Here is a 57671-nt window from a genome sequence, read left to right on the forward strand (position 1 = left end):
TTGACCCTAAAGTGGTGGCCGAAATTGCTCAGGAAATTTCGGATGTCATTAAATATGGCACTCAATTGGCCATCGTTGTTGGGGGAGGGAATATCTTTCGTGGAGTTAAAGCGGCCTCGGCCGGTATGGACCGAGCAACAGCTGACTACATCGGTATGATTGCTACAGTTATGAATGCTATGACTTTGCAAGATGCTCTAGAACGAAGGGGAATTCCTACACGAGTCCTGACAGCTATAGCTATGCAAGAAGTAGCTGAACCCTATATCCGTCGTCGTGCTATTCGTCATCTTGAAAAAGGACGCGTGGTTATTTTTGGTGCTGGCTCGGGGAATCCCTTTTTTACCACTGATACTACAGCTGCACTCCGGGCTGCCGAGATCGATGCGGAGGTAGTTTTTAAGGCGACAAAAGTCGATGGGATTTACGATAGTGATCCCAATATCAACCCGAAGGCTCATCGTTATCAAAGTCTGACCTACGGTCATGTATTAGCCAATGATCTACGGGTAATGGATGGAACAGCGATAGCCCTTTGTAAAGAAAATAATATCCCAATCGTTGTCTTTAATCTTTCGGTTCGGGGTAACATCCTTCGAGCCATCAAAGGAGACGCGGTTGGTACACTTGTGGGAGGTTTCTGTGAAGTTAGTTGAACTTGAAGATCATATGCAAAAATCCATTGAGGCTACTCAACGGTCTTTCAATACTATTAGAACAGGAAGAGCTAATGCTTCGCTTCTTGATAGGGTAATAGTTGAATACTATGGGACAGAAACTCCCCTAAATCAACTGGCTAACATTAGTATTCCCGATGCTAGTACTATTAACATACTACCCTATGATAAAAGCAGCATGGGAGCAATAGAAAAAGCTATTAGCCTTTCAGATATTGGTTTAACCCCTAATAATGATGGTAAGGTTATTCGTTTAAATATTCCTCCCTTAACGGAAGAAAGGCGCAAAGAAATGGTTAAATTAGCTGGAAAGTTGGCTGAGGAGGGGAAAGTCTCTATCCGAAATGTCCGTCGAGATTTCATTGATGCAGTACGTAAACAAGAAAAGAATAATGATATTTCTGAGGATGAATCACATGATTTACGGAATGAGATTCAGAAGATAACTGACAAGTTTACGACGAAAATTGACGATTTGTTCAAGATCAAGGAAAAAGATATTATGACAGTTTAATTCGCATTATATATACCTGTCTAAAGCCAGTCTCAGTATCAGTAAGAGATTGACCTCATCAATATAAGCCCTTACTAACTCCTAATAGAATAGAAATTTCATTAACTCCAACACTCCTTGCTTTTTGAGAGCAGGGAGTGTTGGAGTTAATGTTGAACCACAGGAAATAATATAGATGAATATCTATGATAATCATCTTCCCACTGTAGCTATTGGATTAGCTGATTACTCTATTGAAGATAACCCTTACGTAAATCCAACTATTCAATATAAATCATCAAATTTATCTCCTTAAATTAGCTAAATAACAACAGTTATTATCTGTATTTCTAGACTGTCGAATAGTTGTTATATAGTGATCAGAAAAGCTAAAAATGTATTTAGAAAAACAGTTTTTCCTTAGAACAAACTGTTTATTGTGCTAATACTTTTAAACAAATTTTTAACCTAATAACGAGCAGATACTATACGATTTAAACTAACCGTATAGATAAAATCACTGAAGTTCTCCTAAAAATCAGTGAGTTAATATTAAAGTAACGGTCCCAACCAATTAACTGACATCTTTAATAAAGTATCCAAGCTTATCACTAATGTGAGACCTTCATTTCCTAGAAAAGTGAAGACTATAATGACTATTCAAACTAGAAGATAGCGGGAACCTGAGTAAGCATAGAAGACATAAATTGTAATGCCAAAATCGCTAGAATGGGAGAAAGGTCTAATCCGCCTAAAGGAGGAATAATAGACCGAAAAATGTTGAGATAGGGATCAGTGATAGGACTTAGGAACGCCATTATACTATAAGCCCATTCAGTACTTTGGAACCAAGAGAGTAAGATTCTAACGAATATCAACAGTAAATATATGTTGATAAAGTTGATCAGGGTTTCAATAATTAGTGCAGCAGCCATAAGTTACAATCCTCCTTAATGAATTGATTACTGTTGTACAAGTTGATCTTAATTGAATATCAAATCTGATTCTTCAATCACAAACTGAGGAGCTCCAGAGGGACCCCAATCGAGTTGATAACGATTATATCAAAAGCTGTTTAAAACAGTTATTACGTAAGTTTTGTTTTAATTAACTCTTGAACTTTCTTCCAGAAGCTTTACTCTTTAGCCGTTATATAACCAGTTTTATTACTTTCCTATATCTTTATGAGTATATTTTATCTTTCACTTTCATAGTCATATTAAGAGATATTACCCTTGATTTTTTTATTTTACAAACCTTTCAATATTGTAAAGAAAAACATTACCTGAACTAGAGACTAAAAAATAACTCTTTCCAGAAAAAGTAACTTAACAATATTTGAATATTAGGTTAATTTAATTTTTTTTATTTAAGCAATCCAGTAGTTTTAAGAACCTTTAGACCCCAATGATTTATACCTATTTATTTATATTTAATATAAGCATTTAGTTTTTTTAGACTCCTATGAGTTCATTAATTCTATCTACCTTTTATATTGATTTATATTCTGAATACTAGATTAGTTTTATAAGTTAAGGTATAGTTCTAGAAAAATTTGTAAACTACTCTAGTCTATTTAAAAGCTATTTAAAATTTATTTTGATAGCCCCAAAAAACAAAATAGAATAGCTCATAGTGTTAGTTACTATGATGGATCATGTCAAACTTTTTTAATGATTAAATTTAATTACTGGGAGTCGTAGCTGTTGATGAAGTCCCAAAAGGCACGTCAACAAACCCTAATTCGTATAATTGCTGATAACTTTTTTTTCCTAGATCGGTTGTAGGATTTTGGGAGCGAATGACTTGAACCAATAAAGGAACAGCCAATTCTGGTTTATCTTGTGCTCGATGAACGAGAGCTAATTGATAAGTGGCAGAATCTCTCATTTGACCTGTTTTTAACGCACTATTACGCTGAGATTCATAAATATCACTATCAATTCCTGAAAAACTCTTAGCTAATTGTAAATAGAAATTAGATAACTGATTAAAAATCTTGCGAGCTTGCTGAAGTTTACTAGCCGCTTGATCATAGTTTTCAGTGTTAACAGCTTCATTAGCCTCCGAGACGAGTCTTTGAGCTCCTTGTAGACTAAGTAAACTGTCAGCTTGAGTCAGGGGACGCAAATTAGCAGGATCACTAGGATCTTCATCTGATATTTTTCCTTCGTTATCTGGTATAGATTCAAGCACCTCACCATTATTAGAGCTAATAAGAGATGTTTGAGCTTGGACCGGGCATGATTGGGTAATTACCGAGACTAGCAAGGCAATCATTAGACGATTCAAATTAAAGTAGCGCATTAACACCTTTAACATGGCAGAACTCGCTCGAGCCGAGTTTTGGTAAAACAACTTTATGAAGACTCGAGATATCTTAACATTTGTCTTCCCTTATTAGTTAATTTTTTTACAAAAAGCCACTCAAATTAATGGAGGTTATAGCTCAATTTTATATCAAGAATTGAGTAAAGTTAATTGTTCCTTAAGGATGTTAGTAAGCTCAGTCGCTGCTCCTGGCTGTCCTCTAACTTGTAGTAAGCGATCCTGAATTCCTGCCAGTTGAATAGGATTAGCTAACCAATCTAATATTAACTTGGCGACATCGGTTGGTTGCAATTCTCCCACTAATTCCGGCACGATCTCTTCATTAGCCCAAATATTAGGCCAAGCAAATAATCGTCCCTGTTTGAGTATTATAAAATTAATAATTTTAGCTAAAGTATTTCCCACTAAAGGTAACCCAGCTAAAATTCCTGGAATCCCATCCCAAGTCCGCATAGCATCCAGTTGTTGGGTAGGAAGCAAGACAATCATAGGAATCCCCATTGCCCCCAATTCAGCTGTGTTAGCGCCCACAGTGGTTAAGGCTAGAGAACAATGGCGGAGATAATCATAGGCAGGAAATTGGGTAATTAATTGTACTTTAAGTCCACTAAGAGTCTCTAAATAAGGAGAAGAGGATGAATCAGCACTAGACGTGACTAATTTTGCACACACCCCCCCCATCTTCATCACCATAGGATTTTGACTTGAATCAGCAAAGCTGGCTAGAGTGGATAAATCTAGGGTAGGAGCAACAGGAAGAATAAAACGAGTTTGGGGGTTTTGTTGATAAACTTGTTCGGCAATTGCCAGACATAAAGGAATCCCCTGTATCAGTTTACCTCGTTTTGATCCGGGTAAAATCCCAATGGTAGGGGAAGAATTAATTTCGGATAAACTCACACTAGTAGGAATTAGATCAGCCATTAAATCTCCTACTAAGGTCAGTTTATGTTGATAGGATTTAGGAATGGATTTAATCACATCTGTATTCATAACTCCAAAGCGATCAACCCAACGATACCAACGAGCCTCCCGTTCCGCATAAATGACAGTGCGGTATCTTAATCGTTTGCCGAGTAGTACTGTATAAAATTGATCGCCACCTAGAAACAAGACAATGCCGTATTTATGCCAGTCCCAATTCTCGGCTGTTTTTCCCAATAATAAAAAATCAAAAAAATGTTCACTTGATTGAACCCGATCAACTTCTAGGTAACGACGTACAATGGCAGCTTCTTGACCAGTAGAATGAGGGCAGGGAGATAATACTACAGAAATACGTATTTGAGAGGTATCCCAGCCTGGGTTTTTTCGTATAGCTTTTACTACAGGACGCACCCAGGTAGTTACCTCCCCTGGTCCATTGGATAAAATGAGAATATCGGCTGGTTGCATTGTATAGTTGTCGCTCCTTTTTTAAAAAAATATTTCATCTTCATAATATGCTGAATTCAGTAATTGCTTGCTTTATAAAGATCCTTTCACTGAAGTTTCAATCCTAAGAGGATTATCTTAAGTTTTTCCCCAGAACAGGAAGACATTTGTTATCCTAAGACCCAATAAGTAGGTTGACTTGGTCTGCTCCTAAAATGCCTTTGGCTAAAAAATAAATTATGAATAAGAATCCTTTATTGTCTGCAATTTTCCTTTCTAAGCGTCTAATTTCCAGCTTAACTTTGTTTGGTTGTTTATTTACTGGTGTTCAAGATCTAACTTGGGCAGGCAGTAATCCTGGACTAACAATTTTTAGTGGGGTTGATGACCGTAAAGACATTCTCGATTATCATTTGGATTTTAATGGACGTCCTAGACAAGTAGGGGAACGGTATAGACTTTATGTTCCAGGAAAAAAGTTAACTCAAGGGGCAAGTAAATTTTTTATCTCTTATCTTGAAAAACCTAAATTCGATGGTAAATTTAATCTTGATAAAGTAGAAGTTCGTGTTGATGGTAAGTCTTTACCTTTAAAAGATGTCTATTGGGATAAAGAAAGCCGTGTAGTTGAGATTGAACTAGAAAGACCTATTGAGGCTAGCCAAAAGGCAGAAATTGTCTTTTCTAGTGTAAAAAATCCTAGCAGTGGTACTTATTATTTAATTTGTGATGTTTTGAGTTCAGGAGATATCCCTATTCGTATGTATGTAGGAACCTGGATTGTGTCAATTGAAAGAGTTTAAATTGTTGATTATTGAACCCCTTAAAGAAGAATTAGATAATGATAAGGATTAACAATTATTGATCATTATTTAATTAAACACATCAAACTAGACGTTGCTTACATAAGTTTTTTATAAATGTATTCAAATATTGATAAAGAACTTATGTAAGTCTAAAATTTTTTAGATAAAGTATCTTAACGTTTATCCTATTTATTTTTATTACAATTAGCTTAACAAAAATGATATGATATAAAGGTGAGTAAATAATATTTATTTATAGCTAATAATGGGGATATACAATACTAAATAATTTTGTCTTCTATAGCATCATGCAAAAATATTATTGGTATTTCACCAAAATATTTTTGCATGATGTTGCAAATTTAGATGATATTTATTTAAAATAGGTTTAGACAAAAATTGGTGGTTTCTCGTTTTGTTTCAGTCTGGTCAAGTAAAATGAGAAGTACCAACATAATTTTATATAAAAAAATAATACCCCCGTTTCTAACCTAAGGGATTAAAAGTTAAAATTTTAAAATTTAAAATAAACTTCTTTTAAGATTATTCTTAATAATTAAACTAATATTTTTAAAATATTAAATAACTATCTCTTGAAAAAGAATAAGAAATGTAAAATATTTACTAAATACCACATTGCCAAGTATATTGATGGATTATTTTGCCACTCTTTTATTCTTAAATTAAAAATTTTCTTGACCAAAGCATTATTAAATTTTTTGGAAAGTATTACAGTAGTTTTTAGTTAAAAGTTTAAATATTACTGTTAATATATTTATCTATTGATGGTATTTATACAAAAACAAAGATAATATTATTATTTATTATTAAGCAAGAAATAATAATTATGATTACTGTAATTGTTTTGTTGGCTATTTTTAATAAAAACATAGGTAATTAACATTATTTAGATTAAATAACCTTCTAATTAATAATATTATGCTGTTGTTTGTGAACGAAATTAGTGAAAAATGTTTCATGTTAATTGATATTGATATCGTAAAATTTATTAAATACAGAGGTATATTATTTTTCATAAAACTAAAGCTCAAATGCTTAATATTATAGAACTATAATACTAAAAAAATATAAAGAAACTAAATATAATTTGATTCTATAAAAATGTCTACCTTATAGCTAATTCTAGTCAACAAAAATAATAATCAACTTATCTACTGACTAAGATGATTATTAATCAAACAGCTATTTTATAGTTTAGGTATATTTTTTAGTAGTATTTTTTATGTTCTTATTAATTAGTAATGTCTCGAATAGACTATCTTCTTTATATTTAATATTTTCATTATTCTACTTAACAAAATATCTTATCTGTTTATTGCCTAAAATGTATTTAGTTGCTCAATTATTAAAAAATACATTTGGATGTATCTGTAAAATTATTTTTAAACTTATGGAACAAAGTAACACAGTGCTATTTATTTATATCAGCATTAAGTAATGCTGATATAAATAAATAGATAATAGCAGATTACAAAATAGTTTGAGAACTTTATAATGTCTTGGTTATCCTTAATACTACTATATTTGCCAATTTTTTCTAATTAGTTTTATGAATACTGAATAGATAGGTTTCATATGTAAATGTATTATTTTTGAATACTAACCATTATTTTTAGGTGCATCCTCTATAAAAAACTTTAAGCTGTGTCTCTAAAGAACTATAGTAATTTTAATTTAAATACTAAAATTTTTACCAAAATAAATATTGATAACTTCATATTATTTTTCTACTCTATTGACAAAATTTTTCAGCAACTCCAACAAAGATTTCAACTCCTATAAGTAATGCCGTCTCATCAAAATTAAAACGAGGATGATGATGAGGATTGGTCAACCCTTTATCTTGATTAGCTGACCCTAATAAAAAATAACATCCTGGTATTTCTTCTAAAAAGAAAGACATATCTTCTCCTACCATAGTTTGATAAGAAGAAACAATTCTATCAGAAGTTTTTACAACATCCATAGCTACTGAGCACACTAAATCTGCTATTTTTTTATCATTAATAACTGGAGGATACAACCACCAATAATCTAGCTCATAAGTTGCCCCAAAAGTTTGACAAATTCCTGAAACAATCTCTTCAATACGTTGATTAAAATATCCTTTTAAATTAGGATTAAAATAGCGTACAGTACCACTCATCCTAGCCTTATCTGCAATCAGATTTAATCCTGTTCCTGCGTGCAGTTCTCCTACTGTAATGACAGTTGAGTTAAGGGGATTAACATTACGCGAAACAATCGTTTGCAAAGCATTAATAATTTGAGCACCAACTATCACAGAGTCAACAGTTTGATAAGGCATTGCTCCGTGCCCACCCTTTCCAAAAATGTCTAGATGAAAACACTCTACTGCTGCCATTAATGGTCCACTACTTATCCCTACCGTTCCTAAAGGGAAATTGTTCCACAAATGTAATCCAATAATTGCATCTACATCAGGACTTTTGAGAACTCCTTCATTAATCATCGGTTTTGCCCCTCCTGGACTTTCTTCAGCAGGTTGGAAAATGATCTTGATGGTTCCTTTAAAATCATGGCGATGATGCCATAGATAATAAGCTGTCCCCAAAGCAATTGCTGTATGTCCATCGTGTCCACAGGCATGCATGATACCATCATTTTGAGAACGATAAGGAAGCTCATTCTCTTCTTGAATGGGTAAAGCATCTATGTCAGCCCGAATTGCTAAGACTGGTCCAGGCTGGGAACTGGCAATGGTGGCGACAATTCCTGTTTTAGAAATTCCTGTTTTATGAGGAATACCTATTGTGGTCAAGATTTGGGAGATAAACATACCCGTTACTTGTTCATGAAATCCTAATTCTGGTTGAATATGTAACTGTCTACGCCATTGAACTAATTTTGATTGTAATAAAAGAATATCTGGGCGAATTTTTGAAAAATCAATGCTAGGTGTTGAGAGAATTTCAGGTAAAATCATATGCGATAATAAACAGAAAGAATGCCATCATATCTTATAACAAAAAATATATAGTATACAAATATAGTGTAACTAATTAAATAATTGAGCGTAAAATATAGAGAATTTTTGTCAAAAATATTAATCTTAAAATATTATTTATTTGCTTATCTAATCTCTAATAAAAAACTACATAATTTAAACTATTAAATCAAGATAACTATTGCATAGAACTGAAATTAAGTATAGTCTAATATGCATGTATAGATATAATATATGCTTTATGTTTATGAACAAATAGCGTAATGCTGAACTAATAAAAAATATATAAATACAAAAAATAAAAGTCAGTTTTATATAAGTTGTTTACATTGATTTTATTATTTAAGTTTATTAACTTAATGACATACTAGCAAAAAAGTAATTGTTAAATACTATCTTGTTTTCTAAGACAAAAAAATCCTAAAAAATGTCTTGATTTATTAGCGTAAATTATCTAAATGGTTTTTAGTAAAAATAAATAGATTAAAGTAAATATTATAAACTTTTGCATATACTATAAATAGAGAAAAGCATTAACTGGTAGTCAGGCTGAAACTTCTATGAGATAGAGACAAAGAAGGGGTTCCGATGGTACACTCTAATGGTGTTTCGGTAAACTCAAGAATAAACTTATGTACAATCCTTCTTTACGACAAGAAGCGCGTTATGAACCGGCTGTAGTGATTCCGGTCAAGTACGATTCTTCTATTCTAGATTGGCTGAAAGCTAATGACCGTCTTATTCCTCGTGAACGAGAGGATTTGAGAAGTACTCTAAAAGAGGATGAGGAAATATCGGAGCTGATGGACGTTGATGATAGCTATGATGATGATGATGATGATATTGATTTAGATGAAGACTAAGCTATCCCATCCCATCAACCTTGCGCTATGTTTTTTGTGTTGATTATTATTCGATTCTCAATATTTTAAGGTAGTTGTGGACGCTAAATTCTCCCCTTCAAACCTCATTCAAAAACCGTCAGGGACCTTTCTACTGATTCTATTGACCGTGCTATTAAACCTTCTAAGTTTAGGATTAGTTAGACTTATTGGGCGACCAATTAACCTCAGCCTGACACTAATGTGTTCTCTTGATATTTCTGCCACTATTAGTGCAGTTCTTGGTTATGGAATAGTTCCCCTACTACGACGACTTAAAACTGGACAAGTTATTCAAGAAGATGGTCCCCAGGCTCATTTAACCAAAGCAGGAACTCCGACTATGGGGGGGATTTTTTTTGTCCCAGTCGGTGTGATAATAGCTCTAATTTTGACAAATTTTAATCCAACTGTCATTGCCGTCTCAGCCGTTACTTTTGCTTATCTTGGAATTGGATGGATAGATGACTGGCAGATTTTAAGACAAAAATCCAATAAGGGAATTAGTCCTTGGGTAAAACTTATTTTACAAATTGTAATCGCTGTTGTTTTTTGCTTTTGGGTATTTTTGAGCCAATCACCTAATATTACTGATATTGTCTTTCCTGGTAATCTTACTTTGCATCTAGGACTTTTCTTTTGGTTATTCGCAGGATTTGTTTTAGTAGCTGAGAGTAATGCCACCAATCTCACTGATGGGATAGACGGCTTAGCAGCAGGAAATGGGTCTTTAGCATTTTTAGGGTTAGGGATATTAGTAGGTTGTGATAACTCAGAATTAATGATTTTTTGTGCTTGTCTAAGTGGAGGATGTCTGGGGTTTGTTGTACACAACCGCAACCCTGCTAAGGTTTTTATGGGCGACACAGGCTCTCTAGCATTAGGGGGGTCTCTTGGGGCAGTAGGTATTCTCAGTGGTAATCTTTGGGAATTATTTATTATTAGTGGAATTTTTTTTGTTGAGTCTCTCTCAGTTATTGCCCAAGTCACTTACTATAAAGCAACTAAGGGACCTAATGGACAAGGCAAGCGATTGTTTAAAATGGCTCCGCTGCATCATCATCTAGAATTAAGTGGTTGGGCTGAGACTAAAATTGTAGGGACATTCTATTTAATTAATGCAGGACTGGTAGTGTTAGCTGTTATCTTAACTTAGTCTATTGAGTATGGAGCTAGTAAATTCCTCAATAGTTTTAAGTTGGGGCGCCTTTTTGTGTTGATCACAACGCAACCATAATAAATATTCAACATTTCCCGCAGGTCCAGTAATAGGAGATTCGGTTAGCCCATGATAGTACCATCCCAGGGAACAAGCTGCTTGTAGAACTTGATTAATAGCTTGAGCGTGATCTTTGGGGTTACGAACAACCCCTTTTTTTCCAACCCGCGACCGCCCTACTTCAAACTGAGGCTTAATTAGTAAAATAACTTCTTTGGGAATTACTAGTAAATTCCATAGAGTCCCTAATAATTTAGTTAAAGAGATAAATGAAACATCCATTACCCCTAAGTCGGCTTGAGGGCTGTTCCCATATAAATCAGAGGCGATTAAATAGCGAAAATTAGTTCTTTCTCTCAAAAGAACGCGCTCGTCTTGACGTAAACGCCATGCTACTTGTCCATAACCTACATCCACTCCGTAAATCTGTTTTGCCCCGGACTGCAATAAACAATCGGTAAAGCCTCCAGTTGAAATACCACCATCTAGACAAATTCGTCCTGGTATAGCTATATTGAAGGTCTTTAAAGCTTTTTCGAGCTTAAAACCTCCACGAGAAACATAGCGAGCTTTAGCTTGTAGTTGAATATCGGCTGTAGTGTCAATTTGGGTTCCTGGCTTGTCAATAACTTGTTGATATACTCTAACTTCTCCAGCTCGAATAAATCCCTGGGCTTCTTGGCGGGAAGAACACAATTTTCTATTAACCAATAAAATATCAAGACGTTGTTTACTCACAGGTATTATTTGTAATTATTTGTAAATGTTTAATTTATCTATATGATTACGATAGAGCTAAAAGATGTCTATTTTTATTAGAAGAATATATGTCTTTTTAACTAAATAATTAATTATCAATCAAACTAAAAAGTGGAAATTGTTTTTCATCTCTACAATCAAGCAATCAAGCTCAAATTTGTATTATTTGAATTAATATTTAATAGAAAAACTTTTTTGAGTAAGACTTTGTTTACCTGTTCTAGTATAGCAAAATCTAAACATGAATTATATGGATGTCGATATAGTAGTATTTGTATTTATTATATTCTATACTGGACTATAAGTTCACAAAAGAATCATATCTCTCCTTTTTCCTGAAATTACTTTAGTTTTTCTTTGATTTAAGCACTTGTATGTACTAGATCATCATGAAGGATACTTAGTAAGTATCCTTCTTTATTCTTTGTATTTTTTTGTTACTTTTCTAAAGTTTTTTATTGTTTAGAGTCTCTACTTTTTTGAAAACCAATTAATTATTATACTTGTTATAGTTTGACTTTTTGTCTATGGTTTTTAAACCTATATAATTATGCTAATTAATTCTATTTTTTTGTTTTAGATATTTGTTGAGCATGATAGGTTATTTAATTTAATTTTCAACTGTCTATATTCAAAATATTTTATATGTTCCCTTTGTTTTTGCTTAAGATTTTATTGATAAGACTAGATAATTCAGTTTTTTTAGCAAAAAATCTGAGAGGTTAAAGCTATTCATACAAAGAATCTTATTATTCAGAATCAGAAATAGAATCGCTCATAAATACAATAAAGATAAGAGTTTTGATAGACTTGTTCTCTTTAGCGTCGGGTATTTTGCGCACTGTACAAAAGACCTAATAAAATTGAGATAGCTATCAATATTAGTATTATCCATCCGGGCAAAAAGCTCAAAATATTTATTCCTCTCAATACATAAAGTATAAGTGTTATTAATGACGATATTATAAACAGAAAAGGAACAGAAGCAATCTTTGTACGAGTTGATTTATGCATAAGCCATAATAGTCCAAATAATAATTATTATATTAATATAAGGTAAGATGGTACATCAGCCCACAAGATATTACAATTCTCTCAATAAATAGTCATTTTTTCTAAGGTACACCGCTAATTTATTTAGACTGTAAATATTTTTTGTAAAATGCTTAAATAGTTAATTATCCTTAAAAACTTATTCTCTTAAGACCTAAAATATTATTTGTTAAAAATAAAAGTTAAACTTTGATAGTCAAGCTTAAATCTTCATTAATCTAGTGTTAGTAGCTTTTTTTTATATTAAAATGAACAAAGTAGGAGTTTTTGATTTTTTATATTTTAACTAATCGGAATTTATAATGATATTTTTGCATCGATATCAATTTATGATCAACTATCTTTTTCCAAAAATATTTTCTAAAATTTCAAGTTATTTAGAACTTATCTCTTAAGTCATTAGCAGATTAGCCCATAACTTAATCACTTAGATTGACAAAAGAAAACTGCTGTTTACCCCAGTTAGAGTAAATATAGGTAAATGACCATCAAGAGATACTTAAAGGAGAAAATGAGCTTTGACTTTGACACTTGCAGTTTACGGTAAAGGCGGCATCGGCAAATCCACGACAAGCTGTAATATTTCTACAGCATTAGCAAGACGGGGAAAAAAAGTCTTACAAATCGGTTGTGATCCTAAGCATGACAGTACTTTTACTTTAACCGGGTTTCTTATCCCCACCATTATTGATACCCTACAAGCAAAAGACTTCCACTACGAAGACATTTGGCCTGAAGATGTCATCTACAAAGGATATGCAGGAGTCGACTGTGTGGAAGCGGGTGGACCTCCAGCGGGATTAGGTTGTGGTGGTTACGTAGTTGGAGAAACTGTTAAACTACTCAAAGAATTAAATGCGTTTGACGAGTATGATGTAATTGTATTCGATGTGTTGGGTGATGTAGTCTGTGGTGGATTTGCTACACCTTTGAATTATACGAATTATTGTCTAATTGTGACTGATAATGGCTTTGATGCTTTATTTGCTGCTAACCGCATTAGTGCTTCAGTTCGTGAAAAAGCAAACAATTATCCCTTACGTTTAGCAGGGTTAATTGGAAACCGCACTTCTAAGCGTGATTTGATTGATAAATACATTGAAGCAGTGCCCATGCCTGTATTGGAAATACTACCCTTAATTGAAGATATTCGGATTTCCCGTATCAAAGGGAAAACCCTGTTTGAAATGTCAGACAAAAATCACTCTCTTAAGTATATTTGTAACTACTATTTCAACATTGCTGATCAATTGTTAGCAATGCCAGACGGAGTAATTCCAAATAATGCTCAAGACCGGGAATTATTCACCCTTTTATCTGATTTATATCTTAACTCTTAAGCCCTTTCTTATGATTAACTAAAAAAGTTGTATGTTGTATATTTAATAATGCTTTAGGTTTATAGCCTCCTTTTAATCGGATAAAGTTGAATAAAATTACTATGAACCGATATTTATATATTTTGTAACGAAAACAATAAATATTAAGTTATAAAAGTAGATTTTAATTTCAATCAAAAAATAGTAAAAAAATTATTTACACAATCAATGTTGGAAATTTAAAAACTAGAATAAATTAGATATAAAATATAACCAAAAGAATTGTAAGAGTACCACTATGACCCACGAATCTACTACCCTACAATTTGACTGTGAAACTGGGAATTACCACACATTCTGTCCCATAAGTTGCGTAGCTTGGTTGTACCAAAAAATTGAGGACAGCTTCTTCTTAGTTATTGGGACTAAAACCTGTGGTTATTTTCTACAAAATGCCATGGGGGTAATGATATTTGCAGAACCCCGTTATGCAATGGCAGAGTTGGAAGAGGGAGATATTTCCGCCCAATTAAAGGATTATGAAGAGCTAAAAAGATTGTGTTTGCAAATCAAACATGATCGTAATCCCAGTGTTATCGTTTGGATCGGCACCTGTACCACCGAAATCATTCAAATGGATTTGGAAGGGTTAGCACCTAAGTTAGAAGAAGAAATCGGTATCCCAATTATACCTGCTCGTGCAAATGGACTAGATTATGCTTTTACTCAAGGAGAAGACACAATCTTAGCCGCAATGGCACATAGGTGTCCTAAAAAGAAAGAAAAAAAGGAACGCAATGCCATTCCTAAACTGCTTAATTTTAAACGACAGAAAGAATATATAACACAAGATGATTTGGAATATATAGAGCATCCTTCCTTAGTTTTATTTGGTTCTCTTCCTGAGTCAGTTGTTACTAATTTAACCCTAGAATTAAAGAAACAAGGAGTTAGGATTTCGGGTTGGTTGCCATCTAAACATTATAGAAAGTTACCAATAATTGATGAAGGATATTATATTAATGGGGTTAGTCCATTTTTATCACGAACTGCAACAACTTTAATACGTCGCCGTAAGTGTAACTTGATTAGTGCGCCATTTCCTATTGGACCTGATGGAACTCGCGCTTGGATCGATAAAATTTGTTCAGTGTTCAATATTAAAACTAAAGGATTAGAAGAACATGAGACAAAAATTTGGAATAGTTTAGATAACTATCTTAAGTTAATTCGTGGTAAGTCTGTCTTCTTTATGGGGGATAATTTGTTAGAGATTTCTTTGGCACGCTTTCTAATTCGTTGTGGGATGACTTGTACTGAAATTGGAATTCCTTATATGGATAAGCGATATCAAAAATCAGAGTTAGATTTCCTTGAAAAAACTTGTCAAAAAATGGGAGTTCCTGTTCCTAAAATTGTTGAAAAACCTGACAATTATAATCAGATAAAACGTATCTATGAGCTAAGACCTGATTTAGTTATTACGGGAATGGCATACGCTAACCCCTTAGAGGCAAGAGGAATTAATACTAAATGGTCTGTCGAATTTACTTTTACTCAAATCCATGGATTTATTAATGCACGGGATATTCTAGAATTAATTACTCGTCCTTTACGTCGTAATAATAATCTAAAAAAATTAGGCTGGGAAAAATTGGTTAAAGAAGAGAATAACTTTTAATATCAATCTAATTTACGGGGTAGATAATGTACTCTCAACAGGTAAAATTTATAGTTAGTAATTTACTATATTGATAGGAGATAATTATATATTATTTTAATAATATATAATTTTTTTGAAAAAAGTTTATATATTAGTGGTTAATAGTTTTTAACAGTATTAAAATGACCGCATTGTACAATGCCAGAAATTTTATAGATTTATGGCGATTTTATTAGACAAAATATTTAGATTTTATTTGTGATAAGTTTATTATAACTGGGCTAAAATTGCTTAATGTTTTTATATAGCTAAAATTTTATTTATAAAGATTATACTAAACAGTTAAAATCAGTTTCTAGTTAGAAATATACATAAATCAGTTATTATAGCAGAAACTCAAAAAAGCTGGTTAGATTTTCTATTAGAATTTTTTTAACATAATTAAGACTGCAATTATTTTACACGTTGAGGATTAATTATTCGGTATATATATTACTAAGATTGATAGTATTATTATAATTAAATCATAAAGTATTAAATTTTAGTTTATATCTAAATAATAAGATATTAGATATTTTTGATTATAGTTTAATTTATAAAAATATTATTTTTTTTAATAAATTTTATCAACAGAAAATATTTATTATTTAGGAATATATAAAAAACGAGTAACAAGAAGTATAATATCTAAATATTTTTAACATTTAGATATTATATGAATAGATAATTAATAGTTTAATTAACTTAGTTTAATTGACTAAAAAGTGAGTCAAGGTCTTATCTCTATAGAACTACACTATTAAACCTTGCTCACTTGATAGACATCACTACACTAACCAAGTCCTAATTTAAAGTTGTTAACTGAGCATTTTGATAGTAATGTTTGACAATTTGATCATAAGGGATACCTTGTTCTGCTAAGTAATGACTACCCCATTGACTCAGACCAATACCGTGCCCATAGCCCCTGCCATGAATTTGAAATGTTTCATCATTGGCAGAAACGGTAAATAAAGTACTCTTAAGATTAAGAGCTTTGCGTAAATTATCATCAGTAATGTTTTTAGAACCGCGAGTTCCTACTACCTTCAAGGTGATGATACGTCCGTGAGGGGTCGTTCTCTGGGGAATCAAGGATTGTACTGCTCCTATACCGCCGATAAGTTTTCCCATTTGATTAGCACTAAAAGATTTACGCCATTGGAAAACGGGAGCGAGTTGATCATAGTCCACAACGCCGCGCAAATAAGGTAAAGGAGAACTCCAGACATCTTCAACATTTTCAGTATGACCTCCAGATGAAGAATGGAAAGCGGCCAAAATGACTTTACCCTTGTGGGTCAATACTTGACCGGCTGTCCCATTAACAGCTTTATGGGTTGTAACAAATTCTGTTTCTAACCCCTTATAAACCTGGGTTTTAGTGGTTGTATCAAGATCGTAGTAACGACTCTTTGCCTTGGAACTTTTGTATAGAGCGTAAGTGCGGGCAACTACAGCCTGAGACTTGAGAGCTTCCATGGGCCAGGTTGGATAAGCTTCAGCCCCTACCACACTGTAAAGATACTCCTCTAAATCAACTAAATTAACTGCCATCACGCCATTTCCCTTGCGTATTAATCTTACTTTGCCCCGATACCAGCGATCGCCGATCCAAATAGAGCCATTTTCAGTAGGTTCAATAACAATTTGATTGGAATTCCATTGATTGAGATTTACCCCATCATGACGAGGTTTCACAGCAAAAGCCTCTAACCGAGTCAATTCTCCTAATTTGCGGCCTACCCCATCACGGACTAGAGCAGAAGTAGAACTTCCTACCTTGAGAGTATTAACGTCTTTTTTTATAACAACTCTTAACTCAGTAGCCCCTTGAACTGGAAAACTCAAAATCATCCAAGTTAATCCTATTAACCAGCCACAGCGACTCAACAAAATCCGTGATAGTTGGAATGTCCAGACTCTAGAAGCTAAATCATGGTTTTGTGACATTTGCTTATTCTCCTCACATACATTCACAAACATGAAAATCTTATCGTAAAATTTGAGTACTTTGAGAAATGCCTAGATGAACCCCAAAAAACTTGAATGAATGGACTAGATAAGTTTAACCATATGAAGGTCCTTCTCTAGATAGACTAATATTAATTATTTTCGCACTATTTCCATAGCTGACTAATCGTGCATTATATCGAAATTAGGAACTACCACTCTTAAATCAATCCATTGCTTGGTAGGCTTAGTGGCAACTTAATTGAAATACTATCAGTTGAGACTTACTCCACCACAATGATATTTCACGGTAAAAGCTTCTGACTAAATCAATTTTCTAAATTTATTGATTACCTCACTGCCAACTAACACAGCAGGAGAACTCCCCGTCTGTAGAGTGTACCATAAGCAACTTTTAATATCGTCGAAAAAAAAACAGGCTACTCTCTAGTAGAGGAATTACCTTTAAGGGGCTAGGTAACCGCAATCAATATTAAACTTACCATGTTTGATGATAATTGGATAAGACGTGTATATAGTTAATAAAACCAATCTCTATGATCAAAATATCTATCATAGACTTCAACAGCATTATGATTTAGATAATAAAAAGATAGATTACTGATTTTTAGTGATTTGGGTAATATTAAAGATACTATAGAGCTGCTTTAAGAAACAGAAATGATCTCTATTTGATCTCTATTTGATATCTGATTAGACATTAACCCCCACACGCTAATTTAAACAGATCCTACGAAACTAAGTTTTTAGGTTTTATCTTAAAAATTAAGGTAAATTGCTCATGGTTAGCTCACATCCGATACAATTTATCCAAAAGTTGCTTAGTGATCAGGTTAAGTTTGATTTAAGGTCTCTTATTGTAAACCGACAGAATATTCTTATCAAGAAACTTCAATGACAAGACAGCTAAATGTATTAGGGACGGGTAAAATTATCCCAACCGCATTGCATACAGAAATGCAACGCTCTTATCTTGAATATGCCATGAGCGTCATTGTTGGGCGTGCTTTACCTGATGTTCGTGATGGACTTAAACCTGTTCACCGACGCATTTTATATGCAATGTATGAATTGGGGTTAACTCATGATCGCCCTTTTCGTAAATGCGCTAGGGTAGTTGGAGATGTGTTAGGGAAATATCATCCCCATGGTGATCAGGCAGTATATGACACTCTGGTGCGGATGGTACAAGATTTTTCGAGTCGTTATCCTCTTCTATCAGGTCACGGAAACTTTGGTTCGGTGGATAATGATCCTCCTGCTGCAATGCGTTATACAGAAACACGGCTATCTACCATTGCTGATCGCGGGATGTTAAACGATATCAGTAATTCAATTGTCGATTTTACCAATAATTTCGACAATTCTCAACAAGAACCGGTTGTTTTACCCGCTCAACTTCCCATTTTACTCCTCAATGGATGCACCGGAATTGCTGTAGGAATGGCGACAAGTATTCCCCCCCATAATTTAGGAGAATTAGTTGATGGGTTGATTGCTCTGATTGATAACCCTAATCTATCTAATGAGAAGTTATGGAAAATTATTCCTGGACCTGACTTTCCCACTGGAGGGCAGATTATCGATACAAATGGCATTAAGGAAGCCTACGCAACAGGACGAGGTATGATTCCTGTTCGAGGAGTAGCCCGTATTGAAACTCTAAATGTAGGACGGCGACGACGTAAGGAACGTACTGCCATTATCGTCACCGAATTGCCTTATCAAGTCAATAAGTCTAGTTGGATCGAAAAAATGGCAGATCTGGTTAACCAAGGAAGTTTAGAGGGCATTGCCGATATTAGGGATGAGAGCGATCGCACGGGAATGCGGGTTGTTATTGAACTAAAGCGAGATGCTAACTACAATACAGTATTGAAAGATCTTTACAAAAAAACTGCTCTGCAAAGTAATTTTGGGATGATTTCATTAGCTTTAGTGGATAATAAACCTTGTCAGCTTTCCTTGCGTCAGTTATTAGAAGAATTCTTAAAATTTCGAGAGCAAACCCTAAAACGACAATACGGACATGAGTTGAAGGAAACACAAAATCATGTTCATTTGCTGGAGGGATTATTAATAGCTCTCAATAATCTTGATCAAGTTATTGACATTCTACGGAATGCTGCTGATGGAACTACCGCTAAATTTAGATTTAAAAAGGAATTAGAAATTAGTGACGCTCAAGCTAATGCTATTTTGTCCATGCCAATGCGCCGTTTAACAGGTTTAGAACAACAAAAGTTACAAGCCGAATACTACGAATTACAAGCTCGTATTAATGAATTAGAAACACTATTAAATGATCGTCATGAACTATTAAAAACACTCAAGAAAGATTTGCGATCACTAAAACGCAATTTCGGCGATTCTCGTCGCACTAAAATAATCACTCCTACCAAAGATGTAAAAACAAAATCAACGAAAAGTAATTCTGAACTTAAATCATCTCTCTCTAAACAAAAGAATAATTCAGAAAAAAAATTAAAATCTTCAGATTTATCCCAATCATTAGCCGCCTTCTCTTTTGAGAAACCTCCTAAAAATGCAATCTTAGAGGTTACATATAATAGTGAAGCAGCTTGGCGATTACCCGGTACTAAAGGACTCAATCACCTTGTCTATTCTGCAACTATTGGACAAAAAAATGAGTTAATAGTGATTACTGATACTAGTAAAGCTTATCCTGTCACTGTAGAGGATATTCCTTCCGTTAAGATTCAACCAATTTCTCTGTTAAGTCTTTTAGCGAAAGGAACACAACGAGATGTAAGCCGGGTCATTTATTCGGGGTTCCTACCGCAGCAGCTAGAAGGCCAAGATTTGTTGTTATTAACTAAATTTGGACGTATTAAACGCATTGCTATGTCTCAATTAACAAGTTTAACTAATCGAGGATTAGTGTTGGTAAAACTTAAAGAAGGTGATCGTCTTGACTATGCCTGTCCTACTAAAGAAGGGCAAGAGGTAGTGATTGCTACGTCAGGAGGACGTATATTGCGGCTTTTAGTTACTGACGAAATGATTGGCGTAATGGGACGAAATGCCCAGGGAAATCAGGCATTAAAATACCGTTATGGAGAAACTTTAGCCGGTTGTGTTACCCTGAATCCAGGAGAAGATGTTTTTGTGATTTCCAGTCTCGGTTATGGCAAACGCTTATCTTTAAAAGACATTAGAACAGGAAGATTAGGGGATATTGGTCATCAATGTTTACAGTTTAAGAGTAGAACAGATTGTTTAGGAGGGATAATACTGGCTAAAGACGAAGGGGAAATTACCTTACTGACAGATCGCAACCGTTCTTTAGTCCTGCCGATTAATTCAATTCCATTTTGTGGTAAAGATGGCGCAGGGGATAAATTGGTAAAACTTCAATCAGAGGAAACAATTATTACCGTATTAAGCTGAATGAGTCCTAAGCACGCTGTCTGCACTCAATGTGATAGAAGAAGGGTTTTATCTTTTTTAGGATAGGACAAGTTATGCGGAGACCTTATTATGAAAGGAGATTGTTGTCTGTAGTAATGTAACTTAATCTAACTAGCTGACTATACAATTTGTACTGACATGTTAAAAGAGTTCATAAATCTGAAAGTAAATTGAAGCTTAAAGAGAGAAAGGGAAGCAGCCCAAATTTATCTCAATGTCTAAACGATAATATCTTTGTTTAAAAAACAATCTCCTTTTTTAAAATTTTCTATCCCATTGTTATTTTTATATTTTTAAGGATTTTAGAGCTATTTCTCTGGATAAAAATCATATAATTAGCTTTAATCATTAATGTAGATAAACAATACCGCTAGTTTTTTGTAGGTTTATATTTTACAGTTGTTATTATGTGATATTACCTTCATCCTAATATTTAACAAGTGAGACGCTAAACTTCTGTTCCAATTTGCATTAATACTACTTTTAGGTTAAGCAATGTATCATGCATTTATTTTTAACACTTGAGATTATTTTTTACCTTTTAGATACTAATTTTATAAATTAAGTAACTAATATAATTACTTGGCGAAGTAAATTTTTCTACCAATAACTATTTTCACAAGTAACTTTACGACTAGAATAAATATTGGGTATTTACTTTCTCCAACTGCCCGCGAGAGCCGCGTAAAAACTTTTGATGTGGATAGCAGTTGTAACTTTAGCCTTTGACAGTTAACCCTTCTCAAGGTGTAGGTTTAACCATCAAAACTACAGAGGAGCGCCCTCGAACACGATACTTATGATTTTTAACAGGATAAGCTGTATCTAATTTACAGCAACTCTTGGATAAAGGTAAAGCTGTGTCAATGATACGATGCCAACAACCTTCATGATCCAAAACGGGCAATTCAAATTCTAAAGATTTCCAGTAAGCATTCAGCATTACGTATAAATGTTCATCTGCCTCAGGATGACGCATACTAAAAGCCAAACAACGTGAATGGTAGGACCAGTCAGGATGCCTTAATTCAGTTCCATGCCAACTAATTTGAGGATAAGAAAAATCCATATAGGTGACTTCTAACCGTTGTTTTTGACGGAATAATTGTAGCCCCTGGGTGAAGTGAGTTAATTTTCTGAAAAAGCACCATAAATCAAATTGTCGATCCACGTCATCCCAATCAAACCAGCTTAGTTCATTATTCTGGCAATAAACATTATTATTTCCTTTGCTAGTTCGACCTACCTCATCTCCCATTAAAATCATTGGGGTTCCTTGGGAAATGAACAGAATAGTTAGAAAATTTTTAATCTGTTGTAAGCGTAAGGAATTAATTTTAGGATTATCAGTTTTTCCTTCCACTCCACAATTCCAACTGAAGTTATCATTGCATCCATCGCAGCTATTTTCTCCATTAGCTTCATTATGCTTTTCATTATAGGAAACCAAGTCATTAAGACTAAAGCCATCGTGACATGTAACAAAGTTAATACTACGGTTGGTATCCATATCCACGCGGTGGTAAATATCAGGACTGCCTAAAACCCTTGCTGCTAGATAGGGAACCATTCCTAAATCCCCTTTTACAAAGCGTCGAACGTCATCTCGAAATGGTCCATTCCACTCAGCAAACCAGTCCGCTAACTCTACAAACCGACCTACATCATAGAGTCCGGCAGCATCCCAAGCTTCAGCAATAAGTTTAGTTCCCGCTAAAATAGGATCAGATTCAATCACCCATAGTAAGTCTAATGCTTGGCGATCTTTAATAGGATTTCCAATAGCATCTCTAGTCAAAATTGAAGCCAAATCAAAGCGAAATCCATCAATATGCATTTCCGATACCCAGTAACGCAGAGAGTCTAAAATTAAACGGGCAACAATGGGATGATTACCCCTAAAAGTATTGCCACAACCGCTATAATTTTTGTAATGGGCTAAGTCTTCGGCTTCCAGAATATAATAAGTTGCATTATCTATGCCTCTAAAACAAAGGGTGGGTCCTCTTTCATCCCCTTCTGCAGTATGGTTGAAGACTACGTCTAAAATTACTTCAATTCCTGCTTTATGTAACGCCTTAACCATATCTCGAAATTCGTTAAGAGGTCCTAGAGAACTCTTGTCAGAACTATAGATACTGTGAGGAGTAAAAAAGTTAATAGTACTATAACCCCAGTAATTTGTTAGTCCAGGTCTAGCATCTTCGAGATCAAAATAGTGAATTGGTAACAATTCAACCGCTGTAATGCCTAGACTCTTGAGATAGGGTATTTTTTGAATTAATCCAGCATAGGTGCCCTGTTTATCAGATTCTAAACCAGAATTAGGATTACGGGTGAATCCTCCCACATGCATTTCATAGATGATACTTTGTGAGTAGGGAATGCGTAAGGGGTGATCGCCTTCCCAGTCATAACTACTGTTGTCAATAACAACATTGCGTAATGCTTGGGCACAGTTGTCTCCGGGTTGGAGAGCAGCATTCCTCTTATAGATAGAAGACCCGACAATAGCCCTAGCATAGGGATCTAAAAGGACCTTATTCGCATCAAATCGATGACCACTTTCCGGCTCAAATGGACCATGAACCCGATAGGCGTATACTTGTCCAGCTGTCAACCCAGGTATGAAAATATGCCAATAGTAATGTGTACGGTTTATTTCTCGTTTTAAAACCAGGATATGGGAGGGACGAGGAGCTTTAGATTCTTTAAAGAGAAGCAGTTCAACAACTGTAGCGTGTTTGGAAAAGAGACAGAAGTTAACACCTTCTGGATAGACAGTAGCACCAAGAGGATAACTTTTGCCAGGTTGGGTACTAAGGGTCATGGTGCAATTAACATTTTAGACTTTTATATTAAGTTCCTTTTGGAAGTCTATCTTGGGTTCGCAAGCAATCACTTTTTTATTTAGTATCTTTTTAGATCAATAAGTCAGAATAGTTTGTATATTATTGATACAAATTGCTAAATAATAGAAAACGCTATTTTTTATCAAAAATGCGAATTTTAGAATATAAATTGAACCTAGATAATTGCTAATTACACAGTTCACGCTAAATCTACCACAAACACAATATTTCACTAATTTTCCCCTAGAAATAACTAGGGGAGTCACTCTATACTGATGTTTCTCTTTGTAATTCTAGCGCTTTCTTTTTCATTAGTTGAAATATATTGTAAAAGCCATTAGCACGAGAGGGGGTAAGGCTAACCTTTAACCCTGTCTCTTCAATAAAATCAGGAGAAATTTGTAAAATTTCAGTAGGTGCTAAGCCATTCAACCCCTCAATTAGAAAGGAAACTAACCCTTTGACTAATTGAGCATCAGAATCTCCCCTATACCAAACTTTTCCATCTTCCAGATAAGCGGCAATGTAAACTTGAGAAACACAGCCTTGAACTTTATTTTCAGGGGTTTTATTTTTTTCTGACATTGATTCTAGCCTTTTAGCATACCATAGTAATTGTTCATAGCGTTTTTTAGGGTCAGAACGCTTTTTAAACTTCTGGACAATTGCATCAAGATTGGGAGGTAACGAGATTGGAAATGATGACATAATTCTAGTTTTTAAGTGGTAAACATTATTTACGTTAAATCTAACTATAACTATGCTACCTACTCCTGAGAACTTATAATAATCGACCAATTAGAGGAAACAATTTCCAAACTTCTTCTGAGATAGGAAAAATACTAGGAAACTAAGGTTTTTAAGGTGTTTTATCTTAGCAAAATAGATTGTAAAAGACTCTATAGACAAATAATCGTTACGTCGAGAAACGAAAAGATATGTCATGTATGGCGACATGATATATTCAACAACTTCACTGATGAATTCAAGCGCAAGCCACATGGGAAGATATCGGTGATAGGAACTCATTGGGTTGAGAACTATACCTAGAAATATTAATCTTACAAGCCCGTAAAGTTTTTAAATAGTTAGTTAATAAACAAATATCCTAACTTTGATTACAAGAGACTTAGGTATAATCAACTTTACCACTAGCATAACTATGACGTGATAATATCGTTTAATTTGTCATGGACAGAGAATTTTACTCGTTCCAGACGCACTCATTTCCGATGAAGAGTATAATATATTTGAGCCTTTTTATATTTAATTTTTTTTAATGACTTCAGTTGTTTAATTTTCTTTAATCTTCGAATTTGCTTTTTGTTAAGTTCCTGACTGTTTCCACTAGTGAATATAATGCAAATTTATCTTGACTACAGTGCAACTACACCCCCTCGCCTGGAAGTGATGGCTAAAGTCGGGGAAATACTAAGATGTCAATGGGGAAATCCTTCAAGTTTGCATACCTGGGGACAACGGACAGCTACCATACTTGAAACTGCTAGATATCAAGTGGCGAGTTTAATCAATGCTCCTAATGTTAACTCCATCATTTTTACATCAGGAGGGACAGAAGCGAATAATTTAGCCTTGTGGGGAATAGCCAAACAATATTTAATTCCCCAACATTTGATTATTTCATCAGTTGAACATTCTGCAATCTCAGAAACTGCTGAACTTTTGAATCAAAGAGGATGGCAAGTAACAATATTACCCGTTGACTATCAAGGACGAGTAAATCCATTGGATCTCAAAGAATCGATTCGACCAAATACAGTGCTTATTTCTACTATATATGGACAAAGTGAAGTTGGAACGATACAACCAATTAGGGAATTAGCCAAAATTGCTCGTTCTCATGGGGTACTTTTTCACACCGATGCAGTACAAGTGGCCGGTAGATTACCCATAGATGTACAGCACTTGGGGATAGATCTATTATCTCTCTCAGGTCATAAAATTTATGGAATTCAAGGGGCAGGAGCCCTATATGTGCGTTCAGGGGTAGAAATTTCTCCCTTGTTGGGAGGTGGAGGACAAGAAAGGGGACTACGCTCAGGAACTCAAGCCGTCCCAGCTATTGCTGGGTTAGGAGTTGCTGCTGAACTAGCTGCCTCGGAAATGGATTGGGAAATCCCTCGTTTAACGATGCTACGTGACCGTCTTTTCGAACTTATGACCGACTGTCCCTATCTAACTCCTACAGGTGACAGATTATATCGTCTACCCCATCATGTTAGTTTTGTTCTAACTAATCCATCGAGTAATGATAACCAAAAGCGAATAACAGGGAAAACTATTGTTCGTCAGCTTAATTTAGCTGGAATTGGCATTAGTGCAGGATCAGCTTGTCATAGCGGGAAATTGAATCCGAGCCCAATTTTATTGGCTATGGGTTATTCTAAGACAGAAGGACTGGGGGGGATTCGACTCACCTTAGGACGGGAAGTTATTTTGGAAGATATTGAATGGACTGCTATGGTTCTGAAACAGATCCTTAATCGACTACTGCAACCATTGGTTTTTGTCAAACATTAATTCGATAGAATTAATGCCTGAGAATGTTAGGCTTTTCTTAAAAAAGAAACAAGGAGATTTGCAATGTTTCTATGAAAAGATAATTGTTATCTTGTTATCAATTCGCTGGTTAACAGTTAATATTCTATGTCCAAGACCCCTGAACCTCATTCTTTCAACAAAACTACAGACCGTTTAACTGAGCAAAATAATAAAAATAGCATCTCACCTAAAATAGGGATGAGTGTTTCTTCCAATCTGTCAACTCAACTACCACAAAAAAACTCATCTTCTACCGCACAACCTCAACCTTTGTATCTACATGAAGTGGAATCCTCTAATCCTTGGTTACTTTTAACCACAGCGGCAATTATGGGACTAGGATTAGGATTTAATATTTCTTGGTTGGGATTTTCGGCGGGAATTATAGCTTTATTGTTATCTCTACAGATTATAATACCATCTATCCGAGATTGGACAATTCGCTATTTGACCTCCCGAGAACGTAACACTTTAATTGGATTTTTGGTATTTATCTTGGCTATTACTGGACTAGCAAAATATGTTGGCTTTTATCAAAAAGTGGGAGAGTGGCTTAATCGGTTTAAATATGACGAATTTGGCTCCTGGGCTGAATGGATAGGGGCATTGGGTCAAATTATGATTGCTTTACTTGCAGTTTATGTTGCCTGGGCTCAGTATGTCATTTCTAAAGATTTAACCATTCAACAAAACCGTATTACTCAACAACAAACTATTGATACCTACTTTCAAGGAATTTCTGATCTAGTTCTTAACGAAGAAGGCATGCTTGAAGATTGGCCACAAGAACGTTCCATCGCCGAAGGAAGAACAGGAGCTATTCTCAGTAGTGTTGATGAGGTAGGAAAAGCAAAAATCTTACGTTTTCTATCACAGTCAAAATTATTAACTCCCTTAATGCGAGATGGTCGTTTGGGCCGACCTATGCTTGACGGTTTTGGAGGATACGCTGAAGATCGAGCTAATGGGGTACGAGTTATTAATTTAGGAGTGATGTTAGCCGGGGCAGATTTATCGGGTCAAGATTTACGCTGGACAGATTTAAGTGAAGCTAATATGGTGCGTGCTGATTTAAGTTGGTGTGATCTCATTAAAGCTAATTTGTCCAGAACTGTTCTTTATGATGCTAATTTAAAAGGCTCAGATCTTAAAGAGACTCGTTTGTTTTATGGTTCTGTCGAAACTGCAAGTCCCCGTTCGCGTAGCTTTCCTCCCAATTATGAAACAGGTGCTTATACAGGAGTAGTTCTGGAGAACTGTAATCTGATGGCAATTCAAAATCTCACTGAAGAACAACGTTATTATTGCTGTGCTTGGGGAGGAGAGAAAACCCGTGCAACTATTTCGGGTGGATGTTACGATATTCCCAATAAACTAGCCCGGTAAACTACCTCGCTTGTTATGGTTTAAGTCAGCGATTCTCGACTAATTAGAGGTTAGGCTTAGAGAAATAAAAAATAGAAATATTACCTTCCAGCTTTTTTATATCTTCCCTATTGAAAGTAAAGGTACAAAATAATCGTAATTGCGTAAGCATTGATTTACAATGCCTATCGGCATCTTTATGTTTTTATTTTGGTCGATATAGTAGTGTTCATAAATCCAGTTTATCAACCAAAGAAGTGAGTTATCAAGGTAATCTACATATAGATGATTTAGATATATCAGATAAATTTTAAAACTAGATTGCTATTTTTTTCAAAAAAACATTCAATTTAATTAATGATAAGTTAAAAGTTTATATTAGGTTTACAAGTGATTATTTTTTTTGTTAAGTTAAATTTTTAGTATGTTTTTTTATTATTATTTAACCTAAAATAATAGTCTTTATTTTTTGTAGAGATAAGTTTATGTATAGACTCATACTTTAATTTAGTTCTGAGTTTTTCTTGTCTAGCTCCTAATTTCGCTTAAACAAAAAAACATTATCTTGTTCATGAATAGAGGTAAAATTTTTATTTTCTTTTAATCGTTCAACTAAATCAATAACAGTTTTTTTAGAATTTGGCCAGCTCGGATGATGAACATTTAGCAAAACATATTCAAAATTATTAATGTTGATAGACTCCGTGTCTTTAATTCCTAATTTCACTACAGGACGCTGGGTTAGATGAGGGGCAATTTGAGGAGACGTTAAAACTTTTACTTGAGGAGGTACTAACTTAACTCCTTGTTTCATCGCCCACAACGTGTCTAATTGTTCTAAATATTTTGAGCCAAAATAGCTATATTTAGCTAATACCAAAAAAATAACTAAAGACCACATGATGATTAATTTACGACATTGTGGCAATTCTTTTTTTGCTGCTAATGTATAAATATTTGATAATAATAGAAAAGGTAGAATTGGTAATGAATACTGATGAACTAAATCCTTTTGAGGTTGATAATCAGTTAATAAATTTAATCCCAACTGGGGAATAGCTGCAACCATTGGAGTTAAATAACGAGGATATAAACCCCAAATCACAGGTAAAACTAATAGAATCAAATATTCAAAGTTGGCTGAAGTGAAAATTCTACTAAACACGGCACTAGGATCTAATAAAGAGTTTTTTATAATTTCTCCAACAGAATTTCCTAAAAATGAATAACGTCCCAATGCGGCAACTTTAGAGCCACTAAACTGAGGAATAATGACTTGAGTTGCAATACAAAACCAGAATACTCCTAACCCTAATGCCACACTACCACAAAGGCGTTTTCTCTCAAACAAAAATAACCACAGTCCCATAGCTGCAATAGTTAAAGATAGTACAGCTTTGCAACTCAAAATTGTAATTATAGCAAACAAAAAATACAAAAATTTGTTATTTTTTGCCCACAATATTCCCCAAAACAAAAGAGGTAAAGCAATGACTTCGGAATGAAAATCAAATATGTTGATATTAAAAACTAAAGGATAAAGTAAATAAACCTCTGACATAGTTAAAGCTAACTTTTTTTGTAGTCCTGCTTGTTGTGCTAATTTATAAACAGGAAAAGTCCCTGACCCTAGAGCGATTGCTTGAATAGCAAATAACCAATGTATATTAGGACAAATTGCATAAAATAATGCTAAAGGGTAAAGGATAAAAGCAGCATGATCTCCCACAATATGATCATCGGAAAAGGAAACTATCGGAGTTTTTCCTTGACTAATTAAAAAAACTGCTTGATCAAACCACCCCAAATCTAAAGCATTCGATTGAAATAAAAAATGACGTAAACTTGCAAATAAGAAGAATATTATTATGCTTACACTGGTAATAATCCACAACCAATAAAGATTACTATCTTTCTCTTTCATACACTAACCATAATCAAGATAACATCCTATGACAGCTTAACTATTTTAGTAAAAAAATACAAAAAAGTTAAATAAAACCAGATGATAGGAAGAATATAGACATTTTTAGTTATAAGGGTTGAGAGAAAACATCGAAATAGTGCTCCTTAGATAAGAGATAAACTTGCAGTTACCTGTTTGTTCCCTTTTGCTACTGAAGATATTCCGCATCTCACTCAAATTAGTGACAGCTGGATAACTGGCATTATAGACATGTTAGACACAACAGTTAAATAAAATAATAACTCAGTCATAACACTTCTGATAAGTGGCAAGTATCTTGAATATATCTCTTAGAGAGGTATCATAAATTATATTTAACAACCATGACTTTTAAAACACGCAATGAATACCTTACTTAATAACTTACCAATTTTTACTAGGTCAAAACTTTTAAATCTTGAACTAAAATATCTCTTTTAAATAAAGAAGATTGAATTGATTAAAATATAATGTGGTTGACCATTGTAGACTGCACTATGCAACCCAAAGATGTTGAGCAAAACGAATTGAAAAGCTAACTAATAAAACAGTATAGAACCCTATCGTGGCATATCCCCAACGAGGATGATTTGAGAGTACAATTCCTAACCCTAGGCTTAGAGAAACAATCCCATAAGCCAAACGACTCAAAGAAATGGTACTACCAGATGCTAATAACAATCCTAAAGCCGAAAATCCATAAACAACTACAACAAAACTGAGCCGATTACGTAAGTACCACAGTAAATAAACTCCACCTAAAACGGATATCGTATTGAGAAAAGGATCACCAATTAGTAACCATAACAAAAACAGTAACCCACAACAACTATAATCAAAACAAGTTGACCCTAGATAGTCACGATAATACCATAGAACATAAGCAATTACACTTAATAATAATAATAATAAAGGATGCAATAAATCCCATAAATTATCATAATGCCACTGACTTCTCCCTGTAGTAATTTCAACTAACATAGTCCCCCATCCTTGCCAATCAATGCCACGGCTACGGTTCCATTGAGTATGCTGAACAGTAATGAATGCTAAAGGATCATTAAACTGTATCCAACAATAGCCACTGTACAGTAAAACCCCTAATGTACTACCAAAACTCGTTATATAGGCAGTAATAGGGATGCGTTTATACCATGCTGTAATTAAAAAGGCGGGAATTAAAGCTAGCCCTGTAATGCGGGTTGCAGTTGCCAACATTCCCCATGCTGCAGCCTGTAAATAAGACTGACGATCAAAAGCCCACAAAGAAGCGGCACTTAAAAATAGGAATAGTCCTTCCGTATAGACAACTGCGGTAAATAATGAGAGAGGACACCAGGCTAAAATAGTCGTTGTCCAGTGTGCCGCCCTGACACCATTTGTTCTTTCTACCCAATGAAAAACAATAAATAAGGTTCCTAAAAAGGCTAAATTGTTAATCAAGGTTCCCGCTATTTCCGCTGATAATCCTAACCCCATTACAATTCTGATGGTTAAGGGAAAAAAAGGAAAAAAAGCAACGTTAGCTCCCGGTAACGTTCCGATGCCATCATAATTGGCTGTAGCAATTTTTTGATAGAAATTACTGTCCCAAGCAGAAAAGACCTCCCATCCCCATTCCGCCTGAATTCCACCTGAAGGGGCGTCGAGTAATGGTGCAATCCCTAACATCCCTACAATAATTAGCCCTCGACTCAATAGCCAAATTGCAATAATGAACCATAAGGATTGCCCAAAAAATTGTTCTAAATTCTGAGTACCGACTTTCAACTTCATCTTTGTCTTAATTAGAGACTCCTGAGAGAGTTACTAAATCAATGTAACGCTAAATCTCCGCAATCTTTTCTTAAAATATGCTAATAACATGGACTCATTTGTCCTGAAGGAATTTAACCTCGAGTTGTTGTTCCAAGATTTGTCCATAATGTCTAATTTACTTAGTCATTGAAGGATTTATCTAGCTGCAATCCTCTCTTTCTAAGACTTCGCATGTTTTTTTAATAACTACTAAGTTTTCTAGTTTATTCATACTCCTTACTATTGCACTGTTTTTAAACTGAGCAAAATCTATACAAAAAGATATCTTAGTAACTCATTTATTGTCATAGATGTCGATAATCAACACATTTTCTAAATTAACTAACTTTAAAAAACAAACTACTAATTTCTATTAATTTTATACTATCAATATACAATCAGGGATTTTAATTTAGTTCAAAAGAAACTTTAAAAATCGTCTAAAAAAGAGTAAATATCAAGATAAATCTTTTCTTCCAAAAAATAGATTATCCTAAAATCACTCATATTATTCAAACCTAGATAAATTTTAGTCATAATTTTTGTATATCTTGTATCGTAGTAGGATGGTGAATAATTGCCACCTTACCAGTCTAGGATGAGATTACAGAAAAATATTAAGATATTGATTGTCGGAATCAAGTTAAAATTATGTTAGAACAATATGATGGACGTGAGTTTTTTTATAGTTTATTCAGAAATAGAATGCTGGTAAACCATCCCTAGATTATATTATAGTCACTGTCGAAATAACTTTCATCCTTGTTACTATGTGAAAGCATTGGAATGGTTTATAAAGAAATACTCTCGTTTAGTCTTGATCATGTATAGATTAGCTTGTACAATAAATAACCAATAATCATATCTATTTTAGTTTTTTTTGTATCCTATTTTGACTGCAAATTGTTAAGTTTTAACTTTGAAAATATGATAATTTTTATAAAAAATCTAGAATGATAAACCATAGTACTTTTAGTTGGTGAAATATTAATAGATTATTCTTGATTATGATTCATAAACCAAGGTATTTCCCAATCCTTTTCGTTCACTAATACTTTCTCCTTTTTATTATAAAATAATCTAGAGTAGACTTGTTCACTTCCGTATTATCTCGTAATTTACTTTACCTTAAAAATATAGCGTCTACATATAGTTTACTCTACCATGCTTTTAGCGAGCTAGACTTTAATTAAAATCAATTAATAATTAAATTTCTGTATAGCAAAATTACACAAAGTTGAGAGCTAAGATAAACTTAAATAAGAAGTAAAGATTTACCAGTTTTTATCATGAAGTTAATTTTTAAAACTAAAAACTATATTTCTTAACCTATTGTTTACCAAAATTCGTTAATTTCTGTTTGAATGTTCATTATGTAAATAACTTTAATGTATAAAACATCTAAAATATGTTAGAAATCCCCAAACTTAGACGAATTCCTTTTTTTTTCACATTTTCCCTATCAATACTGGCCTTAATAGTAATTTTAGGTGCTTGTGGTGATAAGACTGATGATGATAGCTCTATCGGAGGTAAAGTAACTCTAACCGGTGCAGGAGCCTCTTTTCCTGCGCCTCTCTATCAAAACTGGTTTGTCCAACTAAATCGAGAGATACCTGAACTTCAAGTTAATTATCAGTCTATAGGTAGTGGCGCAGGGGTGGAACAATTTGCCATCGGAACAGTAGACTTTGGTGCTAGTGATGTAGCAATGACAGACAAAGAAATCGCCAAAGTTTCTAGAGGAGTGATATTGCTACCCATGACTGCTGGAAGTATCGTGATGGCTTACAATCTTTCTGGAGTGAAAGGTCTAAAATTATCCCGAGAAGCCTATGTAGGAATCATGCAAGGCAGTATTACTAACTGGAATGATCCCAAAATTATTGAAGTTAACCCTAATTTAACCTTACCTAGTCAACCAATTACCGTTGTTCACCGTTCTGATGGTAGTGGAACCACTGAAGTCTTTACTAAACATCTAAGTGCGATTAGTTCAGAGTGGAAAACTATAATTGGCAAAGGAAAAAGCGTGGAATGGCCCACCATCAAGGGTAAATTTATTGGTGGCAAAGGAAATGAAGGAGTAACCACCACTATTCAACAAAACGAAGGAACCATCGGCTATATTGAGTATGGCTATGCAAAGAATAATGGTCTAACTATGGCAGCTTTAGAGAATTCATCAGGGAACTATATAGAGCCCAATGACGAGTCAGCCAAACATACTTTAGAATCAGTTACTCTTCCTGACAACCTACGAGCCTTCATCACAGATCCTAAAGGAAAGCAATCCTATCCTATTGTGTCCTACACTTGGATATTAGCTTACAAGCAATATGAAGATCCCAAAAAAGCGATCGCTATGGAAGCCATGGTTGAACATGCGTTAAACTATGGACAAGAGGCTAGTAAGAAACTCGGTTATGTTTCCTTGCCTCCTAGTGTTAAAGAAAAAGTAGCCGCGGCCGCTGATGTAATTAGTCCAGATTACACTATCGAGCTCAGAAAAGCGGATAGTTTTCTAGATTAATGTCCTGCATTGACTAAGTAAAATTACTGATTGATTTTCCCTAGTCCTTTTCACAAAACTAAATAACCTGAGTTCATGGTTCAAGAATCTTCAACGTAGGAATCAGGAGTAGGAGTTTCCGATTGCCGTAGGGCTTCTGTGGATTTGACCTATGGTAGACTCAGGTACACAAGTCATAGGAGCAAATTGTTGTTTATTACTTTCGACTTGGTTATTCTTGAATTATGATTGCACCTATCACTTCTAAGTTTAAACAAACTGGAGTTGGCGTTCGCTCTGGTCTAGAAAAAACCTTCGATACTGGTTTTATCTGGCTAACCTTAGCCTTTGCTGTCAGTATTGGACTAATTTTATTGTCCATTACTGTTGTAATTATTGTGCAAGCTTGGCCAGCCATTCGGGCCTATGGACTTGATTTTATTACTAATAGTGCTTGGAATCCCGTCATAGGAAAGGAGAAATTCGGAGCGTTATCAGTTATTTATGGTACTCTGGTAAGTTCTTTTATTTCCCTATTCATCGCTGTTCCTTTAGGGATAGGAACAGCACTGTTCTTAAGTGAAAATTTTATACCTCTTAAATTTCGTACTCCTTTGGTGTTAATGGTGGAACTTTTAGCTGCCATTCCTAGTGTAGTGTACGGGTTATGGGGTATTTTTGTCTTAATTCCTATTATCAACCCCGTTAGTTCCTGGTTATACCACAATCTTGGTTGGATTCCCTTTTTTGCGACCCCTTCTGCCGGACCTGGAATGTTACCTGCGGGAATCGTTCTTTCTATTATGATTTTACCTATCATAACGACAATTTCTCGCGACTCGTTAGCTTCTTTGCCTCCTGAATTACGTCAAGCTTCTTTAGGTTTGGGAGCAACTCGTTGGGAAACAATTTTCCGCGTGTTGATTCCATCAGCTATTTCAGGAATTGTTGGGGGAATTATGTTAGCTCTTGGTCGTGCAATGGGAGAAACAATGGCAGTTACGATGATCATCGGGAATGCCAATAAGATCAGTATTTCTCTGCTTGACCCAGCAAACACTATTTCCTCCCTTTTAGCCAATCAATTTGCCGAAGCATCAGGAATGCAGGTTTCTGCCCTGATGTATGCTGCCTTGATCTTGATGATTTTGACCTTAATTGTTAATGTTGCAGCTGATTGCATTGTTACTCAGGTGCGAGCTAAATATCGGTAAAAAATAAATGGTAAAAATATAAGCCTTTTCTTCATTATTGTTTTACTTTGCACAAAAAATGACTGATTCAAGTATCACTGAGATTGGTTTAAGTCTAAGAAAGAAACCAGGTAGCTCTCGTTCCCTCTTTGACAGTTTCTGGACAGCGTTGGTCTCCTTATGTATGATCATTACTCTTATTCCATTAGTTGCAGTTCTCATCTTCGTGATGGTTCAAGGGTTAGCGCGGATTAACATAGATTTATTTACTAAGCTTCCCCCACCGCCTGGACTATCGCAAGGGGGTATTGCTAATGCTATTCTTGGGACTTTACTAACTGTAGGGTTAGCAACTATTATTGCTGTTCCCATTGGAGTACTGACTGCTGTTTATCTATCGGAATTTAGTACAGGGAATAAAATCGCTCGTTGGGTCCGTTTTGCGACTAATGTTCTCAGTGGAGTGCCTTCGATTATTGCTGGCATTTTCGCTTATGGTTTATTAGTTGCCACAAAAATCGTCGGGTTTTCCGCTGTTGCAGGAGGATTAGCCTTAGCTGTATTAATGTTACCTACTATTATCCGGACAACGGACGAAGCTTTACAACTTGTTCCTCAAGAGATCCGTTGGGCAGCCTTTGGGCTGGGGGCCTATAATTACCAAACGGTCTTAAAAGTCGTTCTTCCTGCGGCTGTTCCTGCTATTTTAACTGGAATAACCTTAGCGATCGCCCGTGCAGCAGGAGAAACTGCCCCTTTAATTTTTACTGCTTTGTTTTCAAACTTTTGGCCTAAGGGAATTTTTGAGCCTATTGCCACCCTATCAGTGTTAGTTTATAACAATGCTATTGTCCCTTTTAAACCTCAACAAGAATTGGCCTGGGCAGGATCTTTAATTTTGGTCTTGTTAGTGCTAATTACTAGTATGGCCGCTCGTTGGGCAACTCGACAAGAAACCTATTAATAGTGAACAGTTAATTAATCATAGAGAACTTTAATGACAGATCATGACATTTTGGATTCTATTGAAACAGAAACAGTTTTTAGCTTAGAAAATGTTGATATCTTCTATGGAGATTATCGCGCGGTTCGAGATATTACTTTTACCATTCCCAAGAATAAGGTGACTGCTTTTATCGGTCCTTCGGGGTGTGGAAAAAGTACCATTCTACGGTGTCTAAATCGACTCAACGATTTAATCGAAATATTCCACCTGACGGGAACAATTACTTACCATGGACAAAATCTCTATGACCCTGACATTGATTCCGTAGAAGTAAGAAAAAGGATTGGAATGGTTTTCCAAAAACCCAATCCTTTCCCGAAAACCATTTACGATAACATTGTTTACGGAGCTAGGATAAATAATTATGAGGGAGATTTCGATGAATTAGTAGAGACTTCCCTAAAACGGTCCGCCCTTTGGGATGAAGTTAAAGATAAATTGCAAGATAATGGCCTTTCTTTATCAGGAGGACAACAGCAACGTCTATGTATTGCGAGAACCATTGCTGCTCAACCGGAAGTAATTTTAATGGACGAACCCTGCTCAGCTCTTGATCCTATCTCAACCTTAAAAGTTGAAGAATTAATACACGAACTTAAGAAACGGTACACCATTGTAATAGTTACTCACAATATGCAGCAAGCAACCCGAGTAGCTGACTTAACCGCTTTTTTTAATACTGAAGTAACAGAAAAAGGAAGTAAAGTCGGTTATCTTGTAGAATACGATATAACTAAAACTATTTTCGGTAGTTCTCGTCAACAGGATACCAAAGATTACATTAATGGTCGATTTGGCTAGAAGAGATGAGGAAAAAAAGGGGAGAGTAGATGATAACTGTATAACTAATAAAGTACCTCGAGCAGTAGTTTAAATAATAAGTAATGGACTTTATATAAATTTTAGGAGAGTCTAATAAAAATTATGGTGGCTGATACAGAAGCAGTTTTAAAGACTACAAATCTTAATGTTTTTTACGGTTATAGTTTAGCAGTTAGAGAGGTTTCCTTAGATATTTTTAAAAATAAAGTTGTGGCTTTTATTGGTCCTTCAGGTTGCGGAAAAAGTACTGTTCTTCGTTGTTTTAATCGAATGAATGATTTAATTCCCAATGCTAGAATCGACGGCAAAATAACCTTTAAAGGAAGCGATATTTATGCAGATAAGGTTGATCCTACAGACTTACGTTGTCGTATTGGCATGGTATTTCAAAAACCCAATCCTTTTCCAAAGTCTATTTATGAAAATATTGCGTTTGGGGCAAGATTAAATGGATTTAAGGGAGATATGGATGAATTAGTAGAAATATCCTTAAAAAAAGCTGTACTTTGGGATGAAATTAAAGATCAATTAATGCAAAGTGGACTTGCCTTATCGGGAGGACAACAGCAACGTCTGTGCATTGCGAGAACTATTGCCGTTAAACCAGAGGTTATCCTAATGGATGAACCATGTGCTGCTCTTGATCCCATTTCTACTCTTAAAATAGAAGAACTAATCCACGAACTAAAGCAGCAATACACTATCGTTATAGTTACTCATAATATGCAACAGGCATTAAGAGTATCCGACTTTACTGCCTTTTATAATGCAGAAGCTACTAATAAAAAGGAAAAAGTCGGCTATTTAGCAGAATATGATAAAACAGAGGTTATTTTTCAAGCTCCAACTCAGGAAACAACAAAGGACTATGTAAGTGGACGGTTTGGTTAAAATTGATATAAATATCAGCTCTTGCTATACTTGTAGCAATCAAAAGATTTTATACCTTGCAGTATAGATTACCCTTGAATCTGGAGAAACAATGAATAAGTTTTTATTTGTTTCGTACTGTAATCTGGAAAAGTAAGTATTACAAAAATTACACGATTACTCCTTTTTTTGTAAAAGATAAGTCTATATACGATAGATAAAAATAAGAGATTTAATATAATTGGTAAAGGTATTTTTATTCTCTATAATATTTGCGATTTTATCTTTTTACAGATTAACTTCATTTACTTAACTACTAAAGAAGTATTCTCTATTATTTAAAATTTAAATGTTTCCTTTTTTATAAGTTTGTTTAAACAATATTATGAGATTTATTTATACTATTGTTTAACTTGAAGTGTTAATTAAACAAATTAGAAGTATTTATTCAATCAAATGATGTTAAATGTTAATATTCACAATCTTTTCTAGCACTTAATATTGATTCAATAGTCCGTAATAATTTTTCCTGATTCCATTGATAGGATAAACTAGCGGCAATTGCACATCCTCCAGATCCAACACCCTCTTTAACAAATCCTTGTTCGTATGCTGATAATTGAGGATAGAAAGACTCAGCAAAACTTAACTGAGTCCCCAACAGGGGAACCCCACTGATCATCTTAGCTAACCCAATTGTATCCCCTGTGGAATCTTCGACAACCCAACGAGTTGTTCCTACAATAATTTGGTCTAAATTAGCATGTTTTTGAAAATTTTTAACGATTGCCTTGATCAAGGCATAGACTGCTAACATTTGGGTTCCTCCAGATAAAATTACTCCCATTTTATGGCTAGCGGTGATTGCCATACCCGCCGCCACAATTTGCATTGGATCACCGACCGCAGCAACAAGAGAAAATGGATTTATAGGCCGAAAAACAGGGTAAAATCCAGCTTTAGTGAGTCCAGACTGAACAATAGACCATTTTTGCTGATGATTACAGTGAGAATGACTGCTATTAACTTTCCCAATAGCATTAAAGCCTAGTCCTGTGAGAATTGCTAGAGCAGTGGTAGTTCCCCCCACAACACATTCACTTAAAATTAAATAGGAGTTAGGATACTTTTTAGCTATTTTTTCCCCCCATTGTAATCCTTGCTGAAATAGATGATGAATGACAGTTAAAGGTAAGGCTTTTCCTGTTGTCAGACAATTAGCAGTAATCCCTTTTAAATTAAAATTAGGGACAGAAGGAGAGAGTGGTAAACCAGCATTAAACAGATAAATAGGAATGTTAAGAGCTTCTAAAATAGCACGGGTGATAAATACTGGTGAAACCCCCTTAGTTAAGGGAGGTAAAGGATGTTGATAATGAGATTGAACCCCCTTAACTAAAAATTCTGCATCGGCGATGGCTGTATATTTTCGGTCTTCTGGCGTAGCTCCAGCCGCAGAGATTCCTGGGATTAATCCTGTAGATGTAAACCCTAAAATACACGCAAAAACTGGATAAGAATTTTGATGAAATTCTAGCCATTGATTACCCTTACTTTGTTGTGTATAAACTTGAATCACTTGTTTTTAACACCTATTTTAAAAAAAATAAAACGTTACCTTTCACTGTTTTAGACTTTAAATTATTACTTATAATCTAAAATTCTTTGAATCCATCGAGGAGGCTGAGGAATAGGATTTCCTAGTTTGTCTAAAATTAACACAGCAACTAAATGAACAGCAGACATATAAATTAAACTATTAAAAACAACTAATCCAATAGTCAGTAACTGAATGAGATAAAAACTAGGTTGAGACAAAATTCCTAATTTAATAAATAACCATTGAGCTAATTCAGTAATTTGGGTAGTCATATATTGCCATAAATCTTCTCCTAATAAAATTGAAAACAACCAAAAACGAAAAAAGAAGCCAAATGTTCCAATTAACGCCCCTGTTACCATAGAGAATAGCCAACTGCTTCCATATCGCCAACAACACCCTAATTGCACTCCCATTAAGCCGTAAGGCATCAAAAAAACAATACTACGGGTAGGACCCATTAATACTGTCAATAACAAGCCAGACACTAATGCTCCCATCCAAGCAGCGCGATATCCCCAGCGCAAATAGATTAAAGCAATGGGAATAGGAAACAAAATTTTTAAAAAAGGACCGAGAGGAAAATAATAATTAATTAACCAGATTAAACTACAAGCACTAGAGAGAAAAGCTGTTTCCACTATGACTAAAGTGCTACTTTGTTTAACTTTAGACAAGGATAAAGGTCGAATTATTGTGGAATTAGATGTAGACGCACTAACTTTTTCTTGAGTATCATCAGTGTCATCATTAACCCAATTAGACTCACTATCGGTTAAAATATTAGGTTCCAACCCGGATCCTTGATTAGCGTTATCAGAAGAGTAGTTCATTAAATAAAATTATCTAGTTGAGATTTCAAAAAAATAAAGCAATGATTAATCATAAGTCATATATATTCTAATTATTTTAGTATCAGTAGACTACGTATTAATTGTATTACAAGTAGCTAATAAGTTTCATAATTATTCGTATAGAAGTTTTATATAAACCAAACAATGAGTACTTATAATTTTAAAACGACAATTTAGTTCTTGATTGGAATATAAGCGAGAGTAGATAATGCCTAATTTTTCAAAAAAAGTTAACTATATACAATGCTTAAGTTATCGAACAATAAATGTATAATTCTCAAAAAATATAGCAAAAAATAAAATCTTAGCTTGTTTTAATAGCTTTAAATAATAATCATATCAAGTAATACATAAGATAACCTTAGCTTTCTTATTTTCTGAGTAAACTAATATTTTATTGTATGTCTAGAGTGGACAGTTTCAAAAATAAAATATTTTTATCGATTAAATATTCCAGCACAATAAGTATTTTACTATTATGTAAATAATCCTAAAAACATTTACAAACTAAGTTAATAAATTTTAAATTGTGTTAATACTAGAGGGATATGATTTTCTATATTTAAGATAATAAACAGATTGTAGGCAATTATTATTGTAGTTTTTTTGTTAATGGAATGCATTTAACATAACAGTACTCAATTTTAACATCTAATTTTAGATCAGATTATTTGTCCTGTTAAATTTTTTTTAAATAAATTTTTCTTTAAATAAACAATGTCCAACAGCTAATAAAGCTGGAATAATAGAAGACGAAGAAAATGCTAATTTTCTTCGTCTTCATTAATATCTTGTGTTCCTGCTTCAACTTTATGTTGGGGTGGAATTGCAGCGATAATAGCATCAATCACTTTGTTGATCGCAATGATTTCTAAGCCTATGTCATCAGCAAAAGTCTGACCCTTAGGCACAATTGCCCGCTTAAAGCCTAACTTAGCTGCTTCTTTAAGACGTAATTCCATTTGGGACACAAGCCGAACTTGTCCCCCTAATCCTACTTCACCAATCAAGACGGTGCGAGGATCAACTACCCGGTCACGAAAACTGGCCACTACAGCAATCGCAACTCCCAGATCAGCAGCTGGCTCTTCTACTCCTAACCCACCAGCAGATGCAACATAAGCATCTAATTTCGATAATGGAATACCTACCCGCTTTTCCAAGACAGCTAGAATCTGTTGTAAGCGATTGTAATCGACTCCAGTAGTGGAACGACGAGGGGAAGAATAACTCGTAGGGCTAACTAATGCTTGCAATTCTACCACTAAAGGACGGGTTCCTTCACAAGCGACTACAGTAGCAGTTCCCGGGGCAAATTCATCACGATTGCCTAGAAATAATTCCGAAGGATTAAGAACTTCTACCAACCCATGTTCAGCCATTTCAAAAATCCCAATTTCATGGGTCGCCCCAAAGCGATTTTTAACAGATCTGAGAAGACGGTGGGAAGCATAACGGTCACCCTCAAAATATAGAACTGTATCTACTAAATGTTCAAGCACTCTTGGTCCAGCAATCGCGCCTTCTTTAGTTACATGACCAACAATTAGTAGGGTTATATTCTCTCGTTTAGCTACTTGCATCAACGCTGAAGTACACTCACGGACTTGGGCAACTGAGCCGGGGGCTGAAGTTAAAGCAGCAAAATAAAGAGTTTGTATGCTATCGATAACAGCAACTTGTGGCTTTAATGATTCTAACTCTCTCAGAATTTCTTCTAGATCCGTTTCTGGTAAAACATAAAGGTTCGCACGGGTGTTGTTTGTCTCTGAATTTACTGATTTTGATTCTTTGAGTTCTTGACTATTACTGTCAAAGTCATTGGTCGTTGTTGTTTCTTTAACCCCTAATCGGGAAGCCCTTAATTTCACTTGTTGCCCTGATTCTTCAGCGGATACATAGAGAATTCGAGGTAATCTTTGGGATAATTGGTTAGCAGTTTGTAGCAGTAAAGTGGACTTCCCAATTCCTGGATCACCTCCAATCAAAACAAGAGAACCAGGAACCACACCCCCACCGAGAACTCTGTCTAATTCTTCATATCCCGACGGAAACCTAATTTGTTCCTCTTGGGTAATTGCCGAAAATGGAACTGAAATTCGAGGTTTAGGGTGTGCAGGTAGAGAAGTCTGCGAACGGGCGTTAGATTGCCATCCTCCTCGTAAAATACTTCCTGATGGACTAGAGTTAATAACTTGTTCTTCCAAAGTCCCATAAACTCCGCAACTAGGGCATTTACCAAACCACTGAGGAGATTCTGCACCACAAGTATTACAAACATGAATGGTTCGAGATTTTACCATAATGTCTTTTTTAAGAAAGGTTAAAAAAACTTAAAAAACTAGCTAGTTAGACTCCAAGATAATTAGAAAATGATAGGGGGTATACTGTTTCAGTATTCCATTTACAATCGTCCCTACGGGGGAGAGGATCCATATTTATTGAGTTCACCATAATGGGAAAGCGATATTCTAGAAATATCGCTATGTTACTTAAAAGTCAGAAATTTTACATTAAGGAGTATTGGGCAAATTGGAAATTCATAAAGAGAAAATTTTAGTTGTTGATGATGAAGCCAGCATCCGTCGCATTTTAGAAACTCGTTTATCTATGATTGGTTACGATGTGGTCACAGCTGCCGATGGGGAAGAAGCTTTAGATACTTTTCATAAGGCCGATCCTGATTTAGTTGTTTTGGATGTCATGATGCCTAAGCTTGATGGTTATGGTGTCTGTCAAGAGTTACGCAAAGAATCGGATATCCCTATCATCATGTTAACTGCTTTGGGAGATGTTGCTGATCGTATTACAGGGTTAGAGTTAGGAGCTGATGATTATGTAGTCAAACCTTTTTCTCCTAAGGAATTAGAAGCAAGAATCAGATCTGTATTACGACGGGCTGATAAAAATGGAACTTCAGGAATCCCCAGTTCAGGGGTTATTTATATCGGATCAATTAGAATTGATACGAACAAACGTCAAGTTTACAAAGGAGACGAACGCATCCGCTTGACGGGGATGGAATTTAGTCTATTAGAGTTGTTGGTTAGTCGCTCAGGTGAACCTTTTTCTCGTTCAGAAATTCTACAGGAGGTCTGGGGATATACTCCAGAACGTCATGTGGATACCCGTGTAGTTGATGTTCATATTTCCCGTCTAAGGGCAAAATTAGAGGATGATCCGAGTAACCCTGAGTTGATTCTGACAGCGAGGGGAACTGGCTATCTTTTTCAACGTATTTTAGAGTTAGGAGAAGAGTTGTGACTGCTCCCCGTCAAGCTAAAGCTCTGGCGGGAACAAAATACTTAATTTTTGTCTAACTAATTTGTAAAGCTAATTGCTTAATTTGTGTACGGATATTTCATCCGATGTTTTTGCTACTTGCAGACTTCATTGCTCATAATCATTTTTCCGTAGTTACTACTAACAATGATAGAGCGGTCACCTCCAAACAAAACTGAGCCTATTTTTACATCGACATTAGTATGTTTACGAATATAAGCTCGACTTTTTTGATCAATTGTTTGAGCTATAGACTGATATATTTTCTCAGTCCAGTTGCTTTCCATTCTTTTATCATAGTCTTGTAATAATTTTAATCCATTGTCAGTGGTAGAACTTTTTAAAAGTTGTTGCAACCTAATAGTTGGATAGCCCATTTTCACTCCATGAGCAACTAAGATTTCTAATCTTCCATCAGCTAAGTTATTATGTGTGTGGAAAATTCCGCCAGCTAATTTAATTAATTTGCCATGATAGCCAAACAGTAGAATATAAGCTACTTTTTGAAATCCAGCCGCTACTAATAAAGGTCCTAACCAGTTTGCGGTCTTAATTACTTTTTTGGGATTTATTCCTTGTTTTATTGCTAAACTTAAACCATTTTCCCCCAAACAAAATACTAAACTATTAAACTGTTTAGCTTTAGCAGCTAATTCCTTCTGATATGCTGTTAACTGATTGGCAGCAGTTAAGGGTCTAGAAATACCAGTAGTTCCTAACAAAGAAAGTCCTTTTACTACTCCAAATGATTCATTAGATGTTCTTCTAGCTAATTTTTTTCCTTGCGGTAAAATAATAGTTACAATAATGCTTTCCGTTGGCTTGAGATATTTTTTAAGATTTTCCTGTAATATTTTTTTTGCATAAGAGTAAATAGCGTATTTCCCATTGTTGTTAACCTGAATACCAATTCCTTCGCCTCCTTTAACCAAAATTTGTTTACAAACATCTACTTGAGTGTGTTTATCTAATTCAACTAGTACCCAAACTGGAGTATTTCTGGTTAAATCTAAATTGTCTCCTGGATCACTTCTTGTAATGGCTAAAGCCGAATTAAAACTAATTTTAGCTACTTGTTCAATTGGAATATCAACTACTTTAGACGGTTTAATTAAATCCACAGAGACAGTATTATTAATATCTTTTTTTTGAAGATGACCTAAAGCTGCAATTGCTGATGCACAAGCAAATACAGGTAACGTATAGCCAGAACGAAGAGATTCATTAATCATTGTTTATTTCGTTGATTAGCTAATTTTAATTGTCGTTGTTTTTCTCGTTGGCGTTCTATCTTTTTTAAAGATAAATTGGAAATACAGTTAGGACAAGATACTCCTTCTTCATACTCTAAATATAATTTATCTATTTCAGAAATTGGATGACCACAACTAAGACATATTTCATAACTGCCTTTCTCTAAATTATGTTTAACTGCCACTCTTTTATCAAAAACGAAACATTCTCCATCCCATAAGCTTTGTTCTGCTTTTACTTTTTCTAGATATTTTAAAATTCCTCCTTTGAGATGATATACTTCCTTAAATCCTTGACTAATTAGGAAAGAAGTGGCTTTCTCACAACGAATCCCCCCTGTACAAAACATAGCCACTTTTTTATGTTGAGATGGATTAAGATTTTGGGCAACATAATTAGGAAATTCACGAAAACAATTAGTTTTAGGATTAATTGCTCCTTTAAAGCTTCCCATCTCGACCTCATAATTATTACGGGTATCAATGACTAAAATATCTGGTTCAGAAATTAAATGGTTCCAGTCATTATAGTCAACATATGTCCCGACCTTTTCAAACGAATTTATATCTGGAACTCCTAGAGTAACAATCTCTTTTTTCAATCTAACTTTCATTCGTTCAAACGGTAAATAATCTACAGGTGCTTCTTTTGTCTCTAGGTCAGTTAAACGAGGATCACAACGTAAGTAAGTCATTACAGCATCAAGTCCGTGACGAGATCCCACAATGGTTCCATTTATCCCTTCTTTGGCTAATAGGATTGTGCCTTTAATGGCTTTCTGGTAGCAAAATTCTAGTAATGGTTTTTGCTTTGTTTCAAAATCCGCTAATGTCACAAATTTATAGAAGGTGGCAACGATTTGATTCATAGGAAGGTAGTTTGAAATAACTTGTCATTTTAATGATTCTATGTGTATAATAACGAGGTGGACAAGTTCTTGGAAACTTTTCATGAATTGTCTATCTGATAAGATGATATGGGGGTATAGCTCAGTTGGTAGAGCGCCTGCTTTGCAAGCAGGACGTCAGCGGTTCAAGTCCGCTTACCTCCATTTAGTTGTTCTTTTTTTACAATTTAGCCCGATGTTTGACTAACTAGGTGTCAAATAATAGTACAGAACAAAGAGTATTGATTAGATGTTGCCGTAACTATTAGGATTTTTAAGTAAATATAGATATTTAAGTTTTAGGAATAGTGCATTATCTTTTCTTCATCGTTAAAACTCCTTAATTTAAAAAGATAATGGTTCCCTCTAATATGACAATGTATTAGTGACTGTTAACTTTTTTCTTTATAAACACTGACAAAACAAAAACCAGAAGAAAGTCGTTCTCTGTTTAGTTAAATTCATATATATATGCTGAGATTAGGTGGAAAAATTATTGTATTAAAAATAAAAATTAAGATATTATTTCTTGTAAAGAAATAGAAATATCGAAAATAAAAAAACTTATACGATAAATAATCACTTAACAAGAAGTTTTAATTACTACTTATTAAGTCTACTGAAAAGTATCTTATAAGTTAATATAAAATTTAGTTATATTAACTTATAAGATACTTTTCTTCAATAATCGAACTAGTAAAATTTTTACTGTTTAAAACAACTAATCTAAATATCTATTTTTCTGTTATTGTTATATTACAATCTATAATATTTTTGTTTTTCAGGACTGTAATTAGTAGTATAAAAGAATCTAAAAATTTCCTATAATAGGGTAAAAAATAAAAGTATTTTTCACCCTATTATAGCAGTTATAATTCATACGCTATTTAGCAAAACTATTGTTCTTTAATTAAATTATATTTTTTTATTCAAGTTATATTTTTTACCTATAATTATTTTTTATTCTTTATTCTTTATTCTTAATCTTATTATGCCTTGTCTTTTTTCGTAAACAATTAAGTGTAAAAGTTTGGCATAACTATTTAAATATAGTTTAGTAAAGCCCCAAAATAAATTTTTTATTATTTATACCTCGTGGGATTGATGATCTTAGCTGAAATAAAATATCATAAAGTCTTTATACTGTTATCTCTAACGTCATGAAGGATTAAGCCTCTCCTTTTTAGGGAAAGGCTTGAAAACTAGTTATGGCTTAAAAGTTAGAGTGTCAGCGTCTTCTACCACTAAAATTACGAGAACGAGAACGTGACCGAGGATAACTGCTACCAAAACCTCTCCTCCGTTGGGTAGTTGGCTTAGACCTTCCAGAGGTTCTTAGCCGACTCGAGCCTATCCCTGAACCACTTGATTTGGTAGAATTAGGAAAATTTTTACGGGTTGAAGAGGTTGAAGAAGATCGTCTTAGATTTCCTGAAGTCCGTAGTATCTTACGATTTTTTACAGCTGCCGGAGGAGCATTGTATTTGCTTCGGTAGCTATCAACTGCTTGAGTATAAGTGTTTCCGTGACCGCCATATCCCCTTATAATACCTCCTGATTGATACATGGGAGGAACATAGTAGCGAGGGCTAAATAGTAAACTTCCTACTGCTTGACCCGCTAACGCCCCAGCAAAAGGTGTCCAAAAATTGGATTCCCTATGCACTACTACGGTTTGCTGTTGTCCAGTTTGAGGGTTAGTTTGGGTTTCAGTTACGGTATGAACATATTCAATTTTAAAGTCTTTGGTGAGGAACATAATAGCGTCATTAATTCCGGTAATTTCGACCGAAGTTTTATCCCCATTAGCGATTTGTTCATCTGTCAATTGTGCCATTTGTAAGTCAGCAGTCTGATAGACAGAAGATTTTCCTCGAGGTGTATTTAACAGTATCAGGGTATAGGTGCCATCTGCATCATCATAGCTTGCCTGTTGTACTGGATAAGTTCCTTTATCTACTTGGTTAGGAGAAATAACTAGTGAACTCTTATTGGTGGGAGAAGACTGTTGAGTCGAAGTTGTTGACGAACCACAGGCTACTGTCGTCCAACATAGAGCTACGATCATTAAAATAGTAATAAATCTACGTGACATAGGTTTAGATTATTAGATTAGGATTGTTCATAAATAAACGAGTTCTGAAAAATTAAGCAATAGTTGATCATTAGTAAGTTCGTCACCCAACTGAGCGGGGGAAAAGTGAATTTGTATCGCTTCTAAAACCCCTTGATAATTGAGATTAATAAGGGCTTTAAGTCCTTTTTCTAAGGCTAAGCGATCAGCTAAATTAGTTTCTAATTCAGGCGCTTCACCTTTAAAGGCTACTATGATCATAACAACTACATTACTAGTCATAGGAAGGGACAAAGGGGTATTTGCATCACTGGTAAAACTGTCAAACTCTGGTCCACTGAGATAACGTTGGGCAGAATCAGTAAATAATTCGGTTATATAATCCCCTGCCTCTTCTTCTTTCCAAAAAACATCCCCTTCATTGGCCGCTGATCGCCAATAAATAGACATTTCTAGGATTTTTTCGCAGATAATAGCTAAGCATTCTCCTAACACACCTAAATCGCCTTCGGATTCTAGAGCCTCCTGAGAAGTATTGTTAAGAACTCCTAAAAGAGTGGCGACTTCATCTCCGGCAAGATGGATGAAAATACGAGAGACTACAAAACGGTTTTTCCCTGTCCACTTATTAAAGCGATTACCTAAAGAACTCATGATAGTATTTTCCTTTACTATAGATAATTGAAAGAGAGATAGGAAAATTTTCAGTATATAATTGTTAAGAACTAACTTGATTTTTCATTATTTCCATCTGACTGTTTGTCTTCTTCTTGGTCTTGAGCAAACATCTCTAACAGATCGAAAGAAGATGATTCTGTTTCAAGACTGTCCGTGTCTAATTTAATCTCTTGTAAGTCTTTTCTGGTAAGAGATTCATCTGTTTTAGATTGATCATCTGTACCCATCGTTAGTATTTTTTCAAATTCTTCTCGGCTGATTTTCTCCGAAAAAACAGGTTCTTTTAAAGTTTCCTGTGTATCTTCTTGTAATTGTTCGATCTCAAAAGTTTTTTGGTTTATTTCTGGTGTAATTTCTGTCTCTTCAAGGATTGTTTTTATTGTTCTAGGTTGTTCTGAAAAATCAAAGTTATTCTCCTTTACTTGTTGAGTCGCAAATTTGTCTTGTTCCTCTGGTATTTCTGTTATTTCATCTTCTACAACTATTGTATTTTTAGAAATTGCTTCAAATGGTTCAGGTTTATTCAAAATGTCAGACTTTTCCGAGTCTTCTTTTTTATTGACATCCAATTCCTGTCGATTAGATGATTTAGTAATTATTTCTGGCTGTGGTTGAGAGTTCAGGTTTCTAAACTTAAATAGAGACCTTAAAGAGGACATTAAGGGGAAGTTTTTCTTTTTATGTTTTTTAAGTTCTAATTCAACGGGGGTGGAAGATCCGGATTTGGTTTCGGTTTCTACAATGGGAGTTTCTGTTGGTTTTTCTATCAGTAGGGATGAAGGAAGTTCTTCATCCGAAATTAACAATTCAGATACTTTTTCAGAAGAGGTTTCTCTAATTTCTGTTTCTTCTATTAAGGAAATCGTTTCTGTTGACTCTTCTACGGATCCTTCTGTTGACTCTTCTACGGATCCTTCTGTTGACTCTTCTACGGATCCTTCTGTTGACTCTTCTACGGATCCTTCTGTTGACTCTTCTACGGATCCTTCTGTTGACTCTTCTGCGGATCCTTCTGTTGACTCTTGAATAAAGGTCTCTTCTATTCCTAGAAAGGCTTTTTCTTCAGTAGATATCTCTTTAGAGACTGGCTGAGAAAATTCTCTTGTCAAGAGTTCTTTCCCGTCTGTTCCTGTCTCTATTATTGGGGATGGAGTATTATTCGTAGTAGTAGAGTTTATTTGGAATCCTAAACGGTTTTTCACCCAACGTAGAACAGAAAAACCAGTTAGAGCAGTTTGGTTTTCGGGGTAAGCAGTTACCCGTCTCAACTGCACTGTTTGCCATCCGAAAGATACTACCAAGATAACTGCCGCTAACTGTCCCAATAAAATTCCACCAGTGATGCGCTCAGCACATATCCATAAAACTAGGGCATAAAATAGACCAACACCACTCCAAAGAAAATCGTCTTGACGATGCAATTTAGGTAACAAGAAAGCTGATAAATACAAACTTATGCTAGTGAAGGCGATGACAATTGCTAGGATGTAGGCCAACATCGAATGGGTTACTCCTTGGGTATTCTCTTTATTATTGTGAGGCATCTTGCCTCTTATTGTTCATTGGATTCACGATCCAGTTTTTCACTTACCAGTTTTCCACTTAAGTAAGTTAGATTAGTTAGCAAATTCCTTGACTGCGGTTGTCTCCTCACACTTGATGTTTTTTATAGTTAAGAAACTTCTATGAGTCAATCGCCGCTTCCTCCTAATTCTCCGTCCAACTATTTGAGTCATCTGCTAAGAATAGCTAGAAAACCTTATAATGTTGCGATCGGACTTACTTCTGTAAGCATTATTATCATTGGCTACACAGGGTTAAGTCTTTTTCTTCACAAATATCTTCCTCCTTGGCTGGAAAAACAAGTTAGTTATCTGATTAATCGTCCTGTCAATATTGATGAACTTCATGGCTTTTCTTTGACTCGTCTGTATTTGGGCTCTACTTCTGTGCCACAAACGCCTGATCATCCTAATCAACTCGTTGCTAATCGTACTGTTGTTCATTTTAATCCCATAGCTATTCTCTTAAAAAGAACTTTAGTGATTAAAATTGTACCTGAAGATGTTGAAATTGAGTTACATCAATATTCTGAAGGAGATTTACTAAAGGGAGAGATAACAGATGAGATTATTCCTCTAAAATTAGACCTTATTTTTGACACTAAAAATGTTGCTATTAAGATCTTTCCTAAAAAGACAAATAATTTACTAATGGCAACTCTTACTGGACAAGTAAGATACAGTGAAATTACAAAATCAAAGTTAGATTACGATATTAATTTGGCATTACTTGGTAGTGAAATTTCTCTCAAAGGAGAAACAGTTATTGAAACTAAGGAAAGTCAATTAAAATTAGCTATTACTAAATTAGACTTTAGTCAATTAACACCTCTTATTATCAATTCTCCTATTCAATTAAACCAAGGAGATATTGAAGCAGATTTAAATATTAATTTTCCTTCTATTGATAAACTATCTAAAACTAAGGCTAAAGGAAACATTTACTTAGAAAATGTCGAAGGTAAAATTTTATTGTTTGACAAGCCTTTGCAAGCCTTTGCGAATGTTTCTTTTCAAGATAAAAAAATATTAATTAAAAATGCGCAGGCAAGTTTAGGGAATATTAATGCTAGTTTATCTGGCCAATATAGTTGGAATACTGGATATAATCTAGAAGCTAATATTAGTGGATTAAGCTGGAATAATATTCAGGCAATTAATCCAATTAAGTTTCCCGTAGAAATCGATGGAGAATTACAAGCACAATTAAGTTTAATAGGGATGTTTAATTCTCCTTTATTAAGGGGGAAGATAGAAAACATAGATTTAATAAAAATTGCTCATACTAAAATAAAAAAAATTACTATTGACTTTCAAAGTAATTTAGATTATTTCTTGTTACAAGATTTATCTATTGTCCCTGAAGCTGGAGGAAGAATTACGGCTAAAGGTATAGTTAAACATCAAATAAGTCAATCTATTACTGGTGGAAAATCAATTAACTGGGAAAATATTCCTTTTGAATTAGATTTCAATACTAAACTACCAACTAAACGACTAGTAAATGATTACTATAAGTTACCAGTGACAATAAACTTAAATAGTCTAAAAGCACAAGGAAATATAAAAGGGCGATTAGCTAATCCTAAAGGTTTTATAGAATGGAATACAACTGGAAATTTAAATGCTACCAACACTAAAATTATAAGTCAAGGTAAGTTTTTGATACAGAATAATGATATTGTTCTTAACAATATAGAGTTAGTGACCCAAAAAGGAAAAATAATTATAAATGGTAGTGGAAATTTAAAAAATAAGAAATGGCAAGCTCATCTAAATTCTAGTTCTTTGGATTTAACTCCATTTATTTCAGTCATCTGTAATACAAAAAGTAGAAAGTATTTTAATAATATTTTTATAAAAACTGTGAATATTAGAATAGGAGGTAACCTTGACAAATTTTGGAAAAGATCTATTAATTTATCTTCTAACTTAGTTTTTGCGCTAAATAATGGTAATTTTGTTATTAATACTCAATTAAAACAAGCTCAATTTACAACATCAGTAACTGGTACAAAACTTATAGGAAGTTTTGTACCAGTTACTGATGTTGTTACACCAATTATATTGAAAAAATTTTATTTAAATTTGTCAGGAAACATAGAAAAAATTTTACAGAAATCTTCAATTAATATTGATGCAATTAAAGGTAATTCTGATTTAGAAATAGAAATAGCTAAGAGCATTTTCAAGACTGAAACAACCTGGCAAAATGGTATTTTTCAAGGGATTGCTGAGCTAGAATCGTTATCTCTCAATCAATTTATCTCTCAGCTACCAGTTCCTGTTCTATTAACTAATAGTAGAATTAACTTTTTAGGAAGTCTACAGTCTCTACTATTTTTTAGGAAGACCTCTAATGTTGATGACTTTCAAGTAAATGCCAACACGCAATTTAAAATTGCTGATGGAACCGTTACAGCTATTAGTAAGTTAAACCAAGGAAAAATTACTGTTAATGCGATAGCTACTCCCTTATCAATCTCTAGTCTTGTACCCAGAGTTTCTATTCCTATTAAAGTAAAAAAGACATATGTTAATTTAACAGGATACTTGTCAGATTTACTAGCTTTTAACTTTAATACTGTGCAAGGAAATGCTCAGATAAAACTCGGAATTGCAAAAAAAGAAATTGCTACATCAATTAAATTGAGAAATAATCAGTGGCAAACTAATATTATTGCTGAGCAACTAGATTTGTCAATCTTAAAAAATCAATTATTGTTCTCAAAAATAACTGAGCCAATGCCAATTAATGCAGAAGTTAATCTGTTAGGAACTTTAGAATCGCTATTGTCACCTGACTCTATGATTCCTATCCAAGCTACTGATATAGTAGTAAAAACGGGAGAACAAAACATAAGAGCTAACGGAAATATAACTCTGACTAATTTTATTGATAATTTTGATATTGCTTCTGTCAGCCTAAATATTGAGACACAAGCTGATTTAAAATTTATACCTATCACAGAATTCTTAAATAAAATAACTCTTAATAGACAGCTCTTACCTCAAACCATTAATTTAGCAGGAAAAGGAAAATTTCAAGGTAGTTTAACAGGTAAAAATTTGTTGACATCTTCTTTATTAGAGAACAATCTTCAATTAAAAGGCAACTTAGATTTATTAGATTTTACATTTAATGAACTGAATTTTGAATCTATTTTAAAAGGAGAAATTAATTTAGTAGCAGGAGAAGTAATTTCTCTTGATTTACGAGGAAAAAAAGATGTTATTGCTACTGTTTTTACTTCTTCTACACAACAAAAATATTTATTTCCCTACATTCCAGAATCCTTTAATATAAGTCAAAAATATAAAAACTCTTCCCCAGTTACTGTTAAAGGAAATCGTCAAGATGCTCGCCTAGTTGCTAAAGTTCAAAACTTTCCTTTAAAACAATTAAGACTGTCTCCAATTAGTAATTATGGTTTGACTGACTATTTAGGAGGGAAAATAAATATCGATTTAGAAATTGATTTGTTAACTTTTGAAAGTAGAGGTAAACTAGACATTATTGATATTAATTTAGGTGAAGTTTTTAAAAATAATTTACAAGTTAATTGGATTTATCAAGATGACTATATTACTTTAACAAAAGCAACCATAAAATCAGAAAAAAATGACTACATAATCAATGGGAAAATAGGGTTAATAACAGGAGAAATTCAAGGAAGTTTAAAGGTAAATAAAGGTTATATACAAGATTTTTTAACTGTTCTAAAAATTTATGATTTTGATAGTATTTTGCGATTATTGCAGTCTAAAAAATATTCTCTATCACATTTTAAGCAGGTGATTCCTCAATCTATTGGGGAAATAAATACTCGGCTTTCAGAACAAGTTAATCAGTTGTGGGAAAATGACAAAAATATCAAAGAAATTGCTATAGAAAAACAAGCTAGGCACTCACCGCAAGAATTAGATATTAAAGGTGAGTTTAGTGGAAAAATTTTTCTATCTGGAACTTTTAAAGTTCCAAAAATAACTTTTCAATTTGAGGGAAAAAATTGGGAATGGATCTCTCAAGCACCGACCCCCTCTATTGTTAATCCCCTAGGGTTTGTCCTTGAAAGTTCTCCAGTAATTTATTTTAAAAAGTTAGCAATTACAGGAAAATTAGAAAATGGAACTATTAACATAAATCCTATTATTGAGCTTAACAAAAGTTTGATTCAAGCTAATCTTAGTTTAACGTATGATAATAATCAGTTTTATTTACAACCTTCAACTTTTAGCTTTAACAATCTTGCTTTAGATACGGTACGTAGTTTAATAGTTATTCCCGAGGATATTAATGGTAATATTGATTTGGTAGGAGATCTCACTGGAAGTTTAAGAAAACCAAAAATAAATGGAATATTCTCTTTTAAACAAGGGGCTATTAATGCTCGATTACTTAGACAAAATTTTCAAGGTAATTTTACATATAGTAATGCACAATTAGAACTAAAAATAGACGAGCCTGATTTTATTCAAGCTTATGCCCGCTTTTCTTTGCCTGTTAAAACGGATAATAATAATCGATTTAAAATTAACATTCAACTAGAAACTAGGGCTTTTTCTTTACTAGAAATTTTAACTAAAGAACAAGTCAGTTGGATTAAAGGAGAAGGAAAAATATACATTGATCTAAGTGGTAAAATTAATATGAGTGATGAATTAAAAGTGATTTTTGATTCTAATAGTATGCTAATTTTAGATCTGAAATCAATGATTTTTAAGAGCGATTTATTGCCAAATATTTTAACCTTAAATGGGAAAGTAGCCCTACAAAATGGCAAAATTAAAGTAAATAAGCTAATAGGTAAGTTAGGAGAGATAACTATTAATGCTATAGGAATACTACCCTTGTTTTCTTCATCATTTATAGATGTTGATAGTGCCATTCCTCTAAGTATTAATTTGACGCAAAACCAAGTAAATAATGATTTCTTATATCAAGGAATTGCTGATGCTTTAATTCTCATCAAGGGATCAGTTTTTAGCCCTATAATTGAAGGAGAAATACAGTTAAATCAGGGAAAGATTGTAGTTCCTAATTTTATTTATAGTTTGTATAAAAAAACAAAATCACCAATTCTAGAAAAGTGGATAAAAAGAATGATTTCCCCAGAAGAAGTAATTCTTCTTCCAAAAATTAACGAATTTATAGTTTCAATTAAAGAAGTTGAAATTGAGCAAAAAAATATTAATCCCAAATTTAGTTTTAACGTTAGTGGTAATCTAAGTTTAAGTGGTCAGTTAACTAGTCTTTCTTTGCCAGGGTTACTTGCTCTAAAACCGTCTGGAAAAGTTTATATCAATAGAGGAAAAGTCAATATTCCTGTAACTCGCGTTTTTATTCCTCGTCAATCTAAAAACACTATTACTTTTTTACCAGAAAAAGGATTATTAAATCCCTATATAGATCTAGAATTTAAACTTTATATATTGAATATTGCTTTAAGGACAATTAATGCTAACGAAGTCGCCGATGATATTGTTCAAAGTGGTCGCTCTCAATCAGTAGAAATTACTATAGGAATTAAAGGAGATGCTGACCAGTTACTTCCTAATCTTGGTAATAAGTTAGAAGAAGTTTGTAAATTAAGACCAGATAATTATCGCCCTATTCCCAAAACTTCAGCAATTAATCCTAATAAATTGAGGCAGTTAGTTAACTGTATTCAGATCAATAATTTAGGTGCCAACTCAATTCGGGACTTACTACAATCTCCTATTGTTTCTTTTTCTAGTAGTCCTCGTTTAAGCAGTAGTGAGTTACTAACGCTTTTTGGGACACAACTTCCTAATTTAATTGAGCAATTACAACAACAAAATTCAGCCCAATTAGTAGAAGCAGGACTACCCCAAGTTGCAATTGTACTGTTTCCCTTTTTACAAGATTGGATTTTTGAGCTAAATGAAACAACTAATCACCTAGGAAAAGAGTGGGGAATGGGAAATTTACGCTTGTATCCTGTCTTAGAAAAAGTATATGAACTTGAAGATGATTCACTAATTCGGTTTTCCTATGATTACTCATTTAATGAAGTAATTATCCGTTATGAGAACAAATTTTAATAAAATATTTAAACTAAATTATATTTATAATCAAATATTGCTTTTTCAAAATCATAAATCAGGGATTTAAAGTAGGCAATAGACAACATTAATAATCCATTTGTTATTAACTGAAAATCTGTCCAATTAAGTCATACAAATATAGTTATTTTCTTGAAAAAGCAAGGTTGCTTAGTTGTTTAAATCTAAATAAAATTCTTCAATCAAACAAATACAAGTAATTTATCAAATAAAGAATTGACAAATATATAAATACTTGTAATCATAATATATTTAATGTAATTTTTTTTGATTAGATTTACTGTTAACTTATTAAATAAAATACAGTTTATAAAGTATAAGTTAGCAAATCAAATTAACTAACCTTTTATCTCCCTAAATTTTATTTAAACTTACATTTTATTTATTATTTTTGGTACTGGTATGATGTCTCAGTTTAATAAACATTAGAAACCCCGACTCGTAAGAGTCGGGGTTTCTAAAACTAAAACTAAGTGAGAAGTTTGAAGTGAGTTATTTAGTTTCTGAAAATTCGGCATCAATTACATCGTCGCCACCTTTGGAAGAACTACCAGAATCTTGATCAGAACTTGTATCACTTCCAGGTGTTGCACTGTCAGAAGGAGTTTGTCCACCCGCTTGTTGATACACACTAGTACCAATGCTATAGAGAAGTTGCTGTAAATCCGGCATAACAGTTTTGATAGTTTCTTCGTCTTCTTTATCGATAGCTTCTCTAAGTTTATTAACTAATTCTTCAGCTTTAGTTTTATCAGCTGCAGGAATTTTATCTCCCAGTTCTTTGAGTTGCTTGTCTGCTTGATAGACCAAAGAATCGGCCTCATTTCTACGGTCAATTTTCTCTCGACGCTCCTTATCAACTGTAGCATTTGCCTCAGCTTCTTGTACCATGCGGTCAACTTCTGTATCAGGTAAGGTAGAAGCCCCAGTAATACTAATCGACTGTTCCTTACCTGTTCCCTTATCTTTCGCGTTTACATTAAGAATACCGTCCGCATTAATATCGAAGGTAACCTCAATTTGAGGAACACCACGGGGTGCAGGAGGGATACCATCGAGACGAAAAGTTCCTAAACTTTTGTTATCTCGCGACATTTCTCGTTCTCCTTGAAGAACACTGATTTCTACATTTGCCTGTCCATCTTGTGCAGTAGAAAAGACCTCAGACTTTTTGGTAGGAATAGTGGTGTTACGAGGAATAATCTTAGTCATGACACCACCAAGAGTTTCTACTCCAAGAGATAAAGGCGTTACGTCAAGGAGCAAGATATCTTTAACTTCTCCGGACAGGACCCCTCCTTGAATTGCTGCACCTACAGCAACTACTTCATCTGGATTAACTCCTTGGTTGGGATCTTTTCCTAAAACTTTTTTAACTAATTCTTGTACGGCAGGAATGCGAGTAGAACCACCGACTAAGACGACTTCGTCAATATCATTGTTGCTGACTTTGGCATCTTT

General features: G+C 34.1%; 36 protein-coding genes and 1 tRNA gene (2 of these 37 cut by a window edge). 18 read left to right on the plus strand and 19 right to left on the minus strand.

Going from position 1 to position 57671, the window contains the following annotated elements; genetic code table 11:
• Nucleotides 1–656, plus strand: partial view of a UMP kinase gene (gene pyrH / locus OXU93_RS04270; RefSeq protein ID WP_267384695.1) — the 3' portion only. 67 nt of this gene lie to the left of the window's left edge; only the last 656 of its 723 coding nucleotides appear in the window; its start codon lies off the left edge, out of view; the stop codon is at nucleotides 654–656.
• A complete protein-coding gene (gene frr / locus OXU93_RS04275) occupies nucleotides 643–1191 on the plus strand; it encodes a ribosome recycling factor (RefSeq protein WP_267384696.1) in 549 nt (182 codons plus the stop codon). Before pyrH ends, frr begins: the two co-directional genes overlap by 14 nt.
• Nucleotides 1192–1835: 644 nt before the next feature.
• Here frr and OXU93_RS04280 read toward each other — a convergent pair.
• The 3 genes from OXU93_RS04280 to OXU93_RS04290 all read right to left on the minus strand — a co-directional run bounded on the left by OXU93_RS04280 (nucleotide 1836) and on the right by OXU93_RS04290 (nucleotide 4896).
• Nucleotides 1836–2105, minus strand: coding sequence for a YggT family protein (locus OXU93_RS04280; RefSeq protein ID WP_267384697.1), 270 nt, complete (start codon nucleotides 2103–2105; stop codon nucleotides 1836–1838).
• Nucleotides 2106–2853: 748 nt separating this feature from the next.
• Nucleotides 2854–3492: a hypothetical protein gene (locus OXU93_RS04285; RefSeq protein WP_267384698.1), complete on the minus strand. Its 639-nt coding sequence runs from the start codon at nucleotides 3490–3492 to the stop codon at nucleotides 2854–2856.
• A gap of 138 nt (nucleotides 3493–3630) precedes the next feature.
• Complete coding sequence (locus tag OXU93_RS04290; protein ID WP_267384699.1) at nucleotides 3631–4896, minus strand: lipid-A-disaccharide synthase; 1266 nt, start codon at nucleotides 4894–4896, stop codon at nucleotides 3631–3633.
• Between the two features lie 218 nt (nucleotides 4897–5114).
• On the opposite strand from OXU93_RS04290, the gene OXU93_RS04295 reads away from it, so the two are divergent.
• Nucleotides 5115–5678 (plus strand): DUF2808 domain-containing protein, encoded by a 564-nt coding sequence (locus OXU93_RS04295; RefSeq protein WP_267384700.1) that lies wholly within the window; start codon nucleotides 5115–5117, stop codon nucleotides 5676–5678.
• Between the two features lie 1756 nt (nucleotides 5679–7434).
• On the opposite strand, the gene OXU93_RS04300 is transcribed toward OXU93_RS04295, so the two are convergent.
• Nucleotides 7435–8649: a M20 metallopeptidase family protein gene (locus OXU93_RS04300; protein WP_267384702.1), complete on the minus strand. Its 1215-nt coding sequence runs from the start codon at nucleotides 8647–8649 to the stop codon at nucleotides 7435–7437.
• Nucleotides 8650–9302: 653 nt separating this feature from the next.
• Between OXU93_RS04300 and OXU93_RS04305 the strand changes: the two genes are divergently transcribed.
• Together OXU93_RS04305 and mraY are read left to right on the plus strand one after the other, a co-directional pair.
• On the plus strand, nucleotides 9303–9533 hold the full coding sequence (locus OXU93_RS04305; protein ID WP_267384703.1) for a DUF3134 domain-containing protein: 231 nt from the start codon (nucleotides 9303–9305) through the stop codon (nucleotides 9531–9533).
• Between the two features lie 76 nt (nucleotides 9534–9609).
• A complete protein-coding gene (gene mraY / locus OXU93_RS04310) occupies nucleotides 9610–10707 on the plus strand; it encodes a phospho-N-acetylmuramoyl-pentapeptide-transferase (RefSeq protein ID WP_267384704.1) in 1098 nt (365 codons plus the stop codon).
• Here mraY and OXU93_RS04315 read toward each other — a convergent pair.
• On the minus strand, nucleotides 10699–11508 hold the full coding sequence (locus OXU93_RS04315; protein WP_267384705.1) for a TlyA family RNA methyltransferase: 810 nt from the start codon (nucleotides 11506–11508) through the stop codon (nucleotides 10699–10701). The two genes, mraY and OXU93_RS04315, sit on opposite strands and share 9 nt — an antisense overlap.
• A gap of 1592 nt (nucleotides 11509–13100) precedes the next feature.
• Between OXU93_RS04315 and bchL the strand changes: the two genes are divergently transcribed.
• Together bchL and OXU93_RS04325 are read left to right on the plus strand one after the other, a co-directional pair.
• Nucleotides 13101–13922 carry a ferredoxin:protochlorophyllide reductase (ATP-dependent) iron-sulfur ATP-binding protein gene (gene bchL / locus OXU93_RS04320; protein WP_267384706.1) on the plus strand — a complete coding sequence of 274 codons (822 nt, stop codon included), beginning with the start codon at nucleotides 13101–13103 and terminating at the stop codon, nucleotides 13920–13922.
• A gap of 277 nt (nucleotides 13923–14199) precedes the next feature.
• On the plus strand, nucleotides 14200–15582 hold the full coding sequence (locus OXU93_RS04325; RefSeq protein WP_267384707.1) for a ferredoxin:protochlorophyllide reductase (ATP-dependent) subunit N: 1383 nt from the start codon (nucleotides 14200–14202) through the stop codon (nucleotides 15580–15582).
• Nucleotides 15583–16407: 825 nt separating this feature from the next.
• Here OXU93_RS04325 and OXU93_RS04330 read toward each other — a convergent pair.
• Nucleotides 16408–17556: a SpoIID/LytB domain-containing protein gene (locus tag OXU93_RS04330; protein WP_267384708.1), complete on the minus strand. Its 1149-nt coding sequence runs from the start codon at nucleotides 17554–17556 to the stop codon at nucleotides 16408–16410.
• 915 nt (nucleotides 17557–18471) lie between these two features.
• On the opposite strand from OXU93_RS04330, the gene OXU93_RS04335 reads away from it, so the two are divergent.
• Entirely contained in the window at nucleotides 18472–20988 is a 2517-nt protein-coding gene (locus OXU93_RS04335) for a DNA gyrase/topoisomerase IV subunit A (RefSeq protein ID WP_267384709.1), read from the plus strand.
• 763 nt (nucleotides 20989–21751) lie between these two features.
• On the opposite strand, the gene glgX is transcribed toward OXU93_RS04335, so the two are convergent.
• Together glgX and OXU93_RS04345 are read right to left on the minus strand one after the other, a co-directional pair.
• Nucleotides 21752–23839 carry a glycogen debranching protein GlgX gene (gene glgX / locus OXU93_RS04340; RefSeq protein WP_267384710.1) on the minus strand — a complete coding sequence of 696 codons (2088 nt, stop codon included), beginning with the start codon at nucleotides 23837–23839 and terminating at the stop codon, nucleotides 21752–21754.
• Between the two features lie 289 nt (nucleotides 23840–24128).
• On the minus strand, nucleotides 24129–24569 hold the full coding sequence (locus OXU93_RS04345) for a SufE family protein (protein ID WP_267384711.1): 441 nt from the start codon (nucleotides 24567–24569) through the stop codon (nucleotides 24129–24131).
• 651 nt (nucleotides 24570–25220) lie between these two features.
• Between OXU93_RS04345 and OXU93_RS04350 the strand changes: the two genes are divergently transcribed.
• Nucleotides 25221–26402 (plus strand): cysteine desulfurase family protein, encoded by a 1182-nt coding sequence (locus tag OXU93_RS04350; RefSeq protein WP_267384713.1) that lies wholly within the window; start codon nucleotides 25221–25223, stop codon nucleotides 26400–26402.
• Nucleotides 26403–26528: 126 nt separating this feature from the next.
• Nucleotides 26529–27809 (plus strand): pentapeptide repeat-containing protein, encoded by a 1281-nt coding sequence (locus tag OXU93_RS04355; RefSeq protein ID WP_416378787.1) that lies wholly within the window; start codon nucleotides 26529–26531, stop codon nucleotides 27807–27809.
• A gap of 514 nt (nucleotides 27810–28323) precedes the next feature.
• Here OXU93_RS04355 and OXU93_RS04360 read toward each other — a convergent pair.
• Nucleotides 28324–29712, minus strand: coding sequence for a DUF2079 domain-containing protein (locus OXU93_RS04360; protein WP_267384715.1), 1389 nt, complete (start codon nucleotides 29710–29712; stop codon nucleotides 28324–28326).
• A 516-nt stretch (nucleotides 29713–30228) separates the two neighbouring features.
• On the minus strand, nucleotides 30229–31509 hold the full coding sequence (locus OXU93_RS04365; RefSeq protein WP_267384717.1) for a hypothetical protein: 1281 nt from the start codon (nucleotides 31507–31509) through the stop codon (nucleotides 30229–30231).
• Between the two features lie 1429 nt (nucleotides 31510–32938).
• On the opposite strand from OXU93_RS04365, the gene pstS reads away from it, so the two are divergent.
• The 5 genes from pstS (at nucleotide 32939) to pstB (OXU93_RS04390) (ending at nucleotide 37954) form a co-directional block, all read left to right on the plus strand.
• Nucleotides 32939–34063 carry a phosphate ABC transporter substrate-binding protein PstS gene (gene pstS / locus OXU93_RS04370; RefSeq protein WP_267382656.1) on the plus strand — a complete coding sequence of 375 codons (1125 nt, stop codon included), beginning with the start codon at nucleotides 32939–32941 and terminating at the stop codon, nucleotides 34061–34063.
• A 224-nt stretch (nucleotides 34064–34287) separates the two neighbouring features.
• Nucleotides 34288–35256, plus strand: coding sequence for a phosphate ABC transporter permease subunit PstC (pstC, locus tag OXU93_RS04375; RefSeq protein ID WP_267382658.1), 969 nt, complete (start codon nucleotides 34288–34290; stop codon nucleotides 35254–35256).
• 58 nt (nucleotides 35257–35314) lie between these two features.
• Nucleotides 35315–36199, plus strand: a complete 885-nt coding sequence (pstA, locus tag OXU93_RS04380; protein ID WP_267382660.1) for a phosphate ABC transporter permease PstA — start codon at nucleotides 35315–35317, stop codon at nucleotides 36197–36199.
• A gap of 33 nt (nucleotides 36200–36232) precedes the next feature.
• Complete coding sequence (pstB, locus tag OXU93_RS04385) at nucleotides 36233–37042, plus strand: phosphate ABC transporter ATP-binding protein PstB (protein WP_267382663.1); 810 nt, start codon at nucleotides 36233–36235, stop codon at nucleotides 37040–37042.
• A 123-nt stretch (nucleotides 37043–37165) separates the two neighbouring features.
• Entirely contained in the window at nucleotides 37166–37954 is a 789-nt protein-coding gene (pstB, locus tag OXU93_RS04390) for a phosphate ABC transporter ATP-binding protein PstB (RefSeq protein ID WP_267382665.1), read from the plus strand.
• 448 nt (nucleotides 37955–38402) lie between these two features.
• Here the strand turns inward: pstB (OXU93_RS04390) and cobT are convergent, their stop codons facing one another.
• The 3 genes from cobT to radA form a co-directional block, all read right to left on the minus strand.
• A complete protein-coding gene (cobT, locus tag OXU93_RS04395; protein WP_267382666.1) occupies nucleotides 38403–39512 on the minus strand; it encodes a nicotinate mononucleotide-dependent phosphoribosyltransferase CobT in 1110 nt (369 codons plus the stop codon).
• A gap of 65 nt (nucleotides 39513–39577) precedes the next feature.
• Nucleotides 39578–40366: a DUF2232 domain-containing protein gene (locus OXU93_RS04400; RefSeq protein ID WP_267382670.1), complete on the minus strand. Its 789-nt coding sequence runs from the start codon at nucleotides 40364–40366 to the stop codon at nucleotides 39578–39580.
• 785 nt (nucleotides 40367–41151) lie between these two features.
• Entirely contained in the window at nucleotides 41152–42690 is a 1539-nt protein-coding gene (gene radA / locus OXU93_RS04405) for a DNA repair protein RadA (protein ID WP_267382673.1), read from the minus strand.
• A gap of 229 nt (nucleotides 42691–42919) precedes the next feature.
• Here radA and rpaB point away from each other — a divergent pair, with 229 nt between their 5' ends.
• Nucleotides 42920–43651, plus strand: coding sequence for a response regulator transcription factor RpaB (gene rpaB, locus OXU93_RS04410; protein ID WP_267382675.1), 732 nt, complete (start codon nucleotides 42920–42922; stop codon nucleotides 43649–43651).
• A 113-nt stretch (nucleotides 43652–43764) separates the two neighbouring features.
• Here the strand turns inward: rpaB and cbiD are convergent, their stop codons facing one another.
• Both cbiD and OXU93_RS04420 read right to left on the minus strand, forming a co-directional pair.
• On the minus strand, nucleotides 43765–44901 hold the full coding sequence (cbiD, locus tag OXU93_RS04415) for a cobalt-precorrin-5B (C(1))-methyltransferase CbiD (RefSeq protein WP_267382677.1): 1137 nt from the start codon (nucleotides 44899–44901) through the stop codon (nucleotides 43765–43767).
• Nucleotides 44898–45791, minus strand: coding sequence for a rhodanese-related sulfurtransferase (locus tag OXU93_RS04420; protein ID WP_267382679.1), 894 nt, complete (start codon nucleotides 45789–45791; stop codon nucleotides 44898–44900). Before OXU93_RS04420 ends, cbiD begins: the two co-directional genes overlap by 4 nt.
• Before the next feature lie 110 nt (nucleotides 45792–45901).
• On the opposite strand from OXU93_RS04420, the gene OXU93_RS04425 reads away from it, so the two are divergent.
• Nucleotides 45902–45974: transfer RNA gene (locus OXU93_RS04425), tRNA-Ala, on the plus strand.
• A 1063-nt stretch (nucleotides 45975–47037) separates the two neighbouring features.
• Here OXU93_RS04425 and OXU93_RS04430 read toward each other — a convergent pair.
• The 3 genes from OXU93_RS04430 to OXU93_RS04440 form a co-directional block, all read right to left on the minus strand.
• Nucleotides 47038–47904, minus strand: coding sequence for a hypothetical protein (locus OXU93_RS04430; protein ID WP_267382681.1), 867 nt, complete (start codon nucleotides 47902–47904; stop codon nucleotides 47038–47040).
• Between the two features lie 27 nt (nucleotides 47905–47931).
• A complete protein-coding gene (locus OXU93_RS04435) occupies nucleotides 47932–48537 on the minus strand; it encodes a DUF1517 domain-containing protein (protein WP_267382684.1) in 606 nt (201 codons plus the stop codon).
• Nucleotides 48538–48608: 71 nt separating this feature from the next.
• Nucleotides 48609–50105, minus strand: coding sequence for a Ycf66 family protein (locus tag OXU93_RS04440; RefSeq protein WP_267382687.1), 1497 nt, complete (start codon nucleotides 50103–50105; stop codon nucleotides 48609–48611).
• A gap of 141 nt (nucleotides 50106–50246) precedes the next feature.
• Between OXU93_RS04440 and OXU93_RS04445 the strand changes: the two genes are divergently transcribed.
• Nucleotides 50247–56189, plus strand: a complete 5943-nt coding sequence (locus OXU93_RS04445; protein ID WP_267382688.1) for a hypothetical protein — start codon at nucleotides 50247–50249, stop codon at nucleotides 56187–56189.
• Nucleotides 56190–56702: 513 nt separating this feature from the next.
• Here OXU93_RS04445 and dnaK read toward each other — a convergent pair.
• Nucleotides 56703–57671 carry the 3' portion of a molecular chaperone DnaK gene (dnaK, locus tag OXU93_RS04450; RefSeq protein ID WP_267382689.1) on the minus strand. It continues 957 nt past the right edge of the window, so 969 of the gene's 1926 nt are visible here — the last part of the coding sequence; its start codon lies off the right edge, out of view; it ends in the stop codon at nucleotides 56703–56705.

The organism is Cyanobacterium sp. uoEpiScrs1 (assembly GCF_947331815.1).
Taxonomy (GTDB): Bacteria; Cyanobacteriota; Cyanobacteriia; order Cyanobacteriales; family Microcystaceae; genus Rippkaea.

Excerpts from the sequence above, each read along its gene's own strand:
- OXU93_RS04280 (WP_267384697.1), bottom strand. The coding sequence starts at position 2,105 with ATGGCTGCTGCACTAATTATTGAAACCCTGATCAACTTTATCAACATA.
- OXU93_RS04285 (WP_267384698.1), bottom strand. The coding sequence starts at position 3,492 with ATGTTAAAGGTGTTAATGCGCTACTTTAATTTGAATCGTCTAATGATT.
- OXU93_RS04290 (WP_267384699.1), bottom strand. The coding sequence starts at position 4,896 with ATGCAACCAGCCGATATTCTCATTTTATCCAATGGACCAGGGGAGGTA.
- OXU93_RS04295 (WP_267384700.1), top strand. The coding sequence starts at position 5,115 with ATGAATAAGAATCCTTTATTGTCTGCAATTTTCCTTTCTAAGCGTCTA.
- OXU93_RS04300 (WP_267384702.1), bottom strand. The coding sequence starts at position 8,649 with ATGATTTTACCTGAAATTCTCTCAACACCTAGCATTGATTTTTCAAAA.
- OXU93_RS04305 (WP_267384703.1), top strand. The coding sequence starts at position 9,303 with ATGTACAATCCTTCTTTACGACAAGAAGCGCGTTATGAACCGGCTGTA.
- OXU93_RS04325 (WP_267384707.1), top strand. The coding sequence starts at position 14,200 with ATGACCCACGAATCTACTACCCTACAATTTGACTGTGAAACTGGGAAT.
- OXU93_RS04330 (WP_267384708.1), bottom strand. The coding sequence starts at position 17,556 with ATGTCACAAAACCATGATTTAGCTTCTAGAGTCTGGACATTCCAACTA.
- OXU93_RS04335 (WP_267384709.1), top strand. The coding sequence starts at position 18,472 with ATGACAAGACAGCTAAATGTATTAGGGACGGGTAAAATTATCCCAACC.
- glgX (WP_267384710.1), bottom strand. The coding sequence starts at position 23,839 with ATGACCCTTAGTACCCAACCTGGCAAAAGTTATCCTCTTGGTGCTACT.
- OXU93_RS04345 (WP_267384711.1), bottom strand. The coding sequence starts at position 24,569 with ATGTCATCATTTCCAATCTCGTTACCTCCCAATCTTGATGCAATTGTC.
- OXU93_RS04350 (WP_267384713.1), top strand. The coding sequence starts at position 25,221 with ATGCAAATTTATCTTGACTACAGTGCAACTACACCCCCTCGCCTGGAA.
- OXU93_RS04355 (WP_416378787.1), top strand. The coding sequence starts at position 26,529 with ATGTCCAAGACCCCTGAACCTCATTCTTTCAACAAAACTACAGACCGT.
- OXU93_RS04360 (WP_267384715.1), bottom strand. The coding sequence starts at position 29,712 with ATGAAAGAGAAAGATAGTAATCTTTATTGGTTGTGGATTATTACCAGT.
- OXU93_RS04365 (WP_267384717.1), bottom strand. The coding sequence starts at position 31,509 with ATGAAGTTGAAAGTCGGTACTCAGAATTTAGAACAATTTTTTGGGCAA.
- pstS (WP_267382656.1), top strand. The coding sequence starts at position 32,939 with ATGTTAGAAATCCCCAAACTTAGACGAATTCCTTTTTTTTTCACATTT.
- pstC (WP_267382658.1), top strand. The coding sequence starts at position 34,288 with ATGATTGCACCTATCACTTCTAAGTTTAAACAAACTGGAGTTGGCGTT.
- pstA (WP_267382660.1), top strand. The coding sequence starts at position 35,315 with ATGACTGATTCAAGTATCACTGAGATTGGTTTAAGTCTAAGAAAGAAA.
- pstB (WP_267382663.1), top strand. The coding sequence starts at position 36,233 with ATGACAGATCATGACATTTTGGATTCTATTGAAACAGAAACAGTTTTT.
- pstB (WP_267382665.1), top strand. The coding sequence starts at position 37,166 with ATGGTGGCTGATACAGAAGCAGTTTTAAAGACTACAAATCTTAATGTT.
- OXU93_RS04400 (WP_267382670.1), bottom strand. The coding sequence starts at position 40,366 with ATGAACTACTCTTCTGATAACGCTAATCAAGGATCCGGGTTGGAACCT.
- radA (WP_267382673.1), bottom strand. The coding sequence starts at position 42,690 with ATGGTAAAATCTCGAACCATTCATGTTTGTAATACTTGTGGTGCAGAA.
- cbiD (WP_267382677.1), bottom strand. The coding sequence starts at position 44,901 with ATGATTAATGAATCTCTTCGTTCTGGCTATACGTTACCTGTATTTGCT.
- OXU93_RS04420 (WP_267382679.1), bottom strand. The coding sequence starts at position 45,791 with ATGAATCAAATCGTTGCCACCTTCTATAAATTTGTGACATTAGCGGAT.
- OXU93_RS04430 (WP_267382681.1), bottom strand. The coding sequence starts at position 47,904 with ATGTCACGTAGATTTATTACTATTTTAATGATCGTAGCTCTATGTTGG.
- OXU93_RS04435 (WP_267382684.1), bottom strand. The coding sequence starts at position 48,537 with ATGAGTTCTTTAGGTAATCGCTTTAATAAGTGGACAGGGAAAAACCGT.
- OXU93_RS04440 (WP_267382687.1), bottom strand. The coding sequence starts at position 50,105 with ATGCCTCACAATAATAAAGAGAATACCCAAGGAGTAACCCATTCGATG.
- OXU93_RS04445 (WP_267382688.1), top strand. The coding sequence starts at position 50,247 with ATGAGTCAATCGCCGCTTCCTCCTAATTCTCCGTCCAACTATTTGAGT.